The 56,332-nt window shown below is 59.5% G+C and carries 54 protein-coding genes and 1 pseudogene (1 of these 55 cut by a window edge); 28 read left to right on the forward strand and 27 right to left on the reverse strand.

Annotated features, from left to right (window positions below; genetic code table 11):
* Nucleotides 1-186 precede the first annotated feature (186 nt).
* Together NTD87_RS18330 and NTD87_RS18335 are read right to left on the reverse strand one after the other, a co-directional pair.
* Nucleotides 187-1,680 carry a CoA-acylating methylmalonate-semialdehyde dehydrogenase gene (locus tag NTD87_RS18330; protein ID WP_109627832.1) on the reverse strand — a complete coding sequence of 498 codons (1,494 nt, stop codon included), beginning with the start codon at nt 1,678-1,680 and terminating at the stop codon, nt 187-189.
* Nucleotides 1,681-1,755: 75 nt separating this feature from the next.
* A complete protein-coding gene (locus NTD87_RS18335) occupies nt 1,756-3,105 on the reverse strand; it encodes an aspartate aminotransferase family protein (RefSeq protein WP_262115492.1) in 1,350 nt (449 codons plus the stop codon).
* Between the two features lie 138 nt (nt 3,106-3,243).
* On the opposite strand from NTD87_RS18335, the gene NTD87_RS18340 reads away from it, so the two are divergent.
* The 3 genes from NTD87_RS18340 (at nt 3,244) to NTD87_RS18350 (ending at nt 5,530) form a co-directional block, all read left to right on the forward strand.
* Nucleotides 3,244-4,164, forward strand: a complete 921-nt coding sequence (locus NTD87_RS18340; RefSeq protein WP_262115494.1) for a LysR family transcriptional regulator — start codon at nt 3,244-3,246, stop codon at nt 4,162-4,164.
* A 110-nt stretch (nt 4,165-4,274) separates the two neighbouring features.
* A complete protein-coding gene (locus tag NTD87_RS18345; protein ID WP_262115496.1) occupies nt 4,275-4,937 on the forward strand; it encodes a TetR/AcrR family transcriptional regulator in 663 nt (220 codons plus the stop codon).
* A gap of 11 nt (nt 4,938-4,948) precedes the next feature.
* Entirely contained in the window at nt 4,949-5,530 is a 582-nt protein-coding gene (locus NTD87_RS18350; protein WP_262115497.1) for an IMPACT family protein, read from the forward strand.
* 339 nt (nt 5,531-5,869) lie between these two features.
* Here NTD87_RS18350 and NTD87_RS18355 read toward each other — a convergent pair whose 3' ends face one another.
* A complete protein-coding gene (locus tag NTD87_RS18355) occupies nt 5,870-6,322 on the reverse strand; it encodes a hypothetical protein (RefSeq protein WP_262115499.1) in 453 nt (150 codons plus the stop codon).
* A gap of 82 nt (nt 6,323-6,404) precedes the next feature.
* Here NTD87_RS18355 and NTD87_RS18360 point away from each other — a divergent pair, with 82 nt between their 5' ends.
* The 4 genes from NTD87_RS18360 (at nt 6,405) to NTD87_RS18375 (ending at nt 10,219) form a co-directional block, all read left to right on the forward strand.
* Nucleotides 6,405-6,755, forward strand: a complete 351-nt coding sequence (locus NTD87_RS18360; RefSeq protein WP_262115501.1) for a MerR family transcriptional regulator — start codon at nt 6,405-6,407, stop codon at nt 6,753-6,755.
* A gap of 28 nt (nt 6,756-6,783) precedes the next feature.
* The gene (locus NTD87_RS18365) at nt 6,784-7,470 is read left to right on the forward strand and encodes an SDR family oxidoreductase (RefSeq protein WP_262115502.1); all 687 of its coding nucleotides are present in this window, start codon (nt 6,784-6,786) and stop codon (nt 7,468-7,470) included.
* Nucleotides 7,471-7,739: 269 nt separating this feature from the next.
* Nucleotides 7,740-9,098, forward strand: coding sequence for an 8-oxoguanine deaminase (locus NTD87_RS18370; RefSeq protein ID WP_262115504.1), 1,359 nt, complete (start codon nt 7,740-7,742; stop codon nt 9,096-9,098).
* Between the two features lie 167 nt (nt 9,099-9,265).
* The gene (locus NTD87_RS18375; RefSeq protein ID WP_262115506.1) at nt 9,266-10,219 is read left to right on the forward strand and encodes an adenosine deaminase; all 954 of its coding nucleotides are present in this window, start codon (nt 9,266-9,268) and stop codon (nt 10,217-10,219) included.
* A 117-nt stretch (nt 10,220-10,336) separates the two neighbouring features.
* Here the strand turns inward: NTD87_RS18375 and NTD87_RS18380 are convergent, their stop codons facing one another.
* Complete coding sequence (locus tag NTD87_RS18380; protein WP_262115507.1) at nt 10,337-11,719, reverse strand: MFS transporter; 1,383 nt, start codon at nt 11,717-11,719, stop codon at nt 10,337-10,339.
* 136 nt (nt 11,720-11,855) lie between these two features.
* The gene (locus NTD87_RS18385) at nt 11,856-12,590 is read right to left on the reverse strand and encodes an ArsR/SmtB family transcription factor (protein WP_262115509.1); all 735 of its coding nucleotides are present in this window, start codon (nt 12,588-12,590) and stop codon (nt 11,856-11,858) included.
* Nucleotides 12,591-13,131: 541 nt separating this feature from the next.
* Between NTD87_RS18385 and NTD87_RS18390 the strand changes: the two genes are divergently transcribed.
* Entirely contained in the window at nt 13,132-13,302 is a 171-nt protein-coding gene (locus NTD87_RS18390; RefSeq protein ID WP_262115511.1) for a hypothetical protein, read from the forward strand.
* Nucleotide 13,303: 1 nt separating this feature from the next.
* On the opposite strand, the gene NTD87_RS18395 is transcribed toward NTD87_RS18390, so the two are convergent.
* Complete coding sequence (locus tag NTD87_RS18395) at nt 13,304-14,497, reverse strand: multidrug effflux MFS transporter (protein WP_262115513.1); 1,194 nt, start codon at nt 14,495-14,497, stop codon at nt 13,304-13,306.
* 94 nt (nt 14,498-14,591) lie between these two features.
* Nucleotides 14,592-14,792 (reverse strand): heavy-metal-associated domain-containing protein, encoded by a 201-nt coding sequence (locus tag NTD87_RS18400; RefSeq protein WP_262115514.1) that lies wholly within the window; start codon nt 14,790-14,792, stop codon nt 14,592-14,594.
* Nucleotides 14,793-14,938: 146 nt separating this feature from the next.
* Here NTD87_RS18400 and NTD87_RS18405 point away from each other — a divergent pair, with 146 nt between their 5' ends.
* The 3 genes from NTD87_RS18405 (at nt 14,939) to cueR (ending at nt 18,203) form a co-directional block, all read left to right on the forward strand.
* Nucleotides 14,939-15,316, forward strand: coding sequence for a hypothetical protein (locus NTD87_RS18405; protein WP_262115515.1), 378 nt, complete (start codon nt 14,939-14,941; stop codon nt 15,314-15,316).
* Nucleotides 15,317-15,396: 80 nt separating this feature from the next.
* Nucleotides 15,397-17,793 carry a heavy metal translocating P-type ATPase gene (locus tag NTD87_RS18410; RefSeq protein WP_262115517.1) on the forward strand — a complete coding sequence of 799 codons (2,397 nt, stop codon included), beginning with the start codon at nt 15,397-15,399 and terminating at the stop codon, nt 17,791-17,793.
* Nucleotides 17,790-18,203, forward strand: coding sequence for a Cu(I)-responsive transcriptional regulator (gene cueR, locus NTD87_RS18415; protein WP_054594157.1), 414 nt, complete (start codon nt 17,790-17,792; stop codon nt 18,201-18,203). Before NTD87_RS18410 ends, cueR begins: the two co-directional genes overlap by 4 nt.
* On the opposite strand, the gene NTD87_RS18420 is transcribed toward cueR, so the two are convergent.
* Nucleotides 18,157-19,392 (reverse strand): MFS transporter, encoded by a 1,236-nt coding sequence (locus NTD87_RS18420; RefSeq protein WP_262115518.1) that lies wholly within the window; start codon nt 19,390-19,392, stop codon nt 18,157-18,159. The genes cueR and NTD87_RS18420 overlap by 47 nt on opposite strands.
* A gap of 237 nt (nt 19,393-19,629) precedes the next feature.
* On the reverse strand, nt 19,630-20,523 hold the full coding sequence (locus tag NTD87_RS18425; RefSeq protein ID WP_262115520.1) for a PA4780 family RIO1-like protein kinase: 894 nt from the start codon (nt 20,521-20,523) through the stop codon (nt 19,630-19,632).
* 522 nt (nt 20,524-21,045) lie between these two features.
* Here NTD87_RS18425 and NTD87_RS28110 point away from each other — a divergent pair.
* Together NTD87_RS28110 and NTD87_RS28115 are read left to right on the forward strand one after the other, a co-directional pair.
* Nucleotides 21,046-21,978: pseudogene (locus NTD87_RS28110) on the forward strand (cache domain-containing protein); the annotation flags it as partial.
* A gap of 129 nt (nt 21,979-22,107) precedes the next feature.
* Complete coding sequence (locus NTD87_RS28115) at nt 22,108-22,836, forward strand: methyl-accepting chemotaxis protein (protein WP_401124617.1); 729 nt, start codon at nt 22,108-22,110, stop codon at nt 22,834-22,836.
* A 93-nt stretch (nt 22,837-22,929) separates the two neighbouring features.
* On the opposite strand, the gene NTD87_RS18435 is transcribed toward NTD87_RS28115, so the two are convergent.
* Nucleotides 22,930-23,721: an AraC family transcriptional regulator gene (locus tag NTD87_RS18435; RefSeq protein ID WP_262115522.1), complete on the reverse strand. Its 792-nt coding sequence runs from the start codon at nt 23,719-23,721 to the stop codon at nt 22,930-22,932.
* A gap of 83 nt (nt 23,722-23,804) precedes the next feature.
* On the opposite strand from NTD87_RS18435, the gene NTD87_RS18440 reads away from it, so the two are divergent.
* Nucleotides 23,805-24,833 (forward strand): bile acid:sodium symporter family protein, encoded by a 1,029-nt coding sequence (locus NTD87_RS18440; RefSeq protein WP_262115523.1) that lies wholly within the window; start codon nt 23,805-23,807, stop codon nt 24,831-24,833.
* Here the strand turns inward: NTD87_RS18440 and NTD87_RS18445 are convergent.
* Nucleotides 24,820-26,097, reverse strand: coding sequence for an acetyl-CoA C-acetyltransferase (locus NTD87_RS18445; protein ID WP_262115525.1), 1,278 nt, complete (start codon nt 26,095-26,097; stop codon nt 24,820-24,822). The two genes, NTD87_RS18440 and NTD87_RS18445, sit on opposite strands and share 14 nt — an antisense overlap.
* Before the next feature lie 302 nt (nt 26,098-26,399).
* On the opposite strand from NTD87_RS18445, the gene NTD87_RS18450 reads away from it, so the two are divergent.
* Nucleotides 26,400-27,752, forward strand: coding sequence for a 3-oxoacyl-ACP reductase (locus NTD87_RS18450; RefSeq protein ID WP_262115527.1), 1,353 nt, complete (start codon nt 26,400-26,402; stop codon nt 27,750-27,752).
* Nucleotides 27,753-27,754: 2 nt separating this feature from the next.
* The gene (locus NTD87_RS18455; RefSeq protein WP_262115528.1) at nt 27,755-28,609 is read left to right on the forward strand and encodes a MaoC family dehydratase; all 855 of its coding nucleotides are present in this window, start codon (nt 27,755-27,757) and stop codon (nt 28,607-28,609) included.
* A 20-nt stretch (nt 28,610-28,629) separates the two neighbouring features.
* Here NTD87_RS18455 and NTD87_RS18460 read toward each other — a convergent pair whose 3' ends face one another.
* On the reverse strand, nt 28,630-29,079 hold the full coding sequence (locus NTD87_RS18460; RefSeq protein WP_262115529.1) for a DMT family transporter: 450 nt from the start codon (nt 29,077-29,079) through the stop codon (nt 28,630-28,632).
* Between the two features lie 340 nt (nt 29,080-29,419).
* Nucleotides 29,420-30,139 carry an autoinducer binding domain-containing protein gene (locus NTD87_RS18465; RefSeq protein WP_262115530.1) on the reverse strand — a complete coding sequence of 240 codons (720 nt, stop codon included), beginning with the start codon at nt 30,137-30,139 and terminating at the stop codon, nt 29,420-29,422.
* A 153-nt stretch (nt 30,140-30,292) separates the two neighbouring features.
* Between NTD87_RS18465 and NTD87_RS18470 the strand changes: the two genes are divergently transcribed.
* The 4 genes from NTD87_RS18470 (at nt 30,293) to NTD87_RS18485 (ending at nt 34,139) form a co-directional block, all read left to right on the forward strand.
* On the forward strand, nt 30,293-30,844 hold the full coding sequence (locus tag NTD87_RS18470; protein WP_262115531.1) for an acyl-homoserine-lactone synthase: 552 nt from the start codon (nt 30,293-30,295) through the stop codon (nt 30,842-30,844).
* A gap of 120 nt (nt 30,845-30,964) precedes the next feature.
* Nucleotides 30,965-32,212, forward strand: a complete 1,248-nt coding sequence (locus tag NTD87_RS18475) for an AfsA-related hotdog domain-containing protein (RefSeq protein ID WP_262115533.1) — start codon at nt 30,965-30,967, stop codon at nt 32,210-32,212.
* Nucleotides 32,209-33,357 carry an NADH:flavin oxidoreductase gene (locus NTD87_RS18480; RefSeq protein WP_262115534.1) on the forward strand — a complete coding sequence of 383 codons (1,149 nt, stop codon included), beginning with the start codon at nt 32,209-32,211 and terminating at the stop codon, nt 33,355-33,357. Before NTD87_RS18475 ends, NTD87_RS18480 begins: the two co-directional genes overlap by 4 nt.
* A gap of 11 nt (nt 33,358-33,368) precedes the next feature.
* Nucleotides 33,369-34,139 (forward strand): SDR family NAD(P)-dependent oxidoreductase, encoded by a 771-nt coding sequence (locus NTD87_RS18485; protein ID WP_262115536.1) that lies wholly within the window; start codon nt 33,369-33,371, stop codon nt 34,137-34,139.
* Between the two features lie 236 nt (nt 34,140-34,375).
* On the opposite strand, the gene NTD87_RS18490 is transcribed toward NTD87_RS18485, so the two are convergent.
* The 6 genes from NTD87_RS18490 to NTD87_RS18515 form a co-directional block, all read right to left on the reverse strand.
* Complete coding sequence (locus NTD87_RS18490; protein WP_262115537.1) at nt 34,376-35,197, reverse strand: helix-turn-helix transcriptional regulator; 822 nt, start codon at nt 35,195-35,197, stop codon at nt 34,376-34,378.
* A 5-nt stretch (nt 35,198-35,202) separates the two neighbouring features.
* Nucleotides 35,203-35,742: a kinase inhibitor gene (locus NTD87_RS18495; RefSeq protein ID WP_262115538.1), complete on the reverse strand. Its 540-nt coding sequence runs from the start codon at nt 35,740-35,742 to the stop codon at nt 35,203-35,205.
* A gap of 200 nt (nt 35,743-35,942) precedes the next feature.
* Complete coding sequence (locus tag NTD87_RS18500; protein ID WP_262115539.1) at nt 35,943-37,226, reverse strand: O-antigen ligase family protein; 1,284 nt, start codon at nt 37,224-37,226, stop codon at nt 35,943-35,945.
* 618 nt (nt 37,227-37,844) lie between these two features.
* Nucleotides 37,845-38,048, reverse strand: coding sequence for a Flp family type IVb pilin (locus NTD87_RS18505; RefSeq protein WP_262115540.1), 204 nt, complete (start codon nt 38,046-38,048; stop codon nt 37,845-37,847).
* A gap of 38 nt (nt 38,049-38,086) precedes the next feature.
* The gene (locus tag NTD87_RS18510) at nt 38,087-38,500 is read right to left on the reverse strand and encodes a response regulator (RefSeq protein ID WP_262115541.1); all 414 of its coding nucleotides are present in this window, start codon (nt 38,498-38,500) and stop codon (nt 38,087-38,089) included.
* A 51-nt stretch (nt 38,501-38,551) separates the two neighbouring features.
* Complete coding sequence (locus tag NTD87_RS18515) at nt 38,552-38,755, reverse strand: Flp family type IVb pilin (protein WP_262115543.1); 204 nt, start codon at nt 38,753-38,755, stop codon at nt 38,552-38,554.
* Nucleotides 38,756-39,086: 331 nt separating this feature from the next.
* Between NTD87_RS18515 and cpaB the strand changes: the two genes are divergently transcribed.
* The 5 genes from cpaB to NTD87_RS18540 are packed head-to-tail and all read left to right on the forward strand — an operon-like array spanning nt 39,087 to nt 44,342.
* Nucleotides 39,087-40,031 carry a Flp pilus assembly protein CpaB gene (gene cpaB, locus NTD87_RS18520; RefSeq protein ID WP_262115544.1) on the forward strand — a complete coding sequence of 315 codons (945 nt, stop codon included), beginning with the start codon at nt 39,087-39,089 and terminating at the stop codon, nt 40,029-40,031.
* 60 nt (nt 40,032-40,091) lie between these two features.
* Entirely contained in the window at nt 40,092-41,282 is a 1,191-nt protein-coding gene (locus tag NTD87_RS18525) for a CpaE family protein (RefSeq protein WP_262115546.1), read from the forward strand.
* Nucleotides 41,279-42,553 carry a CpaF family protein gene (locus NTD87_RS18530; protein ID WP_262115547.1) on the forward strand — a complete coding sequence of 425 codons (1,275 nt, stop codon included), beginning with the start codon at nt 41,279-41,281 and terminating at the stop codon, nt 42,551-42,553. The genes NTD87_RS18525 and NTD87_RS18530 overlap by 4 nt, the downstream gene beginning before the upstream one ends.
* Before the next feature lie 18 nt (nt 42,554-42,571).
* Entirely contained in the window at nt 42,572-43,456 is an 885-nt protein-coding gene (locus NTD87_RS18535) for a type II secretion system F family protein (RefSeq protein WP_262115548.1), read from the forward strand.
* Nucleotide 43,457: 1 nt separating this feature from the next.
* Entirely contained in the window at nt 43,458-44,342 is an 885-nt protein-coding gene (locus tag NTD87_RS18540) for a type II secretion system F family protein (RefSeq protein WP_262115549.1), read from the forward strand.
* 262 nt (nt 44,343-44,604) lie between these two features.
* Here NTD87_RS18540 and NTD87_RS18545 read toward each other — a convergent pair whose 3' ends face one another.
* Both NTD87_RS18545 and NTD87_RS18550 read right to left on the reverse strand, forming a co-directional pair.
* Nucleotides 44,605-45,369, reverse strand: coding sequence for a response regulator transcription factor (locus NTD87_RS18545; protein ID WP_262115550.1), 765 nt, complete (start codon nt 45,367-45,369; stop codon nt 44,605-44,607).
* 125 nt (nt 45,370-45,494) lie between these two features.
* The gene (locus NTD87_RS18550) at nt 45,495-45,965 is read right to left on the reverse strand and encodes a prepilin peptidase (RefSeq protein WP_262115551.1); all 471 of its coding nucleotides are present in this window, start codon (nt 45,963-45,965) and stop codon (nt 45,495-45,497) included.
* Between the two features lie 75 nt (nt 45,966-46,040).
* Between NTD87_RS18550 and NTD87_RS18555 the strand changes: the two genes are divergently transcribed.
* On the forward strand, nt 46,041-46,487 hold the full coding sequence (locus tag NTD87_RS18555) for a TadE/TadG family type IV pilus assembly protein (RefSeq protein ID WP_262115552.1): 447 nt from the start codon (nt 46,041-46,043) through the stop codon (nt 46,485-46,487).
* Complete coding sequence (locus tag NTD87_RS18560) at nt 46,484-49,237, forward strand: ATP-binding protein (protein ID WP_262115553.1); 2,754 nt, start codon at nt 46,484-46,486, stop codon at nt 49,235-49,237. The genes NTD87_RS18555 and NTD87_RS18560 overlap by 4 nt, the downstream gene beginning before the upstream one ends.
* Here the strand turns inward: NTD87_RS18560 and NTD87_RS18565 are convergent.
* The 6 genes from NTD87_RS18565 to pbpC all read right to left on the reverse strand — a co-directional run bounded on the left by NTD87_RS18565 (nt 49,234) and on the right by pbpC (nt 56,088).
* Nucleotides 49,234-51,162: a pilus assembly protein TadG-related protein gene (locus tag NTD87_RS18565; RefSeq protein ID WP_262115555.1), complete on the reverse strand. Its 1,929-nt coding sequence runs from the start codon at nt 51,160-51,162 to the stop codon at nt 49,234-49,236. The genes NTD87_RS18560 and NTD87_RS18565 overlap by 4 nt on opposite strands.
* Nucleotides 51,163-51,274: 112 nt before the next feature.
* A complete protein-coding gene (locus tag NTD87_RS18570) occupies nt 51,275-51,832 on the reverse strand; it encodes a DUF4136 domain-containing protein (RefSeq protein WP_262115556.1) in 558 nt (185 codons plus the stop codon).
* 28 nt (nt 51,833-51,860) lie between these two features.
* A complete protein-coding gene (locus NTD87_RS18575; RefSeq protein WP_262115557.1) occupies nt 51,861-52,469 on the reverse strand; it encodes a DUF4136 domain-containing protein in 609 nt (202 codons plus the stop codon).
* A gap of 58 nt (nt 52,470-52,527) precedes the next feature.
* Nucleotides 52,528-53,277 carry a methyltransferase domain-containing protein gene (locus tag NTD87_RS18580; protein WP_262115558.1) on the reverse strand — a complete coding sequence of 250 codons (750 nt, stop codon included), beginning with the start codon at nt 53,275-53,277 and terminating at the stop codon, nt 52,528-52,530.
* A complete protein-coding gene (locus tag NTD87_RS18585) occupies nt 53,277-53,579 on the reverse strand; it encodes a MazG-like family protein (protein WP_262115560.1) in 303 nt (100 codons plus the stop codon). Before NTD87_RS18585 ends, NTD87_RS18580 begins: the two co-directional genes overlap by 1 nt.
* Before the next feature lie 181 nt (nt 53,580-53,760).
* On the reverse strand, nt 53,761-56,088 hold the full coding sequence (pbpC, locus tag NTD87_RS18590; protein ID WP_262115562.1) for a peptidoglycan glycosyltransferase PbpC: 2,328 nt from the start codon (nt 56,086-56,088) through the stop codon (nt 53,761-53,763).
* A gap of 105 nt (nt 56,089-56,193) precedes the next feature.
* On the opposite strand from pbpC, the gene NTD87_RS18595 reads away from it, so the two are divergent.
* A protein-coding gene (locus NTD87_RS18595) for a hypothetical protein (protein WP_262115563.1) crosses the window boundary here: on the forward strand, nt 56,194-56,332 show its 5' end (the start). The gene runs 155 nt beyond the window's last position; the window shows 139 of its 294 coding nt (coding positions 1-139); its start codon is at nt 56,194-56,196; the stop codon falls past the right edge of the window.

Genomic DNA, 56,332 nt, shown 5'->3' on the forward strand with positions numbered 1-56,332 from the left:
TGCGTAACTCTTTGTTTACCAAGGAGTTTTCCGTTTCGACTGCGCCGGAAGTGGGGCGAATTATAGACTTCCAGAATCTGCCGTCAACACCTATTTTCATAAATCTGTCATATCGGTCAAAAAGCCCCGAAAACACGAAGGCCGGTCCCCCTATTCAATAGAGGGACCGGCCTTCTGCCCTTCTACTTACAAGCTAGGGAATGCGAACTGCGAAGCTTCATGGCTCGCGCGCTGTGGCCAGCGCTGGGTAATTGCCTTGCGACGGGTGTAGAAACGCACTCCATCCGGGCCATAAGCATGCAGATCGCCAAACAGCGAACGCTTCCAGCCACCAAAGCTGTGATACGCCACAGGAACCGGCAGCGGAACGTTGACCCCAACCATGCCGACTTCGATCTCGTCGCAGAACAACCGTGCTGCTTCGCCGTCACGGGTAAAGATACAAGTGCCATTGCCGTATTCGTGATCGTTGATCAGCTGCATCGCCTCCTCCAGGCTGTTGACCCGGACGACGCACAGCACCGGCCCGAAGATCTCTTCCTTATAGATGCGCATCTCTGGCGTGACGTTATCGAACAGGCAGCCACCCAGGAAGAAGCCTTCCTCATGACCGGCAACGCTCAGACCACGACCATCGACGACCAGGGAAGCACCAGAAGAAACGCCGTCTTCTATATAGCCACTGACTTTGTCGCGAGCCTGCCCGGAAACCAGCGGCCCCATGTCCAGACCACAGGAAGTGCCAGCACCGATTTTCAGCGCCTTGATTTGCGGAACCAATTTGGCCACCAGCGCATCCGCCACTTGATCGCCGACGCACACGGCCACCGAGATCGCCATGCAACGCTCACCACAGGAACCGTAAGCCGCGCCCATCAGAGCACTGACCGCGTTATCCAGATCGGCATCCGGCATCAGCACCGCGTGGTTCTTCGCCCCGCCCAGTGCCTGGACACGTTTGCCGCGCTTAGTGCCTTCGGCGTAAATGTATTCGGCAATCGGCGTCGAGCCGACAAAGCTCAGCGCTTTGACTTCAGGTGCTTCGATCAACGCATCTACCGCAGCCTTGTCACCGTGAACCACGCTCAACACGCCTTTGGGCAGGCCCGCTTCCAGCAGGAGCTGAGCGATCAGCAGCGTCGAGCTTGGATCACGCTCGGACGGTTTGAGGATGAAGCAGTTACCGCAGACGATCGCCAGCGGATACATCCACAGCGGCACCATCGCCGGGAAGTTGAACGGCGTGATACCGGCCACTACGCCCAACGGCTGAAAGTCCGACCAGGCATCGATGTTCGGGCCGACGTTGCGGCTGTACTCGCCCTTGAGGATTTCCGGTGCCGCACAGGCGAACTCGACGTTCTCGATACCGCGCTTCAGTTCACCGGCAGCGTCTTCCAACGTCTTGCCGTGCTCTTCGCTGATCAATTGAGCAATACGCGCTTCGTTCTGCTCGAGCAATTGCTTGAAACGGAACATCACCTGAGCACGCTTGGCCGGTGGCGTGTTGCGCCAGGCCGGAAATGCAGCCTTGGCCGAGTCGATGGCTTTTTGAATGGTTTCACGGCTGGCCAATGGCAATTTGTGGATCGCCTGGCCAGTGGACGGGTTAAACACGTCGGCAGTGCGACCGTCTTCGGTCACCAGTTCACCATTGATCAAATGCGGGATGAGGCTCATGCGGGGCTCCTGAAAAGTTGTCCACAGGCGCCCATCGCTGGGCGCCTGTTGTTTGTTCTTATATAGAGGGAGGAATCAGTCGATCTTGTTCAGTACTTCGCCGACTGCATCGAACAGACGATCAAGGTCCTGCGGCTTGCTGTTGAAGGTTGGGCCGAACTGCAAGGTGTCGCCGCCGAAGCGCACATAGAAGCCAGCCTTCCACAGCGCCATGCCTGCCTCGAACGGACGCACGATGGCGTCGCCGTCACGCGCAGCGATCTGGATCGCACCGGCCAAACCGTAGTTGCGGATATCGATGACGTTCTTCGAACCTTTCAGACCGTGCAGGGCATTCTCGAAATGCGGCGCGACTTCGGCCACGCTCTGCACCAGGTTTTCCTTTTGCAGCAAGTCGAGTGCCGCCAGGCCAGCAGCGCAGGCCACCGGGTGCGCGGAATAGGTGTAACCGTGCGGGAATTCCACCGCATATTCCGGCGTCGCCTGGTTCATGAACGTCTGGTAGATCTCCGAGCTGGCGATCACCGCGCCCATCGGGATGGCGCCGTTGGTGACTTGCTTGGCGATGCACATCAGGTCCGGGGTCACGCCGAAGCTGTCAGCACCAAACATCGAGCCCGTACGACCAAAGCCGGTGATGACTTCATCGAATACCAGCAGGATGTTGTGCTGATCGCAGATTTCGCGCAGACGCTTCAGATAACCCTGCGGCGGAACCAGTACACCGGCAGAACCGGCCATTGGCTCGACGAACACCGCAGCAATGTTCGACGCGTCGTGCAACTCGATCAGTTTGAGCAGCTCATCGGCCAGAGCGATACCGCCCTCTTTCGGCATGCCACGGGAATAGGCATTGCTGGCCAGCAGGGTGTGCGGCAGGTGGTCGACGTCCATCATCGCCTGACCAAACAGCTTACGGTTGCCGTTAACGCCGCCCAGGCTGGTGCCGGCGATGTTCACGCCGTGGTAACCGCGGGCACGGCCGATCATTTTGGTTTTGCTCGACTGGCCTTTCAGGCGCCAGTAGGCGCGGACCATCTTCACTGCCGTATCGGCGCACTCGGAACCGGAGTCGGTAAAGAACACGTGGTTCAGATTACCCGGGGTCAGATCGGTGATTTTCTCGGCGAGCTGGAACGACAACGGGTGACCGTACTGGAAGCCCGGCGAGTAATCGAGGGTGCCCAATTGCTTGGCGACTGCTTCCTGGATTTCCTTGCGGGTATGCCCGGCACCGCAGGTCCACAGACCGGACAGCGAGTCATAGACTTTACGGCCCTTGTCGTCGATCAAGTAGCTACCTTCAGCGGCAACGATCAGACGTGGGTCACGCTGGAAGTTGCGGTTAGCGGTGTATGGCATCCAGTGAGCATCAAGTTTGAGTTGGCTGGCCAGGGAGACCGGAGCGTTTTCAGGCACGTTCATGAGCAAAACCTCGCAGGGCAATAAGCGGCGTAGGGATTAAAAGCGTTGTTGCAGCTAAGTTGCCACGGCGATAAAGTCGGTGAAATCCAACTTTTGTAACCTTCAGTCAGCCATCCACTAAACTTTCGAGTAAGAAGCATGAGCAGCCGCCGACCCGACCCACTGGCGCAAGTCAGTGACTTTGATATCCGCCTGCTGCGGATCTTTCGCAGTGTGGTCGAATGCGGCGGCTTCTCCGCGGCGGAAAGCGTGCTCGGGATTGGACGCTCGGCCATCAGCCAGCAGATGAGCGATCTCGAACAACGTCTTGGCCTGCGCTTGTGCCAGCGTGGTCGCGCCGGGTTCTCGCTGACGGAAGAAGGTCGCGAGGTCTATCAATCGGCGTTGCAACTATTAAGTGCGCTGGAAAGTTTCCGTACCGAGGTCAACGGGCTGCACCAGCACTTGCGCGGCGAATTAACCATTGGCCTGACCGACAACCTGGTCACCCTGCCCCACATGCGCATCACCCATGCACTGGCACAGTTGAAAGAGCGCGGGCCGGACGTGCAGATCCAGATCCGCATGATCGCGCCCAACGAAGTCGAACAAGGTGTGCTCGACGGTCGCTTGCATGTCGGCGTGGTGCCACAGGCCAGTGCGTTGTCGGGTCTTGAGTATCAGCCGCTGTACAGCGAACGCTCACTGCTTTACTGCGCGGTCGGTCATCCGCTGTTTTATGTCGACGATAAACAGCTGGACGATGAACGCCTCAATAGCCAGGACGCCATCGCCCCGACCTTCCGTTTACCGGCCGAGATCCAGGCGCATTACCAGGCCCTCAATTGCACCGCCAGCGCATCGGACCGCGAAGGCATGGCGTTTCTGATTCTGACCGGGCGCTACATCGGTTACCTGCCGGACCATTACGCCAGCCTGTGGCTGCAGCAAGGTCGCTTGCGCGCGCTCAAACCCGACGCACGCTTTTATGACCTGAGCCTGGCGTCGGTCACGCGCAAGGGGCGTCGCCCACATTTGGTGCTGGAAAGCTTCCTGGAGAGCCTCGCGGCGACCCGCTAAAAACCTTGAAAACCCTCGTTTTAAGGCTTTTATGGCGACAAGACTTGTCGGATTTCTGTGGGTGCGCTATCAACGCACAGGCGCACCCATTGACCAGCCCGGAAACGTCCATGACCTTTGAAATCCCAGCCCACGCAGGTGCTCACCCCGGCAAACCCGCCAGCCGTATTCGTCAGAAGAACGAAGAGACGATCCTCAAAGCCGCCGAAGTCGAATTCGCCCGTCACGGCTTCAAGGGCACCAGCATGAACACCATCGCGCAAAACGCCGGGCTGCCCAAGGCCAATCTGCATTACTACTTCACCAACAAGCTTGGGCTGTACATCGCGGTGTTGAGCAACATCATTCAGTTGTGGGACAGCACCTTCAATACCCTGACGTGCGACGACGATCCGACTGAAGCGCTGACCCGCTACATACGCGCCAAGATGGAATTTTCCCGCCGCCAGCCACAAGCCTCGCGGGTGTTCGCCATGGAAGTCATCAGCGGCGGTGAATGCCTGACCGAGTACTTCAACCAGGATTACCGCGCCTGGTTCCAGGGCCGCGCGAATGTGTTTCAGGCCTGGATCGATGCCGGCAAGATGGACCCCGTGGACCCGGTGAACCTGATCTTCCTGTTGTGGGGCAGCACTCAGCATTACGCCGACTTCGCGACTCAAATCTGCCGCGTGAGCGGTCGCACCAAGCTGACCAAACAGGACATGGAAGACGCCGGCGATAATCTGATTCGTATCATTCTCAAAGGCTGCGGCCTCACTCCTGCCATTTAAGACGTTCAGCCATGCCATTCACCCTTGTCGGTCTTTGCGAATACCGCGAAGAGATTCGCAAAAGCCGCTTTATCGCCCTCGCGGCACCGATCAGCAGTGCTGCCGAGGCGCAGGCGTTTATCGAGCAGCACAGCGACCTGAACGCGTCACACAATTGCTGGGCCTGGAAACTCGCCGATCAGTACCGCAGCAGTGACGATGGCGAACCGGGCGGCACCGCTGGCCGGCCGATACTCGCGGCGATCGAAGCGCAGGACTGCGACCAGGTCGCGGTCGTGGTAATTCGCTGGTACGGCGGCATTCAACTGGGCACCGGCGGCCTCGCCCGTGCGTACGGTGGCAGCGCCAACAAGTGTCTGCAAGGCGCCGAACGGATTGCCCTGATCAGCCGAGTGCCGGTCAGCTGTGCCTGCGGTTTCAGCGAATTGGCGCTGGTCAAACTGCGGGTGGCGGAACTGGGCGGGTTGGTGGTGGAAGAAACCTTCACGGCCAACGGTGTGGAACTGCAACTGGCCGTCGGTGCGACGCAGATCGATACCTTGCAGAGCCAACTGGCGGATTTGAGTCGCGGACGGATTGTGTTGCAGCACTGACAACGTTGCGATTTTTGGAGGCATTGACCCCATGCCAACCTTCCCGACACTTGCCCACAACCGCTGTGCACCCGACTGTGGATAACCTGAGCACATCGCGCTGTAACCCTTCTGCAACGTGGCTTTGCGGCCATTGATCATTTTTCGTTCAATTCGCCATCCACGCGTCCAATTCCGCTGCAAAACAAACAGTTAGGGCGGTTTAGCACCATTAGAACAAAGCCTCTTAGTGCTTATGCCCGAGCGTTGGGCTTGCACACAAATACTGTGGAGCAACCTGTGGATAACCCGTTCATGGCTCGCGCAGTTGCATAGCCGGCATAGCTCGTAGCCTGATGATCATTTTTTAACCAGATTACTGAGGACCAATCCTGCAGGAGCCGGGCTTGCCCGCGATGACTGCCGCACAGGCAACACTTGAGCGACACCCCATGCCAATTCAAAGAACAGGAAAACCACCAACAGCGTAGTCGCACCATGGGCCAGCGCATATGCCTGCCAGGCGGCAAACAGAAACCGTCCTGCTGCGTCATAGCGGCCATATACCTGCTGTGGGTCACGTATGCGCAGCACCGACCAGACGCACACTATCGAGCCCAGCAAATTAGCCATCAGCATGTGCATGGGTTCGAACGGTGGGAGTTCGCCCGGCAGGTTCAAGGTGTGGCTGAGGCTCAGCAGCAAGCCGTGTAGCACGGTAAACGTCCAGGGTGTGACAAATGCGGCCGTGACGATCAGGTCATACCAGGCACTGCTGCGCACCAGATTTTGGTATTGCGAAGGGGTCCACATGGATACGACTCCAATGATTCGAGGAGCAAACAGGCTAAAGCCTGGAGTATGCTCCAGGGTCAAGCCTCAACGAGTAGAGAAAATGCGCATCGGTGAATTAGCCCTGGCCAGCGCCGTCAGCCGCGATACCTTGCGTTTCTACGAGCAGCGCGGATTGATCGCCGCCCAACGCAGCGCCAACGGTTACCGCGACTATCCTGAGGAAATGGTGCAACTGGTGCTCTACATCAAGACAGCACAACGCCTGGGCTTTACGCTGGGCGAGATCGGCAGCAGCGTCTCCTCGCTGTGGCAGGCACCCGACCCTTCGAGCGCCGTCAGTCAACTGCTGCAAGACAAACTGAACCTGATCGAAACCCGGATCTTCGAGCTGGGCGAGTTACGTCAGGAGTTGCAGCAACGGCTCGGGCAACGCTGTCCATTGAACCCATGACCCTCTTTTTTTTTCAAGGAAGCCACTCATGTCTACGGCAAAAACCGCACTGATCATCGGCGCCTCACGGGGCTTGGGCCTCGGGCTGGTGAAAACCCTGTTGGCGGACGGCTGGCACGTCACCGCCACGGTGCGTAACCCGCAGAACGCCGAGGCGTTGCGGGCACTGGGCAAGGTGCAGATTGAAAAACTCGACATGGACGATCAACAAGCAGTGATCGCCCTCAGCCAACATCTCAAAGACCAGGTGTTCGACCTGCTGTTCGTCAACGCCGGGGTCAAAGGCCCGGAGGTGCAGACACCGGGCGGCGCAACGTTGGCCGAGGTGGGCCAGTTGTTCTTCACCAACGCCGTGGCACCGATCAATCTGGCCCAGCGCTTCGTCGGACAGATCCGCGAAGGCAGCGGCGTATTGGCGTTCATGAGTTCAGTGCTCGGCAGCGTGACCATGCCTGACGCACCAGAGCTGGCACTGTACAAGGCCAGCAAGGCGGCGCTGAATTCGATGACCAACAGCTTCGTCACGCAGTTGGGCGAACAGACACTCACCGTGCTGTCGCTGCATCCGGGTTGGGTGAAGACCGACATGGGCGGCGAAGGCGCAGACATCGATGTCGACACCAGTACCCGTGGGCTGGTCGATCAGGTGAATGCTTACGCTGGCAAGGGTGGGCATCACTTCATCAATTACAAAGGTGAAACCATTCCCTGGTAACACCACACCCCATCCCCTGTGGGAGCGAGCTTGCTCCGGGCGGCGATCCGACGATAGCCGACTGACAGTCGACATCAGCGTTGGATGTAAAGTCGTCATCGCGAGCAAGCTCGCTCCCACAGGTCATGCGTCGGTCCTGTGGTAGCGACACTTGCCCGAAAAGCGCTTTTGATCGAAACTTCGCACTCGTCCCCGCGGCGACCCTGGATCAGCAGACAGGGCAACACTGAGCTGGCGAACCTGAACCCAACTTTCAGAGGAGCCGGCAAATGCCTGCGACCCGTATCTGGTTAAAAAATCCCCTCGCGATCTTCACTGCCAACGGCCTCGATGCCCGTGGCGGCCTGGTGCTGCAAGACGGTTTGATCGTCGAAGTGCTCGGTGTCGGCCAACAACCGGCGACGCCCTGTGGACAAATCTTCGATGCCCGCGAGCATGTGATCCTGCCGGGGCTGATCAACACCCACCATCACTTCTATCAAACCCTGACCCGCGCCTGGGCGCCGGTGGTCAATCAGCCGCTGTTCCCCTGGTTGAAAACCCTCTACCCGGTCTGGGCCCGACTGACACCGGAAAAGCTCGCACTGGCGACCAAGGTGGCCTTGGCCGAATTGCTGCTGTCGGGTTGCACCACTGCCGCCGACCACCATTACCTGTTTCCCGATGGCCTGGAAAACGCCATCGACGTGCAGGTCGAAAGCGTGCGTGAACTGGGCATGCGCGCCATGTTGACCCGTGGTTCGATGAGCCTCGGCGAAAAGGATGGAGGCCTGCCGCCACAGCAAACCGTACAGCAAGGGGAGGTGATTCTCGCCGACAGCCAGCGCCTGATCGCCGAGTACCACGAACGTGGCGAAGGTGCGCAAATCCAGATCGCCCTGGCGCCCTGCTCGCCGTTCTCGGTCACGCCGCAGATCATGTCGGCCAGTGCCGAACTAGCGAACACGCTGGATGTACGCCTGCATACCCACCTGGCCGAAACCCTCGACGAAGAAGACTTCTGCCTGCAACGCTTCGGCCTGCGCACCGTGGACTATCTGGACAGCGTCGGCTGGCTCGGCCCGCGCACCTGGCTGGCCCACGGCATTCACTTCAACCCCGACGAAATCGCCCGCCTCGGCGCGGCGGGCACCGGCATTTGCCATTGCCCAAGCTCGAACATGCGCCTGGCGTCGGGTATCTGCCCAACCCTGGATCTGACCGCTGCCGGCGCACCACTCGGGTTGGGGGTCGACGGTTCGGCGTCCAACGATGCCTCGAACATGATCCTCGAAACCCGTCAGGCGCTGTACCTGCAACGGCTGCGTTATGGCGCCGAGAAAATCACCCCGGAGCTGGTGCTGGGCTGGGCCACCCAGGGTTCGGCGAAGCTGTTGGGTCGCAGCGATATTGGCGAACTGGCGGTGGGCAAGCAAGCGGACCTGGCGTTGTTCAAACTCGATGAACTGCGCTTCTCCGGCAGCCATGACCCGATTTCGGCGCTGCTGCTGTGTGGTGCTGACCGTGCGGACCGGGTGATGGTCGGCGGCAAATGGCGAGTGATCGATGGGCAGGTTGAAGGGCTGGATCTGAAAGGTTTGATTGCCGATCACAGTCAGGCGGCGCGGCAGTTGATCAGCGGCGTCTGACCTGACGCCATCGTGGGCAACGGCTAGGTGTTGCCCACGCTGGCCGACACCTTACGCTTATCGTCGGGTACAGGAGGTGGTTTGCTGAACCGGCTGGTCAGGTTTTACTCATTGTTTCAGCGAGCATCTGTAGAATGTTCGCCATCTGCACCTGATGAGAAAAGAATATGTACGACTGGCTGAACGCCCTGCCCAAGGCAGAACTGCACCTGCACCTGGAGGGCTCGCTGGAGCCTGAGTTGCTGTTCGCCCTGGCCGAACGCAACAAGATTGCCCTACCGTGGAGCGACGTTGAAACCCTGCGCAAGGCCTACGCCTTCAACAACCTGCAAGAGTTCCTGGATCTGTATTACCAAGGCGCCGATGTGTTGCGCACCTCTCAGGATTTCTACGACCTGACCTGGGCCTACCTGTTGCGTTGCAAGGCGCAGAACGTGATTCACACCGAACCGTTCTTCGATCCGCAGACCCACACCGACCGTGGGGTGCCGTTCGAAGTGGTGCTCAACGGCATCGCCAGCGCATTGAAAGATGGTGAGCAGCAACTGGGCATCACCAGCGGTTTGATCCTCAGCTTCCTGCGCCACTTGAGCGAAGAAGAAGCCCAGAAAACCCTCGACCAGGCGCTGCCGTTCCGCGATGCGTTTGTCGCCGTCGGCCTGGACAGCTCAGAGATGGGTCACCCGCCAAGCAAGTTCCAGCGCGTGTTCGATCGCGCCCGTCACGAAGGTTTCCTGACCGTTGCTCACGCCGGTGAAGAAGGCCCGCCGGAGTACATCTGGGAAGCCCTCGATCTGCTGAAAATCCAGCGTATCGACCATGGCGTGCGCGCCATCGAAGACGAACGCCTGATGCAGCGGATCATCGACGAGCAGATTCCGCTGACCGTATGCCCGCTGTCCAATACCAAGCTGTGCGTGTTTGATCACATGTCCCAGCACAACATTCTCGACATGCTTGAGCGTGGTGTGAAGGTCACAGTGAACTCGGATGACCCGGCGTATTTCGGCGGTTATGTCACCGAGAACTTCCATGCGCTGTACACCCATTTGGGCATGACCCAGGATCAGGCCAAGCGTCTGGCGCAGAACAGCCTGGATGCGCGGTTGGTCAAACCGTAAGCCTCACCGCAAAACCAATGTGGGAGCGAGCCTGCTCGCGATGACGGTCTGACAGTCACTGCAACGGCGTCTGTCCAGCCGCTATCGCGAGCAGGCTCGCTCCCACAGGGTTCAACTTCAACCGACGGTCACTGCCTCACTCAACTCCTCCAGCGTCTTGCCCCGCGTTTCCATCCCGAACAGCCAGACCACGCCCGCGGCAATCGCGAAACACATCGCGCCCAAGGCGAACACCCCACCTTGCCCGGTGATCGGGAACACCAGCCCGGTGACCAATGGCCCGAGCAATGAGCCGACCCGGCCAATCGCCGAGGCAAACCCGGAACCGGTAGCCCGCGCCGAAGTGGGATAGAGCTCCGGGGTGTAGGTGTAGAGCACGGCCCACATGCCGAACAGGAAGAACTGCATCAGCAGACCGGAACTGATCAACAGACTGACGTTGCCGCCAAACACCGCGCTCTGCCCATACAAAAAAGCCATCACCCCACCACCGAGCAAAGTGATGATGCACACCGGTTTGCGCCCCCAACGCTCCACCAGCCAGGCAGCCATGAGAAACCCGGGAATCCCGCCGAGGGAAATCAGCACGGTGTAATACACCGACTGCGTTACGGCAAACCCCGACTGTTGCAGCAATGCGCTGAGCCAGGACGTCAGGCCATAGAAACCCAGCAAGGCAAAAAACCAGACGCTCCAGATCATCATCGTGCGCTGGTAATACAGCGGCGACCAGATTTCACGCAAGGCCGAGAAAAAGTGGCCCGGGCGACTCTCGATCCTCGGCAAACGAATCGGCTCTGGCAGGTCGGTGCGCCCCAGCGAGCCACGCACCTTGTCTTCAATGCGTTGCAAAACCTTGTCCGCGGCGGCGTGATGCCCGGCCTGTTCCAGCCAGCGTGGCGACTCGGGAATGAAGAAGCGGATCGCCAGCACAAACACTGCAGGCACCGCCAACACCAGAAAAATATCGCGCCAGCCAATCAGTGGTAACAGAAAGTAAGACAACACGCCCGCCGCCACAAACCCCAGCGGCCAGAAACCATCCATCAACGCGATATAGCGCCCGCGCCGCTTGGCCGGGATCAGTTCGGACAACATCGATTGGGCGATCGGAAACTCCATGCCCATGCCGATCCCCAGGAGGACACGAAACAGCGTCAGCATCTCGACGGTTTGCGCCGTAGAACAGAGGTAACTGGCGATACCCCATAACACGATGCTCCACTGGAACACCGGTTTGCGCCCGAAGCGGTCGGCGAGCATCCCGGACAATGACGCGCCGAGCACCATGCCGAAGAAACTCGAACTGGCCAACAACCCGGCCTGCGCCGTGCTCAAGCCGAACTCGGCTTTGATCGAACCCAGGAGGAACGTCATCATTGCCAGGTCCATGGAGTCGAAGAGAAACGCCAGGGCAATAATGATGAAAATGATCCGGTGATAACCGCTGATGGGCAGTCGCTCCAGACGTTCTGCCGCGCTATAGCCTTGCGTATCCATGCTGTATGCCCCCAACTCGATAATCCCCGAATCGAGTGTGCGGGATCGCCTGGGGTGACTATTGCTGGATACGACCTGGCCACAGCTCTGAGCGACGTCTGAAACCACTGGCCACAGACGTCGACATCAAGCGCTGCTAAAGGGCCATTTCCAACTCGGCCTCTTTGGCGAACAGATCGATTTCACGCTGGCCGGCCGCCGTGATCTGCAGAACGCGTGTGTCGCTGGGCAGATGCAACCAGCCGGATTGCATGAACAGTTGCAACACCGCGGCCCCCAGTGTGCCGCCCAGGTGTGGTCGGCGCTCGCTCCAGTCAGGGCAGGCGCAGGCAACGCTGGAGGTGCTGTGAGCCAATGCCTGAATGAACACGCCGTGGGTCGCAAACTGATTGGCACCTTTGTGGGTCACGATGACGCGCTTGTCCAACTGTTCGATCCAGCCGGCATCCAGCATCCGCTGATACAGATCGGCCGCCAGACTTCCCCCCAGATGGTCTTCACAGAGCCTGGCCCGAAGCAATGAAGAAGGTGCCGTTCGCGCTTTCGTCAATGGGGCGGTGCGCTTGAGCAACGCTGGAACCTTGCCTGGTAAACTGGCCAGAGTGGCGCTGGCCAGCGCTTCAACCGCTGCGGCGATTTCGGGAGCCGCAAGCCGGAAAAACCGCTTGCGCCCACGCTCCTCGACTTTCAACAGTCCACCGCCGGACAAACGCCCCAGATGCGCATTGGCCGATGACGGCGACAAGCCTGCCAGCAATGCCAACTCCTCTGATTGTCGTGCAGTTCCGTCCATCAAGGCCCACATCATCGCGCTACGCTTCGGGTCTGCCAGCAACGTGGCTATCTGGCTGATGCAAGGTGCATGTTCCATGTATTCACTCCCTGTTGAATCATTTGTCTACTGCTCTGGGACATCTTGGCCAGTCATGTGCTGCCGGCCAAGGCGTGAAAACCGCCAAAAGCCGGGCGGTGTAACCAACGGATGCGACAAGCCTCTTTGAAAACCCCGACCGGGCTCAACGACGATCAGCGCAGCGTCCAACCGGTTTGAACGAGGTTTCGCAAATTCGCGAACAACGGTGCGACGTCGGGCAGGCATTAGTATAAGCGCGATGATCTTCGGTTCCTGCTCGCAGGGCGCTTTTGGAGGTGATAGTTCCTGCCAGAATTTTCCCTATTTGCGTGCGACTACTCGCCCGAGACGAACATTGTCGGTAAATGCCCCGACAATGTGGCACATCGCGATTCGAGCATTTCACGCAGAAGGATTTAGATGGCAGTGTGTTCCGATTGCTGTATCAGAAACGGACTACACCGTCAGTCTGAGGAGTTGATCCGCGTCACAACAGCGATCAAATTCGGGTCTACAATCGAGCCTCTCGCAGCGCAATTTTTACGTGAGGAAGTCAGCAATGAAGATCCTGATAAAAGAATTGGCAAAGTCCCAGTGGCAGGTCCGCCTGGACAACCACGCAGTGAACTTCCGCAGTGAAGCCGAAGCCCGTGCTTTTACCTCGACCCTTGAGGCCCGATTGCAAGCTCCTCATTACCTCCCCCAACGCCAGCAGCGAGCAGCCGGCTGACTCAAACCACGGCCTGCGCTACCCGAGCGATTTGCAGCCGGCGGGTGAGCATCGCGACGCTCACCACCAATACTCCGCACAGACTGATGACCATCGCCATCGGCATGGCGGTGCCATCGTGCAACACGCCCACCAACGCAGCCGCACCGGCGGCAACACTGAACTGCAAGCAACCGAGCATTGCCGAGGCACTGCCCGCGCGCGCGCCTTGCCCGCTCATGGCGCACGCCGACGCGTTGGGAATGATGCAACCCAGACTTGCGATGCAGACAAACAGTGGAATCAACAACGGCCACAAATGCTCGGTATGCAGTGAACTGACCGCCAGCAACGTCAGGCCTGCCGCCAGATAAATCCATACGGTGCGCGCCAGCAAAAATGCCGGGCCGCGTTTGGAGAGCAACCGCGCGTTGACCTGAGCTACCAAAATGAAGCCCGCCGCGTTGGTGCCGAACAGCCAACCGAAGTGCTCGGCCGGGACACCGTAAAGCTTGATGAATACGAAAGGTGAACCGGCGATGTAGGCAAACATCCCGGCAATGGCGATGCCACCGGTCAAGGCATGGCCGAGAAAAATCTTGTCAGAGAGCAGTCGACCGTACTGGCGCAAGGAACCTGACAATGGTTGACGTGGCTGATTGGCCGGCAAGCTTTCCGGCAGGCCCACTGCAACCGCCAGGGCCGCCAACGCACTGAACGCCGTCAACGCGATAAAGATCGACTGCCAGCCGTGCAGGTTGACCAGCAGACCGCCAAGCATCGGTGCAAGAATCGGTGCCAGGCCCATCACCAGCATCAACTGGGAAAAGACTTTCGCCGAACCCACCGCGTCGCACTTGTCGCTGACCACTGCACGGGAAATCACCATCCCGGCGCAGCCGCCCAACGCCTGGACGAAACGTGCGGCGATCAACCACTCGAGGCTCGGCGCAAACGCGCACACCAGCGATGCCAGGGTAAACAGGCCGACACCCACCAGCAGCGGAATGCGTCGGCCGAAGCGGTCAGCCACCGGGCCGTAAGCCAACTGGCCAATCGACAGGCCCAGGAAGTAGGCCGCCAGGGTCAGCTGAACATGTTTTTCATCGGTGCCGAAAGCCGCCGCCATGGCCGGAAAGGCTGGCAGATAAAAATCGATGGCCAACGGCCCGAAAGCGCTCAGGGCGCCAAGAATCAGAATGGTACGGAGGTTCATCAGGCGTCCAGTTATACGTCAGTCGGCAGCCCGACAGTCTAGCCGCGCTTGGACGCCTTGAACATTCCGATAGGTCGCTAACTAATAAAAAGGTTCAGGCCAGCTTCACCTCATAACCTTCTTCGCTGATCAGATGGATGACTTGATCAGCCGACAGCTCACCGCTCTCGACGCCCACTTCCTTCGCCGCGAGGTCAACCCGAACGCTGGCCGCCGGATCCCTGGCTTGCAGTGCCTGGGTAATGGCCCGAACACAGTGACCACACGACATTCCTTGAACGTTGAATACTTGCATGAGAGAGCTCCTTTGATGAGGTGGAAGCCAGTCTTGAGCTTGCCATCGTGACAAGGTCAAGTTCTAAAGTGATCTGCCGGGCTGGCAATCAGCGTCGCGCTCGGCCAAGCTGCGCCATCAATGACTCAAAAGCAGGAGATGCAGCCATGCGCTGGTCAGTTTTCAGCCTACTCGGCATGCTCAGTCTTTTCGCCGCCGCGCCCTCGGCCAGCGCCGAAGACTACGGTGTGCTGATCATTTCTCGCGAGCGCCTGGAAGTCGCGACCTCGTGCGAGATTGGCGTGTACGTCCAGGATCAGTTGTCGGCGCGACTGTTCCAGGAACAGAGCACTTCGTTCAACTTGCCGCCGGGTAGCTACTCCTTGCGGCTCAAACTGCTACCCGGCCAGGCACCAGGCTGCAACGCCGGGATGCTGGCCCCCGGTTCGCAGAACATCACGTTGCGCGCGGGTGACATCTTGAAGTTCCGCATCGCCATGAACCCGCAAGGCATGTACCTCAAGAAGGCATCATTGGGGTATTGACCCACAGGACAGATTGGCGCTTGACCTTGCCCGCGTGGCAAGGTTGATCCTGTAGGTCATTTCTACAGGGAGTAAGACCGATGTCCGATTCCACCACCTTCGATCTACCGATCTCCGGTATGACCTGCGCCAGCTGCGCCGGGCGTGTCGAGCGTGCGTTGAGTAAAGTTCTCGGCGCAAGTGCCGTCAGCGTCAATCTGGCCACCGAGCAAGCTCGTGTCCAGGCCCCTCGCGACAGCTTGCCGGCGCTGATGGAAGCGGTGCAGCAAGCCGGATACAACGTGCCCTCCCATAGTCTGGAGCTGAGCATCGGCGGGATGACCTGCGCCTCGTGCGCCGGTCGGGTCGAACGTGCCTTGAGTAAAATCACCGGAGTGACAAGGGTCAGCGTTAACCTGGCCAACGAACGCGCACACCTCGAACTGCTCGGTCAGATCGAGCCCCACGTATTGATCGGCGCAGTCAGCAAGGCCGGTTACATCGCCAGCGTCTGGCAAGCCGAGCAGTCCACCCACACCGATCAAGAACAACGTCTGCGCCGTGAACGATGGAGCTTGCTGCTGGCAATCGCTCTGGCCTTGCCGCTGGTGCTGCCGATGCTGATACAGCCGTTCGGCCTGCACTGGATGCTCCCGGCCTGGGCGCAGTTTGCGTTGGCAACCCCGGTGCAATTCATCTTCGGCGCACGCTTTTATGTCGCCGCGTGGAAGGCCGTAAAGGCGGGCGCAGGCAACATGGACCTGCTGGTAGCCCTAGGCACCAGCGCTGGATATGGCTTGAGCATTTACCTCTGGGTCACCGCCAGCGCTGGCGGCGAGCCGCACCTTTATTTCGAAGCTTCAGCGGTGGTGATCGCGTTGGTGTTACTGGGAAAATACCTGGAAAGCCGCGCCAAACGCCAGACCGCCAGCGCCATTCGCGCCCTTGAAGCCTTGCGGCCGGAGCGAGCGATTCAGGTGATCGACGGCCATGAACAGGATGTCGCCATCAGCGCGTTGCGCCTGGGCGATCTGGTACTGGTCAAACCTGGCGAACGCTTCCCGGTAGACGGTGAAGTGGTCGAAGGCCAGAGCCACGCCGACGAAGCGCTGATCAGCGGTGAAAGCCTGCCGGTGCCAAAACAACCCGGCGACAAAGTCACTGGCGGTGCGATCAACGGCGAAGGCCGGCTGCTGGTTCGGACTCAGGCCCTTGGCGCGGAAACCGTGCTGGCGCGAATCATCCGTCTGGTGGAAGACGCCCAGGCCGGCAAGGCACCGATTCAAAGGCTGGTGGATAAAGTCAGTCAGGTGTTCGTGCCAGTGGTGTTGCTGTTGGCATTGGCGACCTTGATCGGCTGGTGGCTGTACGGCGCGCCGCTGGAAACGGCGGTCATCAACGCTGTCGCGGTGTTGGTGATCGCCTGCCCTTGCGCGCTGGGCCTGGCAACGCCCACGGCGATCATGGCCGGCACCGGCGTGGCCGCACGTCACGGGATTCTGATCAAGGACGCGCAAGCACTGGAGCGCGCCCATGAAGTCAGCGTGGTGGTGTTCGACAAGACCGGCACACTGACGTCCGGCACCCCACGCATCGCTCACTTGCGCGCCATCGATGGCAACGAAGCAACGCTGCTGCAACAGGCCGGCGCCCTGCAACGCGGCAGCGAACACCCACTGGCCAAAGCCGTGTTGGACGCCTGCGCCGAGCGTGACTTGTCGGTGGCCGATGTCAGCGCCAGCCAATCACTGACCGGTCGCGGCATTGCCGGCACGCTGGAAGGCCGCCGGTTGGCGCTGGGTAACCGCCGTCTGCTGGAAGAAAGCGGCTTGAGCGCCGGCCCCTTGGCCGATGCTGCAAAGGCCTGGGAAGCCGAGGGTCGGACCCTGTCCTGGCTGGTCGAGCAAAGCCCCGCGCCGCGCGTGCTGGGACTGTTCGCCTTTGGTGACACCCTCAAGCCTGGCGCGCTGCAAGCTATTGAAGAACTCCAGGGGCAACACATCGGCAGCCACCTGCTGACGGGCGACAACCGTGGCAGTGCCCGGGTGGTTGCCGAGGCGCTGGGCATCCGTAACGTCCACGCCGAAATGCTGCCGGCCGAAAAAGCTTCGACCGTCACCGAGCTGAAAAAGACCGGCGTGGTGGCAATGGTTGGCGACGGCATCAACGACGCTCCGGCGCTGGCGGCGGCGGATATCGGTATCGCCATGGGCGGCGGCACCGACGTTGCGATGCACGCGGCCGGGATCACTCTGATGCGCGGCGATCCTCGGCTGGTGCCGGCGGCGCTGGAGATCAGCCGCAAGACCTATGCGAAGATCCGCCAGAACCTGTTCTGGGCCTTCGTCTACAACCTGATCGGGATTCCGCTGGCAGCGTTCGGCTTGCTCAACCCGGTACTGGCCGGTGCGGCGATGGCCTTGTCGAGCGTCAGTGTGGTGAGCAATGCTTTACTGCTCAAAACCTGGAAGCCGAAAGACCTGGAGGACGTTGAATGAACATCGGTCAAGCAGCCAGACACAGCGGCCTGAGCGCCAAGATGATTCGCTATTATGAATCGATCGGCCTGCTCAAGGCCGCGCATCGCACCGACAGCGGCTATCGCATCTATGGCGATGATGACCTGCACAGCCTGGCGTTCATCAAGCGTTCACGCGATCTCGGGTTTTCTCTGGAAGAGGTCGGTAAATTGCTGACCCTCTGGCAGGACCGCCAACGGGCCAGCGCCGACGTCAAGGCACTGGCCCGCCAGCACATCGATGAGCTGAACCAGAAAATCCGCGAGCTCGGCCAGTTGCGCGATACCTTGCAGGATCTGGTGGAACATTGTCAGGGCGATCACCGCCCGGACTGCCCGATTCTCAAGGAGCTGGCGTCGGGCTGCTGCGCCGAGCCCGCTCGCCCCTGATCGCCAACACCTTCAGCACCAGCAGGGTGCTGAGGGGAATTGCGTGAAACAGCGCCACCACCATACCGGGTGCCCACCAACCGTAGAACGGCGCGGCGATCAACATGCCGACGCCGAACCCGGTCATTTGCAGCAAGGTCAGAAAGCTGAAAATCGGCAGGCGAAGACTGTCCGGTTCACGCTGCAAGCGCGACATCAGCCCGACCTCGGAAAACCCGTCGCCCAATCCCGCCGGTAATGCAAACAGCAGCAAGCCGTAAAGGCTCTGTTGCTGGAACATCAGAATGAAGCCGCTGGACATCAACAATACGCCGAAGAAAAACCGCCGTTCCAGGTTTGAGTTCTCCGACCCCGGCAAGCGACTGGCCACCCGTGCGCCGATCAACTTGCCGCACGCCCAGACCGCCAACATCAGGCCCAGCGTGGTGCTGGCCGACTCAGGTGTCAGCAGTTTCGAAATGATCGGGAAACCCACGTTGTGCGCGGCACTGCCCAGGGTGTCGGCCATCGCCAGCGCCAGCATCGCAGCGATGACCGGTGAGCTGCGCAGGCCTTGGCGCAGCACGGTCCATTCGCCACGATTGTGGGTTGGCTCAGCACTCGGTTCAGGCCTGGAAAATCGCAACGGCACAATGAATAGCGCCGCCAACAGATAAGTGACAACGTTCAGCGCAAACACCGTTTCAAAGCCAAAACCTGCCACCAGCAACCCGGAAACCAGACTCCCGCCAACCATCGCTGCGGACGAAGCCGAAGTGATCCAGGCATTGGTCTTCAGCAGTTGTTCCCCAGCGATCATGTGCGGCAACTGACTGTTAAGGCCGATGGCGAACATCGAGTTGCCAAACCCCAGGCCAAAAGCGATCACCGGTAATAGCAGCGCTTGCTGTGACACCGGCAGCACAAGCAACAGGCCTAACAGCCCGGCACGCAGCAGATCAAAGGCTACCAGCGGCAAGCGCCCGCCCCGGCGTCGGTAGAATGCGGTACCGATAAGGCTGGCGAAAATTCCACCGGCCACCCGGCTGGCGAGAAAGATCCCGACGGCCATGGCGCTGTTGCTCAGCAGGTAAACGTAAGTGGCCAGCGCCACCATGTTGAGAAAAGCACCGAAGTCCGAGACCAGGCGCGCAGCGATGATCAGTTGGGCGTTGCGGGTGGATTGGTGGGGCGTGGGTTCGGTGTTCACAATCGTCCTTGACCGAGAGTTACCTTGGGTGCCGTGCAGTTAACGCGATTTAACAACCTGCGGATACTCATGTGGGAGCGAGCCTGCTCGCGATGAGACCGGCACATCCAACATTGAGGTTACCTGACACACCGCTATCGCGAGCAGGCTGCTCCCACAGTGGTTCTATGTTGAATTTAATTTTCGGGCAGGACACCCACAAAAAACCCGGCCAAAGCCGGGTTTCTCGTCAACCGATCACTGCATCCACGGTGGAGGCGGTTCTTCGGTTTTGCTCGGCGGAGCATCGTCTGCGGCGCGAACCGCTTGCCGACGCTCCTCATCAAGGCGCGCGGCCTCGATCTCACGCATGATGCCGCCAACGTCCGCGAGCTCTTCCGGCTCGTCGAACTCGCCGGTCAAAACGCTGGCCGGGTGCAGGGTGCCGGCTTCATACAGGGCCCACATTTCCTTGGCGTACTTGGTCCGTTTCAACTCCGGGGCAAAGCGCCCGAAGTACGAAGCCATGTTGCCCACATCACGCTCCAGCATGCTGAACGCGTGGTTGTTGCCGGCAGCGTCCACCGCCTGGGGCAGGTCGATGATCACTGGGCCGTCCGGGGTCAGCAGCACGTTGAACTCGGACAGGTCACCGTGCACCAGGCCAGTACACAGCATCAGCACGATCTGCGAAATCAGGAAGGCGTGGTACTCGCGCGCCTGATCCGCTTCCAGCACCACGTCATTGAGACGCGGCGCGGCATCGCCGAACTCATCCGCCACCAGCTCCATCAGCAGCACGCCTTCCAGGAAGTCGAACGGCTTGGGCACTCGCACTCCGGCACTGGCCAGACGGAACAACGCCGCAACTTCGGCGTTCTGCCAGGCGTCTTCGGTTTCTTTACGACCGAACTTGGAGCCCTTGGCCATCGCGCGAGCCTGACGGCTGTTGCGCACCTTGCGGCCTTCCTGATACTCGGCCGCCTGACGAAAACTTCGTTTATTCGCCTCCTTGTAGACCTTCGCGCAACGTAACTCGTTACCGCAGCGCACCACATAAACAGCTGCTTCTTTACCACTCATGAGTGGGCGCAGCACCTCGTCAACCAGACCGTCCTCGATCAGCGGTTCAATGCGTTTTGGAGTCTTCATCAGCTTTTATTGTGGGTCCTTTATTACCAAACACGCGAATATCATTCGTTATACGGCAATCCTCGCACGGCGGGGAGGATTTGCCGACCTATGAACGTTGCGCAAGCACTCAATGTGCCAGATTAATCAGGCAAACCTGTCGGCCGACGAAGATCATAGCTGAGAGTCAGCCGTACGTTGGCGACTGGATCAGAAGGCATTTGCGACAGAGTCTGAGATCAGCCAACCCACTCTTTGTAGGATTTTTTTCAATAGCCCTCAATTTCCCCTGCTGGCGGCCGAAGTCATCAAAGAGAACGGTAATTGTCCGACAATCCGCGAGTCATCAGCACTACGTGGGCTTAACAAGAAAAATCGGGAGCGCGGATGAACATCAAACAAAAACTGACGTGGGCGTTTGCAATCATTGCCTGCTTGCCGGTCGTGCTGGTTGCCACCATGGTGGTCATGAACCTGCGCAGCGATGCCAAAGAGAATTTTGTTGACGGCAGCGGTCGAGAGATCCGCCAGGTCAGCAACGCCATGCAACTGTTCTTCGACAGCATCAGCCAGAACGTCAACTACCTGGCCTCTCAGCCGCTGATCAAAAACACCGACGCCAGCCTCAAGACTTACATGAGTGCCAACGCGACGCAGATCCCGCAAGGCGAGATGGACAAGCAGGTGTTCGCCTTGCTGCAAGACATGGGCGCCAGTCACCCCGCGTACGCTTACGCCATCGTCGGCACCAGCGCCGGTGGTTACGTGTCCTGGCCTGATGATCCGAAGCTGGCCAATTACGACCCGCGCCAGCGCCCGTGGTACCAAGCCGCCCAGGCCAAACCCGGCAAGCCACTGCGCACCGAGGCCTATTACTGGGCCGCCGATGACGCAACCTACGTCAGCACCGTGCGCACCCTGGACAACAAGCTGGGCGCCAACGGCGGCGTGGTCAGCATCGACGTGACGCTCAAGCAGCTCACTGAGATCGTCAAGCAGATCAAACTCGGTGAAACCGGCTACCTGATGCTGATGGAAAACAACGGCACCGTGCTGGTCGACCCGAAACAACCAGAGCATAACTTCAAATCCTTGAGCAGCCTGGGCGACGGTTACGCGCAACTGGCCAAGGCCGGCAAAGGCCTGGTGGAAATCGAGCTGAACGGCGAGCGCTACATGGCCAACGTCTGGCCGTCGGAGCAACTGGGCTGGACCTTCGTCGGCCTGATCAAGCAAACCGATGTGATGAACTCCGCCACGCAACTGACCTGGTTGATCGCGATCATCGCCGCCGTACTGGCCGTACTCTTTGCCGTGGTCGGCGCCAGTTTCGCCAGCCTCATCGTGCGGCCGATCCGCAGCGTTGCCAGCGGTCTGGAAGGCATCGCCCAAGGTCAGGGTGACCTGACCCAGAACCTGGAGATCCGTGGCAGCGATGAAACCGCGCAACTGGCCAACTGGTTCAACCAGTTCCTCGCCGCGATTCGTAGCCTGATCCAGCACATCGGCGGCGCCGCGACCAAAATCCTCGCCAACTCCCAGAGCGCAACCCAGGTCTCCAGCGACATGGCCGAAGCCGCCGGGCGTCAGCGTGAAGCGGTGGACATGGTGTCCACGGCGTTCCACGAAATGGTCGCCACCGCCAACGAAGTCGCGCGCTCGTGCAGCCAGGCCGCCGAATCGGCCGACAGCGGACAGCGTCAGGCTCGCGAAGGTCAGCAGCAGATCGATGCCGCCGTGAACAGCGTCGACAAGTTGAGCCAGGAGATCGAACAATCGGCGCAGTCGATGCAACAGCTGGAGCGCGACAGCAATGACATTCAGTCGATCCTTGGCACCATCCGTTCCATCGCCGAGCAAACCAACCTGCTGGCGCTGAACGCCGCCATCGAAGCGGCCCGCGCCGGCGAGCAGGGTCGCGGCTTTGCGGTGGTGGCCGATGAGGTTCGTGCACTGGCCAAGCGTACCGCCGATTCCACCGCGGAAATCGACGGACTGCTCGGCAACCTGGCCAAACGCACCAGTCAGGTCACCCAGCAAATGCACGCCAGCCTTGAGGTGTCGCAACAATCGGTCAGCCGCATCGGCGAAGCGCGCAACAGTTTTGGGCAGATTCGCGAGTCGGTGGACGTGATCCGCGACATGAACACCCAGATCGCCACGGCCGCCGAAGAACAGCATCAGGTCGCCGAAGACATCAATCGCCACATCAGCCAGATCCATGGCGATGCGCAGTTGGTGGCCGAACTGGCCAACTCGGCACGGCTCGACTCCCAGAGCCTGGCGGGGTTGTCGAATGAGCTGGACGGGTTGGTGCGACGGTTTAGAACCTGACCGGCGACCGCTTCGCGGTCAATCGCGAGCAGGCTCGCTCCCACAAGGACACTGCAAAACCCTGTGGGAGCGAGCCTGCTCGCGATGAGGCCCTCACTGTCGGAAAAGCTCCCCTGGTGTAAACCCGAACAACCCTTTGAACGCGGCAATAAACGCCGAGGTCGAGTCATAACCGCTGGACAGCGCCGCCGTGGTCACACTGTTGCCGTCCTCCAGCAAACTCAATGACGACAGTAGCCGCATACGCTGACGCCAGCTGCGAAAGCTCAATCCGGTTTCACGCTGGAACAAGCGCATCAGGGTTTTTTCCGAGGTGCCCAATCGCTCGGCCCATTCATGCAACGTCACGTTCTGCTCCGGGCGCTCGATCAGCTCGTTGCACAGCCCGAGCAAACGCGGGTGACGTGGCAAGGGCAGAGAAAACCCGACTTCCGGCAGGCTCGCCAACTGGTCCAGCAGCACATTGACCAAGCGCGCTTCGCGGCTGTCGCCCTGTGGATATTCCACCGGCAGCAGGCAGAAGCTCTTGATCAGTTCACGCGCCAAGGGCGTGACTTCCAGCACCCGACACCGCTCGTCCGCCCAGGCGCACTCCTCGCGCCGCACATACAGACTGCGCATCTCTGCACGCATCGACGTCACCACCTGGTGCTCCAGATCGGCCGGAATCCAGATGCCCCACTGCGGCGGCGCAAAGAAACTGCCCTCGGCGGTGTGCACGCCGAGGACTCCGCTGATGGCGTAGGAAAACTGCACCCAATCGTGACGATGAGGCGGTGTCCACGAACCGGCGCTGAGACTTTCTGCACGGGCATACAGCGGACGCGGCAACGCCGTCAGGGTCGGGATAGCCCGTTCAAGAGAAAGTTGTCCGTTAGTCGGCATTGATTGGCCTTATGTCGCAAGACGGGCGGATGACACGACCTTAGGCTAGGTCATCCATTCTTACAATGCCTTCGGTGCCCGCTATGCATGCCTTCAAACACCTCAAACGCGTGGTCACCGACTGGTTCCTGTGCGGGATGCTGATCGCCACCCTGCTGTCTTATGCCTTCCCACACTTCGGCGCCACGGGCGGCGCGATGCATGCCGAGTGGGTGATCAACATCGGCGTGTTCCTGGTGTTCTTCCTGCACGGGGTCAACCTGTCGAGCGAGCAGATCCGTCACGGTTTGAAAAACTGGCGCCTGCACCTGATGGTTCAGGGCTTCACCTTCCTGGTGTTCCCGCTGATCTGGCTGGTGAGCGACAAGCTGCTGGGCTCGCACATTCCATCACTGCTGATGCTCGGCTTCTTCTACCTGTGCGCCCTGCCCTCGACCATTTCCTCTTCCGTGGCCTTGACCGGCAGCGCGGGCGGCAACGTACCTGCGGCGATTCTCAATGCCAGCCTGTCGAGCGTGCTGGGGATTTTCCTCACGCCGCTGCTGGTGAGCTTCGTGGTGGGCAGCGGCGCTGGCGGTATTGATCTGGGCTCAACCCTGCTCGACCTCTGCGCCATGTTGCTGCTGCCGCTGGTGCTGGGCCAATTGGTGCGACCGTTTTTCGGCCGGTTTTTCAGTCGCCACAAGCGCTACACCAACATCGTCGACAAACTGGTGATCCTGCTGCTGGTCTACGCCGCGTTCTGCAACTCGATGGTTTCCGGGATGTGGCAGCAACAGGGCAACACGGTGATTCTCAGCGCGCTGGTCGGCAGTGCGGTGCTGCTGGCGATCATTCTGTGGATGACCACCCGCACCGCCCGCGCCTTGAAATTCAGCCCGGCCGATGAGATCGCTGCGGTGTTCTGTGCCAGCAAAAAGTCTCTGGCGGCCGGTGCCCCGATGGCCGCGTTGATCTTCGGTGCCAACCCGGGCCTGGGTCTGATCCTGTTACCGATCATGATCTATCACCCGTTGCAGTTGATCGTCTGCTCGGTGATGGCCGAGGGTTACGCCAACCGCAATCGGGTCTTGGCCGAGCAGCAACGCGGCGCTGCCCTCAGCGCTCAATAATGGCCGTCACACCCTGACCGCCAGCGGCGCAGATCGAGATCAACCCGCGCCCCTTCCCGGCGGCGTCCAGCAGCTTGGCGAGGTTGGCGACGATTCGCCCACCGGTCGCGGCAAACGGATGCCCGGCCGCCAGTGAACTGCCTTTGACGTTGAGCCGGCTGCGGTCGATCGAACCCAGCGGCGCGTCGAGGCCGAGCCGGGTTTTGCAGTAGTCCGGGTCTTCCCAGGCCTTCAAGGTGCAGAGCACTTGCGCGGCGAAGGCTTCGTGGATTTCGTAGTAATCGAAGTCTTGCAGGGTCAGGCCGTTGCGCGCCAGCAAACGCGGTACCGCGTAGACCGGCGCCATCAGCAACCCTTCGGCACCGTTGACGAAATCCACCGCCGCCGCTTCGCCATCACGCCAGTACGCGAGGATCGGCAAGCCGCGTTCTTTGGCCCATTCTTCACTCCCCAACAGCACCAGCGACGCGCCATCGGTCAGCGGTGTCGAGTTGCCGGCGGTGAGCGTACCTTTGTCGCTCTTTTCGAATACCGGTTTCAACGAGGCGAGTTTTTCCAGCGTCAGGTCCGGGCGCAGGTTGTTGTCGCGGGTCAGCCCCAGGAACGGTGTCATCAGATCGCTCTGCCAGCCTTCGGCGTAGGCCGCGGCCATGTTCTGATGGCTTTTCAGGGTCAGTTGATCCTGCTCGGCACGGGGAATGTCCCAGGTCTGCGCCATCAACTCGCAATGCTGCCCCATGGACAGCCCGGTGCGCGGCTCGCCGTTGCGCGGAAACTCGGGGATCAAATCCCGTGGACGCAATTGCAGGAAGGTTTTGAGCTTGTCACCGGTGCTCTTGGCGCGATTGGCTTGCAGCAGAATTTTGCGCAAGCCTTCGCTGACACTGATCGGCGCGTCCGAGGTGGTGTCCACACCGCCAGCAATACCACAGTCGATTTGCCCCAGGGCAATCTTGTTCGCCACCAACAACGCTGCTTCCAGACCGGTGCCGCAGGCCTGCTGAATGTCGTAGGCAGGCGTGCTCGGCGACAGCCGGGAGCCGAGCACGCACTCACGGGTCAAGTTCAGGTCCCGGGAAAGCTTGAGCACCGCCCCCGCCACCACTTCCCCCATGCGCAGACCATGCAGGTTGTAGCGCTCGATCAGGCCTTCGAGCGCTGCCGTCAGCATGGCCTGGTTGCTGGCAGTGGCATACGGCCCATTGGAACGAGCGAAAGGAATGCGGTTACCGCCGATGATCGCGACGCGGCGCAGCTGAGTCATGAAAAGCTCCTTCTGAAATTTAAAATTTGAAAGCAAAACCCTGTGGGAGCGAGCTTGCTCGCGATGAGGCCGGCACATTCAAAGTTTTTGCCGGCTGACACACCGCAATCGCGAGCAGGCTCGCTCCCACAGGTGCTGCATTCCCATGCCAGGTCCGCATTCGCCTGAATACCCTGCCAACCTACAAAAAGCCCGGATTCAAACTAATCTGCTGTGATCAAGCGTAGGCCTTATCTCGCGGATCGAACGACTGATGGCGATTCGTGGTCCACACTTTGCCCCCCGCTGCTGGAGTACGTTCCATGTCAGACCGTTACATCGACTTCGCCAATTCGTCCCTCGGCCACCGCGTGGTTGGAGCCCTTGGCCTGCCGTCGCCGGTTCGTCTTGAGCGCTGGGAGGCCGGTCGCCTGCGGCCCGTCAATGGTGCGCTGATGATCGGTGGCGGCCCATTGGCGCAAAACGTCAGCGCGTTCGCCAACAAGCTCACCGAGCAGATCTACAGCTATGGGCCCGAACCGTTGGTGGCCCAGGCGTGGATTCCCGGCCATGGCCCCAAACTCAAAGCGGTGGTGTTCGATGCCAGCGATCTGGTCCAGACCGAGCAGCTCAAGCAACTGCGCGAGTTCTTTCAGCCGTTGATGAAAAACCTCGATCACAGCGCTCATCTGGTCATCCTGGGGCGCGCACCGGAGACCTTCAGCGACCCGTTCGCCGCCAGTGCCCAACGCGCGCTTGAGGGCTTCAGCCGCTCGCTGGCCAAGGAACTGCGCAGCGGCGGCACCTTGCAGTTGCTGTATGTCGGGGCCGGGGCTGAAGGGCAACTTGAAGGCGCGCTACGGTTTTTCCTCTCGCCAAAAAGTGCTTATGTCTCGGGACAGGTTGTGCGGCTGAACGCTTGCGACACTCAAGTCCAGGACTGGACCCGCCCATTGGCTGGCCGCACGGCGCTGGTCACGGGCGCGGCTCGCGGGATCGGCGCGTCGATCGCCGAGACCCTGGCCCGCGACGGTGCGGATGTGGTGCTGCTGGATGTGCCACCGGCCAAGACCGATCTCGATGCCCTCGCCGCCCGCCTCGGTGGCAACAGCATCACCCTCGATATCTGCGCCGAAGACGCCGCCACGCAGTTGATCCAGCAGTTGCCGAACGGCATCGACATCGTGGTCCACAACGCCGGTATCACCCGCGACAAAACCCTGGCCAACATGACCCCTGAATTCTGGGACGCGGTGCTCGCGGTGAACCTGAATGCACCGCAAGTGCTGACCAAAGCGCTGCTCGACAGCGGCACCCTGCGCGATAACGGACGGGTGATTCTGTTGGCCTCGATCAGCGGCATCGCCGGCAATCGCGGGCAAACCAATTACGCCGCGAGCAAGGCCGGACTGATTGGCCTGGCGCAGGCCTGGGCACCGCTGTTGAGTGAGCGCGGGATCAGCATCAACGCCGTAGCGCCGGGCTTTATCGAAACCCAAATGACCGCGCACATTCCGTTTGCCTTGCGTGAGGTCGGGCGACGCATGAGTTCACTGGGGCAAGGCGGGCTGCCACAAGACGTCGCCGAAGCCGTGGCCTGGCTTGCTCAGCCCGGCAGCGGCGCGGTCAGCGGGCAAGCGCTGCGGGTGTGTGGCCAAAGTGTATTGGGAGCTTGAGCATGGCGACGGATTGGCATTCACAGAGCAGTACACCGTACTTGCCCGAGCTGTATTGGCGGGCAGCGACACGGCGCAAGATCACTGGCACCACCCTGCCTGAGGATGGCTTTCGTTGCTGGGTCAACGTTGACCCCAAACGCTTGGCGGCTTATCGCAAGGTCTGTGGTTTTACCGATGACGGTTTGCTGCCGCCGACGTACCCCCATGTGCTGGCGTTCACCTTGCAGATGCAATTGCTCACCGCCAAGGCGTTTCCGTTTCCGCTGCTGGGGCTGGTTCACCTGGCCAATCGCATCCGCATTCTGCGGCCCTTGGGCGGTGTCGGCCGAGTACAGGTGAGCGTGCGGGTGCAGAACCTGCAGTCCCACGCAAAGGGCGCAGTGTTTGAGTTAGTCACCAGTGTTGATGATGCACTCGGGCCGCTCTGGGAAGCCGAAAGCCAGATGCTCTGCAAGGGTGTGAAACTTGCCGGCGAAGCCATCGAGCCGACGACAGATTCGGTGCTGGCCATGAACGAGCTCACCCGCTGGTGGGCGCCCAGCGAGACTGGCCGGCGCTACGCCAGGGTTTCCGGTGACTACAACCCGATCCACCTGAGCGCTGCCAGCGCCAGACTGTTCGGTTTTCCCCGGGCCATCGCCCACGGTTTGTGGATCAAGGCGCGCACCCTCGCAGCACTGAGCGGGCATCTGCCGACCTCGAATATCGAGATTGCCGTGCAGTTCAAGAAGCCGGTGCGCTTGCCCAGCGAGGTGACCTTACTGGCCAGCGCTGCCGGTTCAAGCGGCGATTTCAACGTGGTCGGTGCCGGGGATCTGGAACACATGCTCGGTACCTGGCGACCGCTTGCCTGAGGCGGCTCAGTCGCGAGAAATCAGCCGCGCCGAATAAAAAACACACCCGCCATAATCAGCACCAGCCCGACAATCTTGCCGGCGCTGACCGGCGCCTCGCGAAACCCGGCCCAACCGAAATGATCCAGGGCCATCGCCATACCCAATTGCCCGGCCAATACCAGCGCCATGAACAGCATGGCGCCAATACGCGGTCCTGCGAAGGCGGCCGTGGTAATGAAAAATGCGCCGAGCAAACCACCGGACCAGTGCCACCAGGTCAAGCTTTTGAGCGTCACCAACGCAGGCGTTTCACGCTGGATCAGGACCAGCAGCAACAACGCCAGGGTGCCGACAAAAAACGAAATCAACGCAGCGGCGAGGACACTCGACACCTGCTTGGCCAATTGGCCATTGATGCCGGCTTGCAGCGGTAAAAACGCACCTGCGATAAAGGGCAGGCAAAGTAACCACCAGACGGGGGCCGGCATGCTGTTCTCCAATGAGTGAATGAGGCGCGCAGTATACGCCGTCCCTTCGCTCAACCGCAGGCACTAGCCAAGGCTGCGAACGTTTAAAGCAGCAGTAAAGAAATCGCAACCTTCGGTTGTTTCTACAGGACTCGCTAACAATCATGCCCCGTCGAACAGGGTTAATTATATCTATATAACTTAAGTTTTTTGACACACTCATGGCGCGCGAAAAAATATCACCTATTGAGCTGCACGGTTATTTAATAAATAAATAACTGCCCCCCAGGTGCAACCTTGCCGAATAAACACTAGTTATTCATCGCAACACTCCAACCTCGGGTTTGGTCACCCACGGTGTTTACTTCCAGAGCAAGCCCATGAGGGAAGCCTTGACCGCAGCGGCGATCTTGTTCTGACAACCCAGTTTCTTGAGGCAATGGTTTATATGGAAATTGACCGTTCTCTTGGTAATGCCCAGGATGACGGAAACATCGTCCGATGTTTTTCCGTCAGCGGTCCATTGCAGAATTTCCTTTTCCCGTTGAGACAACTCTATGGGCACCGGCAGAACAGATCCCACCCCCCGCTGCTGTAACCGAGTCATGCCCAAATGGGTGATCTGTGCAAGCCAGGAGAGCTCAGCCTGTTTGGTCTTGAGCTCCAGGGCCGTGATCGGGTCGCTGCCGCGGGCGAACGTCACCAGCCCCTGCGCTTCGCTATTGAGCAGCATTTGCCCCCATCCCTCCGAGAGTCCATGACAGTGCGCATCCCGCCAGAAATCAGGAGCCCGGGCCTTGAGTTCGGCGTCCCACAGCACGGGTTTAACGCTTCTGAGTGCTCGGGTGACGTAGGGATCGATTTCCAGGTAGCGATTGGCCGCGTAGGCCGTCTGCCAGGCAGGTGAGTAATTGTTTATAAGAAACAAGCAAGGCTTGGTGAGAGGGAAAAGTGTTCTTGAACCATAAGCCACATAGTCAAACTCCAACTGTCGGGCAACGGTTTTGATATTGTCGAACAATAACTCGACGTCCGTCGCGGACACAGCATTTTCCAACAGTTCAGCCTGCCAGTGCGACATAGAGATTCCTTTCTCTTCTTTATTGCTATCGGCCTTGTGCCAACATGCCTAGCATATTTCCAAACATTTCCGATACCTGTCAAGGTTGACAGTAGTGCGCAATCTCGCCGTGCACTCTAATCAGCACCCGACAAGTCACAAAAGGAAGATGTGATGGATTACTTATCAGGACGTTACGACGAGCTAACATCAGTCGATCGTCAGCGGTTGGCACAATATCGGTATCAGGTGTTCGTTGAACACCTCGGCTGGCAATTGCCGACCCCGCCCGATTTCGAGTTCGACCAGTTCGACCATAGCGGCACTCATTACATCGTCGCTGAACAGGACGACGGAAACATAAAAGGATGCGCACGCCTGTTGCCCACCACCCAGCCGTATCTACTGAGTGAGGTGTTCACCTCATTGCTGGGTGGCGCTCCCGCCCCTTGCCAGGATGACATTTGGGAGCTGTCACGCTTTACCTCTCTGGACCTTGATGCTCAGCCCAGCAAATACGAACAGATGTCCGACGAAAACACCGTTGGCCTGTTCATGGCCACCCTCGATTACGCCAAAACCTGCGGTGTTTCGCATCTGGTGTCGGTTTCCCCTGTGGCTATCGGTCGTCTGTTGAAGCGCGGCGGCATAGATTTCAAATGGCTGGCACCTCCCCAAGTGCTGGACAACCGTACCCTGGGGGCCTGCTGCATCACCGTACAGTAACCCTTTGAACAAGATGATGAAGCTGCCGACACGAGTCGACCGGCTCATATCGGCGTGGGTCGATCTCGAGACATGGATAGTTATTGCTGGAAAACCAGCGTTCAACACAGAGGGAAGATCATGATCGACATGGAAAGGAAAGTTGGAAAAGACATCGTACATAAAGGCCACGATGACGATGTTTTGATCTACGACGCTCGCCACCAGCTACCCGCCTGGCTGTCCGCCGCCATCGTTCAACAGGCGAACCTTGATCCAGTGGCCCTCGACATCGTAAACCAGGCCTATCGCCTGGACGGCAATCGACTGGTGCTGCGCTCGTTACCGACGATTATCGGCCTGGACGAACTCGAACAGGCGGGCATGTCGGCCTGGCTGCCAGAGCTTCTGGCCTGCTACGAAAAAGCGACCGACCACCTAATACTGACAGGTGTCTGGGTACTGGAAAGTACCGAAGCCAAGCTGGCGCAACTGCTGGGTTACGACGACCTGCTCGACGTAGGGCAACGGCGACGGGTGCATGATGTCCTCAAGCATCTGGACGGTTGCCCACAGCAAGGCTTGCTGTACTTCACTCTGTTCAACGACACCTCCAATTACTTCTTTTACCGCAAGCATCATGAACACGTTCCGGGCCTGATGTTGATCGAAGCCGCCCGGCAGGCCATGTACGCGCAATTCTACGAACACAGTGGGTATGCACGCGGTGAGGTGTCGATTTCCATCGTTGACCTGTTGTCGAGCTTCCCCCGTTATACCGAGTCGTCTTTTCAGGTCGACGTACTCGTCGGCGATTACGACGAGCTGGCGCAACCTCGGGCACGAAAAGTCGACAAGCGCGCACGTTTCTTCCAGAGGGGCGAACTGGTGGCCGATATCCGGCTCCACGGTGAAATCATCAAAATGCCCGTCTTCAAGCGCATGCGAAATATCAATATCGATCCGGCCCACTGGTTCCGGCCGCTCAAAGGTATACGCCATGAAGTGCTGGTACGCCTTGAATGCGGTCGTCATCTGGCCGGCCAGTTGGAGTTGCTTTCAATGGCCGGACTGCAAGTCCAGTGTGATAGCTCGGTCAGCCCGCTCGACGCGCCCGCGCAGGGGCATGTCTATCTGTATCTGGAAAACGAGGGAATGATCAGCCTGCCAGTGCAATCGGTCCACGAAAGTGATGCGCCAAAGGGCCGCCGGCTCAAACTGCAACTGGCGGACCTGGATTCGCAGTTGCGATTCAAATGGCGAGAAGTGCTCAAGCAGTTCACTTACTTCTCCCATCAGGAAACAGTCCCCGCCCCTGCTCTCGAGCAGCCGGTCTGGATGACGCCTAACCAGGCGTCGTCAATGCCTGATCAGAGGACTGAGGCATGATGGACCGTTACCCCCACGTGCTTGAGCCGCTTCGGCTGGCAGGCGGGCTGGAGCTGCGCAATCGGTTGTTTTTCGCTTCGATGGGCGTGGATCTGGCCGATCACAGCGGGTGCGTGACGCCCGCCATGATCGAGTTCTATCAGGGCATCATGGAGGGCGGCTGTTCCATGGCGTTTCTGTGCAACGCCACGGTGTCGCCCCAGTCCCGACTGCAGAGCACCGGGCTCGGACTATTCGAGCAACACCAGGGCGAATCGCTCAAAGCCATGTTCGAGATGTCCGAGCGCATCAACACGCCAGTAGGCGTGCAGTTGCAACATTACGGTGGTCAGGGCACCACGACGCACACTGGCGTTGCCGTGCTGACTCCCAGTGGCGTGCCATGCCCGCGCGTTTCCAAACTTGATCCGGACTATCGGGTTCGGGTCATGGACGAAGCGGACATTGCTCTGGTGATCGAGCAGTTCGCCCATTCCGCCTGGCTGGCCTGGATCAACGGTGCCCGACTGGTGCAATTGCAGGCGTCCAACGGTTATCTGCTGAGCAGCTTTCTGTCTCCACACACCAATAAACGTACGGATCGTTATGGGGGCAGCGAAGAGAACCGTGCCCGTCTGCTGCTCGAAGTGGTCCAGGCCATCCGCAAACGAACCGATGGTGCACTGATCGTCACCATCAGGCTGGGTATCGATGATCGTCTGGGTGAGCAGGGGCTGCAATTTCCGGATATCAAAGAAACAGTCCAGGCGCTCTGCCAGGCCGGCGTGGCAGCACTGGAGTGTTCGATGTGCATGGGCGCGACCTTCGGCCAGCTCATCGTTCACTCCTCCACGATGGATGACTACCTGCAAGCCGGTGTCAGGGCCATCAAAACGGTGTCGACGGTACCCGTGGGGTATGCCGGCTTCATCGACGGGTTAGAGAAAGCCGAACACTTGCTGGCCGATGGCGTCTGCGACTGGGTGGGAATGTCCAGGGCCTTGTTCGCCGACAACGACCTGATCAACAAAACGCTCCAGGGCCGTTCCAACGACATCCATAAATGCCAGTGGGACAGCAAATGCTTCAGCGACAAAAGCAATCCGAGCCTGGACCGGGTGTATTGCTGCGTGAACCCGAAATACTTGAGACCCTCGTTGGCATAAGGATGCGACACATGTACGACTTCACAGGAAAAGTGTGCCTGGTAACAGGCGGAACCAGCGGGATCGGCGCGGGCGTCAGCGAACGCCTGATCGAGGCGGGAGCCGATGTGATTGTGTTCGGCAGAGACGTAGAAAAGGGTGCGCAGCTGGCAGACCGGCTGGGCGAACGTTGCCGGTTCATTGCCTGCGATGTCGCCGATCCGGCTCAGGTAGAACAAGCATTCGATACCATTCGATCCCTCTACGGCAGGCTCGATTGCGCCTTTAACAATGCGGGAGTGACCGCCCGCTATGGCACGCTGGCAGACTCGTGCCCGGATGACTGGATGAAGGTGATGAATATCAACGTCAACGGCACCTACCACTGCATGAGGCATGAACTGCAAATCATGCTCGGCCGGGGAACAGGCGCCATCGTCAACACATCGTCCTGTGCCGGCGTGGTCCCTATTGGCGGCCAGGTGGCCTATGTCGCCAGCAAACAGGCTATCAACGGCATGACCCAGGTAGCGTCCATTGAAAACGCCAGGCTGGAAAATGGAGGATGCATTCGTGTCAACGCGGTTGCCCCTGGCCCAATTCTGGGCGGCATGAACAACGAAGCACGCTTGAAGGCGGCACCGGAAAACACCCAAAGAAAAATCAACGTCACCTCCATGAAACGCTTCGGTACCGCGGATGAAGTGGCAAACGCCGTACTCTGGCTACTCAGTGATCAGGCGTCTTACGTCACGGGTGTGGTCATGCCTATCGATGGCGGCTACGCGAGCGGCAAGTTCTGATATGAAAACCGCATTCATAACAGGCGCCAGCCGTGGGTTCGGCCTGGCGCGTCCTCTTGGGTAAACACCGGGAGTCCGTCATCGGAGCTTGAGTGAGCGTGTTCAGAAGGCAAGCAAAACGACCCGCACATGGCGGGTCGTTTTGTGTGCGGCGAAAGATCAGAAGTCGCAGTGAACCTTCGCGGAATCGTGTCATGGTGTTTTTCAACAGGAAGGGGGATACGTCAACGGAATGCTTAAATCGCTGCCCGCAATTCCCGTGGCGACAGACCATAGTGTGAGCGAAAGCGCACCGCAAAACGGGAGGCCGAGGCGTAACCGCTGGCACCGGCAATTTCACCAATGGAGCGAGAAGTGGTTTGCAACCATTGCAACGCCATTCCAAGTCGGACGTTTTCCAGAATGTTCCTGAAGCTGTCACCCTCATTGGCCAGTTGGCGACGCAAAGTCGATTCACCAAGGTTTAGTTGTTGAGCGACGATCGCAACAGACCAGTCCCTGGCAGGGTTGCCCATTACTAGCCGCTGCACACGTTCGCAAAGTGGATCGTTGCGGTCCATCAGTAGTGGCCCGGCCAAGCCGCAAAGGCCCAGGCTCAGAAGGACGGCCTCCCCATAGAGTGTACGTAATGCGTCTGGGGCGTTCGCACTGATGGAGGCCAATAACTGATCCCATGCCTGTGTTGTATGTTTATCCAGAGGAACACATAGTTCCGACTTCAAGGCTCCACGGCGATGACTCATGATCAGTTGGTCATATCGGGTGCTGAAGTTACGCAGTATTGAGCAAGGAAAAGTCACCGCATCGGCAATGTAGTGTCCGTGAAGGCCGGGGAAGTTGGAAATCCCCAGCTCGCACCCGGCCGGCATCAGCAATAGGTGTTGTGGTCCTGCACGCATCTCCCGCTCATCCCACTGCAACAGCTTTTCTCCCTGCCGCACTCGACACAAGGTGGTAACGAATATCGGCACCCGTCGTAATGTATGGGGCTGCCGCGCCCGAATGACGCAAGCATCGATGAGGTTTTCTCTGTGCTGGATGCCGGCAGAAGAGTGCATCGTTCCTAACGTCCGTAAGTGGAAGTGATTGTGGCTTTGGCCAAGGTGTTGGCATTGAGCATGTAGCCAACCAAGGCGCCGCTGGCCTGGTCGTCGAGTGGTAGCTTATCTACTTTCAATGCCCATACGGTGAATTGATAACGATGGGGCTTATCCCCTACAGGTGGGCAAGCCCCGCCAAATCCCGGCTGGCCAAAATCGGTCCGCCCCTGTACTGCACCGGTAGGCAGGTTCGAACCCACGCCCCTTGGCAAACTGCTGGTTGAAGCCGGTATGTTGACCACAGTCCAATGCCACCAGCCGCTACCGGACGGTGCATCAGGATCGTAGACCGTGATCGCGTAGCTTTTAGTACCTGCGGGGGCGTTGTTCCAGGAAAGCTCAGGAGAGGTATTCCCCCCCTCGCAACCAAAGCCCTGGAATACTTCAAGGCCGGTCAGAGGTCGGTTTTCAGCGATATCTCGGCTGGTCAGCGAGAAGTCGGCAGCGTATCCATTGAGCGCTACTGCCATGGATAATGCAGGCAGGATTAATCTGATCTTCATCGCGATCTCATCTGTGTCTTGGAGTGAAACGCGATTCTAGATAGAGCAGAGGGGGCTTACTGTGCCGAAATGCTCTACAACAGTGCCGAAATGCTCTCTTGCTTCAGGCGAACAAGCCATACAGAAAAATCTAGAGGCAACCTTCACGAATGAGATGATCGCCAGCTAACACTGGCGTTCATCGAGAGACATGCAGCGAGTTAAACCTTCTGCACCTGGTTCTTCAGACCGCCCAGCAATCCAAACAGGAAGAAAGCCACTGCCCCGGCGCTCGGCACAATCAGAATGTCCCAGGCCATTGCCATCGGTCCGAAGGCCATCAGAACCGCCGCCCATGCGAAGAACCGTTCAGGCGATTTCTCAGTCATCTTGGTGCCAGTTATGGCCGACTTCAGGTTGAGAAGAATCATAGCCATGAACGGAATGAAGAAAATCAACCCGCCCTTCCACAACAGGGTCAAATAGTAAATGTGGGTCGAAGTGTTTGCGATCAGGGCTTGGGACTTCCCTTCAGTCGAATATCGACCATAGCCTGAGAAACCACTGCCGATGATAGGACTCGCCACGACCTCTTTCACGCCTTCAATTGCCAGCTCAATTCGGCCGGTAGCAAACTCATCCGCTTTTTTCTTCCAATGTTTTTGAGCGCTGATGGCTTCAATAGAGTTCACCATTCGACCTCCATCCATGCCTCTTGCATAGGTCACGGCGAATGCAATCACCACTGCAATAATGGCAATCAGGGCATTGCGTCGGTAGTCGCTATTGCGGATCGCATAAAAAACAATCGATCCAACAATCCACACGAGAAGGACCTGCGCGCTACGAGAGTCACTACCAATGATCAAGAACGTAGCGCAGAACAGTGCCACCCACATCAGCAGCGACACGGCTTTATTGGTTTTGCCAGCGATGAGGGTTCCGCAGATGATCATCGCCTGTAAACACACCAGATAGGCGAGGCTCAAAACACCGAACGTTGCAAACACTGGCAAGCCCAAAAATTCCGCATTCATCGCAGCCAGGCCAAACGGCCCGAGGTAAATACGGACATCTTGCTCCAGATAAAATATACGAGCGGCGACGACAATCAAGAATAACGAAGAAAACAACGAGAGCCAGTAGAACACTCGGCTTATATCGCTACTCTTTGAAATGTACTTTCCTAGAAACAGGAAAGACGGCGCAAACATTATCAGCACCATAGAAAAAACATGCTTGATCAGCTCCCCATCCGCGGAGACTTTATTGGCGACCATTATGGAAATCAGCCCCATCACCCCAGCAGACAAATATGCCAGGCCTGTCCGCCCAAAATTCATAAGCAATGCAATCGCTATAAGCGGAGCAAGTACGAAAGCAGGATTGATGTCGTAACCCATCAGCGAAAACATCACTATCGGCAGGCACATAGCTGCCGCAATGCCAGGGACTAACGCCCCGCCAGCAGCATTTAAAATTTGTGACTTAACTGTAACAGGCATTCTAACCCCTCATGGATAAGCAAGTGAGGTGACGCAGGACCAGCTGCACGGCAGGCGAAAACAACTCGCCCCTCCATGGAATACGGGGTATTTATTGCGTCATTTATTTGAACCTAAATGGCAGGGGCTGCCCCCCCGTTAAAGGCCGCGTCGCCACTGGCAGTGTCACGGTTAAACAATAACGAAAGACAAGGGGGCGTGAATGTAGGAATTTTCTGAAACTTTCAATTCAGCAGGTCACGGCAAGCCTTGTCCTGCTTCCGGCGTAACTGACACAGGCCAATCCCTCACGCAAAGGGATGGTTAAAACAAGCCCCTCAACGCGGCCGGCAATAGATGTGGAGAACTCGGTATTTAGTGGATGAGATCAGAAGTCGCGTCCCTCCCGCTGACGGCGATATCGCCCAAATTCAGGAAATCGCTGGTAACAAAACTGCCCTGATCCTTGATGCCATAGTTCTCGTCGCCCTAGACCTTGAGCGAGCCGTCATTGATCAAGTTGACAGGGGTGACAATGGCAGGGGTGTGAATCGCGGCAGCACTGATGGACAGCGCCAACAACGAGCGACGCAGGCAAGAGGTGTTCAATGCAGATTCCCTTCAGAAGTTTTCAATGAATCAAGTCACCGTTGTCCCACCCAATGCACTGACGACCTTGTTGAAGGTGGCTTTCACCGAATCTCCCAGCGGCGTGACAAAGGCCACAACGACCAGGCCCACCATCGCGACGATCAGCGCATATTCAATCGCTGAAGCGCCTTCGGTCCTGCTCATGAACAACTGGAGCCGAATGGACAAGTACCGCACAAAATGAAGGAACATACGACTTCTCCTGCAAAGTGTAGAACACTCCGACGACGCTAAGGACTGACTCGGTGCAACTTCGGTTGCGGGAACAGGTTGTCCAGGGTTTCCAGTAGGCGCACGTGATAGATGGGTTTGCGGAACAGGTCCAGTACCTGCAAGCGCAGCATGTCGCTGACGTCGTCCATGTCGGCATGACCGGAGGTCACAATCACCGGCAAGTGCTGCCGGGACGTGTGCTCACGCAGGCGGCGAATCAGGGACATGCCGCTTTCTTCCGGCATGCGCAGATCGGTGATGACCAACGCGATATCGGGGTGACGGGTCAGATGGTCCAAAGCGAGTTTGACCGAGGTTGCGGTGAAGCAACAAAAGCCCTCGCCCTCCAGCAACTCCGCAAGCTCCAACAAGGCGTCTTCTTCATCGTCCACCAGAAGCAGCTGTTGGCGCGGGAGTGAAGAAGCGTTCATGTGCGACTCCTGTCACTGAGTTAGCAATCGGATTCGGGCCACGCCCGCCGATCAGGCTACAACCGTCCCACCCAGTGCAGTGATGACTTTGTTGAAGGTGCCTTTCACCGAGTTGCCCAACGGCGTGATGAAGGCAACGACGACCAACGCCACCATCGCGATGATCAGCGCATATTCAATGGCGGAAGCGCCTTCGGTCCTGGTCATGAACAGCTGGAAGCGGATGTACAGATACCGAACGAAGTTAAGGAACATATGACTTCTCCTTTGCGCTGAAGGGCGCCGATGTAACGGGGGCACAACATGATTGCTCTATGCCATCGGAGCATTGTCAACAAACCCCACTCCAGCAACTGTAACAACCGACTAATCACAAAGTATTAACCCGAATGTTGGCGCCCATAAACTGGCGCGCTGATCAGAACATCACACTCTTGCGAGTAATTTTTCTGACAGGTAATGGCATTTTGATTTATCTGCACTACTTTCAAATAGCAAAATAGTTGCATGTTCATAGCTGCCTGATTGCGAAATTATCTCGTTGAAGTACACGGGCCAGTGATACAGCAGGAAAGGGAGGGCCGTCATGAACAGTCGTGTCACCATGAGCCTGGCTGGACTGCTGTTGTTCGGTGCCGTCATTGTCGGGTACTGGGGGTTGGTGCTAAGCCGACAGCCCGCGGCCGTTACCGACCCCGTCGCCACCCCTGTCACCGGCGCTGTGGAAAAAACGGTCACAAGCGCAGAAGACCAGACGCGCCACCCCGTCGTCGTGCTGGTGCATGATGTCCTGCCTTTTACCCCCCTCGCCGCCGCTGACCTGGCCCTGGAAAAACTGCGCCACGCCCCCGCCGGCAGTTTGAGCAGCCTGGACCAGGCCGTTGGCCGTACACCCTGGCGGCACCTGAGCGCGGGCACCTGGCTGAGCAACGACAGCTTCGAGGCCGGCGGCCCCTTGGCACGGATGATCCACAGCGATGAACGTGCACTCGCGGTGGCGGTGGACGAAGTGATCGGCGCCGCCGGACAACTGATCCCGGGCGACTATGTCGACGTGCTGCTGTTCCTGCGTCAGGACGCCACCAACGTGCAGCAATCGGCGCAAATCGTCATACCGGCCATGCGTGTGCTGGGCGTCGGCGAGCAATTCGGATTGACCAACGACGGCAAACCCGCCTCCCCAGCCACCAGCTCCGACGAAAAACTCAAACAGGATCAACGTCGCCTCGCGGCCCGCAGCGTAGTGCTGGCGGTGCCCGATCAACTGCTCAGCCGAATGATGCTGGCGACTCAGGTCGGCACCTTGCGCCTGGCCGTGCGCAGCAGCGAAGAGCAGCTCCTGGCCAAATACTGGGCCGGTGAACGCGACTCATCCACCCACCTGAGTGCCACCAACAGTCAGTTGTTCCAGTTCAATCAACTGGCCCTGGGCAGCGCCCAAAGAACCATCGTCAGCGCGAGTCCGGTGCAGGTATCACGGCACAGAATCGGGGTCATACGCGGTAATCAGGTCACCCAACAAACCCCTTGATTGAACAGGGATACACGTCCTCAAAAACGGCTACTTCGATCAACGCAGCGGACTCTCACCATGAGCCAGAACCTGAGCCAGACGTTCCTTGCGATTACCCGCAACAGCACTGATCTGGAGTGGCTGCAAGGCGCTTTGGCGCCCTTGGGCCAGGTGGTCAGCGCCGGTGGCGGTAGCCTCGATGAGCTGCTCGCGCTGGTGGACGTAACCTTTGCCAGTCTGGTGTTCGTCGGCCTTGACCGCGAGCATGTGGTAGCCCAGAGCGCGCTGATCGAAGGCGCGCTGGAAGCCAAACCGATGCTGGCCATCGTCGCGCTGGGCGACGGCATGGACAATCAACTGGTGCTTAACGCCATGCGCGCCGGAGCTCGGGATTTTGTCGCCTACGGCTCACGCGCCAGCGAAGTTTCAGGTCTGGTGCGACGCCTGAGCAAACGTCTGCCGACCGTGGCGCCCAACACCCAACTGGGTGGTCTGACGGCGCTCTTTGGCACTCAAAGCAACGCCGACGGAGCCCTGCTCGCCGGGCACCTGGCACTGGTGGTGCAAAAGAGCGGCCAGCAAACCTTGCTACTGGACCTTGGCCTGCCCCGTGGTGACAGCCTGGCGCTGCTGGGGCTGGAGAGTTCGTTTCATTTCGGCGATGCCTTGCGGCATCTGCGGCGCCTGGATGCGACGTTGATCGACAGCGCCTTCACCAGTGCCGAAGCCGGGCTGCGAATCCTCGCCTACGCCAGCAACGACGAACCGCTGGAACACACCAGCGCCGCCGAGCTGTACATGCTGCTCAGCGCCTTGCGCCAACACTTTCAGCACATCGTGGTCAACCTCACCGGCCAACCCGACAGCGAAGCCCTGCGCACCTTTGTCAGCCATTGCGACAAGCTGCTGTGGTACACCGACCAGAGCGTGCTCGATTGCCGGCGCAATCTGACAGTGCTCAACCTGTGGCGTGAAAAAGGCATGAAGCTTGAACACGCGCAACTGCTGGTCGACCGCTACCTGCGCAACGCGGCCCCGGATTCCGATACGCTGGGCAAGACCTTCGGCCTGGAAGTCATCGCCGTCCTGGCCTACAGCCCCGAGGTTCGGCTCAATGCAAAAAACCAGGGCGTGACCCTGTTCGAACTGGCCCCCCGCGAGGTCCTGACCCAAAGCTTGCGCACCCTCGGTGAACGTCTGGCCAAGCGTTCTGAAACGCTGGCCGCCCCCAAAGTCAGTTGGCTGAATCGCTGGCGAGGCCAAAAATGAGTGGTGAAAAACTCTTCGGTGCACAGACCCAGGGCCCGATCGGCAACACCGACCACGAAGGCCTGAAACTGGTGCTGCATCGCTACATCATCGATGCCATCGAAGAGTCCGGGAAAAACCTGCTGGAAGGTTCGCGACAAATCCTTTCGCAGTTCGTCACCGACAAGGTCGCCGAATACATCGCCCGTTTGCACCTGGCGATTTCGCGCTATGAAATGGAGCGTCTGGCCGAAGAACTCGTCGACGAGCTCACCGGTTTCGGTCCGCTGGAAGTGCTGCTGCGCGACCCGAGCGTGACCGAGATTCTGGTCAACGGTCCGCACCGGGTGTTCATCGAGCGTGACGGTGTATTGCACCAGAGCGACCTGCGCTTCATCGACGCCCATCACGTCGAGCGGGTCATGCAACGCATCCTCGCGCCACTGGGGCGGCGTCTGGATGAGTCATCGCCGATGGTCGATGCGCGCCTGCCCGACGGTAGCCGGGTCAATGCGATCATCCCGCCTATCGCGCTGGACGGACCGTGCCTGTCGATTCGCAAGTTTCGCAAGGACATGCTTAAAAGCAGCGACCTGATGGCGATGCAAACCATCGATCAGGCGATCTTCGACTTCATTCAAGAGGCAGTGGGCAAGCGCTGCAACATCCTCATCAGCGGCGGTACCGGCACCGGCAAAACCACGCTGCTGAACATCCTCAGCCAACTGATCGACACTCACGAACGTCTGGTGACCATCGAAGACGTCGCCGAACTGCAACTGGGCCACCCTCACGTCGTACGCCTGGAAACCCGCCCGCCCAATGCCGAGGGCCACGGCGAGGTGAAAGCCAGCGACCTGATCCGCAACGCCCTGCGGATGCGCCCGGACCGAATCATCCTTGGCGAAATCCGTGGCGTTGAAGTGGTCGACGTACTGACCGCCATGAACACCGGTCACGACGGCTCGATGAGCACCCTGCACGCCAACAACGCCCAGGACGCACTGTTGCGCCTGGAGACCCTGGTTGGCCTGACCGGGCGCCAGATTGCCGAACGCACCCTGCGGCAGATGATCTGCGCGGCACTCGATGTGGTGATTCAACTGACGCGTCTGCCCGATGGCCGACGCTGCGTCAGCGAGGTGGTGGAAGTGGTGGGTATCCGCGAGGACATCTACGTCACCAACACCTTGTTTCGTTTCGATCGACGGACCGGTTTCGGCTTTCTGCGCGAAGCGGTCAACCCCGCTGGCGACAAGCTGCGCCATGAGTTGTCCCTGCCCCCCAACTGACTAGACGAGGCGTGCGCGATGATCGGCCCGATACTGCTCAGCCTGATGTGTGTGGTGCTCCTGGGACTGTCGATTCGGCTGTTCTATCAGGGCCTGCGCAAGACCAGTACCGAACGCGTGCTGAGCCGACTGGCCCAGGGGCAACCGCAACTGATCGTCGAAAAGCCTGTGTGGACGAGCCTTGAGCACGCCTTTTTGCGCGCAGGCCTGGGCCGCCCGACCGAACGCCTGACGCTGTGGTTGCTGCTTTGGGCATCTCTGTGCCTGATCGGATTTATTGCACAGGGCTGGCTGGGTCTACTGATCCTGTTCGTGGTGCCCCCCCTGGCATTACGCTTGTACATTTCCTGGCGTTATCGACGTCACGTAAGACGAATGATCGAACAGTTGCCGCAGTTGCTCGATTACAGCGTGCGCAGTCTCAAATCCGGCCGCACCCTGGCTGACGCTGTGATGGGCGGCATCGACGCCAGCGCCAACCCGCTTAAAAAATCCATGGGACGAATCCAGCGCAACGTGCAATTGGGCGTCAACCTGCCCGACGCCGTGCACGACTTTGCCGAGCTCTTTGATCAGGAAGAGTTGCACATGTTCGCCCTGGGATTGAAGGTCAATCACCGCTACGGCGGCAACGCCAGCGAGCTGCTGGAGAACCTGATGAAGCTGATTCGTGAACGCGAGCAAGGCGCCCGCCAGCTTCGGGCCATGACCGGCGAAACCCGAATGACCTCTTGGGTACTGGGGACGCTGCCCATCCTCATCGCGAGCTATTTCATGCTGACCAATCCCGGTTACATGCTGGGCATGTGGCACGACGCTGCCGGCCAGCACATGCTGATCGCCGCGGTTGGCCTACAGGTCGTAGGGTGCCTGGCGTTGTGGCGCATGTTGCGGAGTATCTGAGATGGCACTACTGGTGAGCGCATTGCTGTTCCTGGGGGCCATGGTGCTGGTGCTTGGCAATCTGCTGGAACAGCGACGGCGTGAGCGTCACGTCACTCAGCGCCTGCAAGGGCAGATCGCGCACGACAGCAAACTCAGCAGCTGGCTTCGAGCGCTCGGCGACAGTAAATTCGGCCGGCGCTCGGTCAGCATGGACAGCGAGATCCAGACCCTGCTCGCGCGCCTGGGGTGGCGCAAATCCAGCGAGCGTTCGTTGTTCGCCGCCTGCCAGGTCGGCACGCCCCTGCTGGTGCTCGGGTTGGTGGTGTTCTTTCAACAGGTGTTCTACCCCAACGCGCAAAACCAATGGCTCGCGCCGATACTGGGAGCCGGACTGGGTTATCTCCTGCCCAAACGGCTACTGGCCTACGCCGTAAACCAGCGGCAAAAAAACATTACCCTCGAGATTTCGACGTTTATTCCGCTGCTGCGGATTCTGTTCGAATCGGGCATGGCCATAGAGCAGTCCTTGCGTGTGCTGAGCATCGAGGCGCAAAAACTGCTGCCGGAGCTGACCCACGAATTACACCTGATCCTGACTCGGGTCGACTCCGGCCTGGAACTCGGCCAGGAACTGCACAAGACCGCGACGCTTTTGGCAGTGGACGAATTCACCGACACCTGCGTGATCCTCCAGCAATTGATCCATCAAGGCGGCGGCGCCATGAAATCGCTGCTCGCGCTCAAGCAATTGCTCGACGACCGGCGTCTGACACGCTTGCAGGAATACATCTCGAAAATGTCCGCCAAGATGTCCGTGGTGATGATGCTGTTTCTGTTTCCCGCCTTATTGATCGTATTGGCCGGCCCGGGCTTCACCGCGATTGCTCGGGCGTTTGCGCCTTAGAACCGCAAGCGGTGACCACGTTCTTGTAGCAGCTGCCGAGCCCGCGAGGCTGCGTTCGAGGACGAAGTCCTCGCAAATCCTGCGTACGCAGATTGCCTGTAAAAACGCGTTGCCCGATTTTACGACCGCTTCGCCCGAGCGCGGACCGGGCCGAACGCAGCCTCGCAAGCTCGACAGCTGCTACGGGCGGTTCATCCGCAATACTGACCGGGGTATTAGTTGACCACTACGATGTACTCAATCGAATGAACAAACCAGGAACCTAGTGCGCCGTAACCCGCGCCCGCCCCCCCGAACCACTCGGCGACAGCGCCAACGCCAACTGCGTCCGGTTATGCATATGCGTCAATCGCAACACCTGCGACACATACAACTTCACCGTGTTCTCGGTAATCCCCAACTCACAGGCAATCTGGTAATTGGTCTGCCCCTTGCCCACCAACCGCGCAACATCGAGCTGACGAGGCGACAGCTGAGTGAAGATCGCCGGCATCTCCTCACTTGAACTCCCGGATGGCGACACCAGAGGATCACGACGAACCTTATCGAGGTCTTGATAAAGATCGTCGATGGATTCTGAAAGGTCCTGCAGCTTCTGATTCAAGTGCCCCAGCTGGACATTTTTTTGCCGTTCCTGAAGCGCAACCTCCTGGCGCTGCACCCCTTCGAGCAACTCGTTCAACGCTATCGGCTTTTGATAGTAGTCCGCGATCCCGGCGCGCAAGGCCTTGATCACATCCTGTTTGTCGGCACGCCCGGTGAGCATGATGGCTTCGAAGGCTCGGTGCTTGCCGGTGATGCGTTGCAGTTCCTGAACCAGTTGAATACCGTCGAACCCCGGCATGTGCAAATCACAGAGCACCAAGCCAATGTTGGTGTCTTCGCTGAAGCGCGCGATGGCCTGCTGGCTGGATTCACAGGGGACGCAACGGTAGCCGCTGCTTTCAAGAAACTCGCAAAGCTCTTCCACAATCAGCGGTTCGTCGTCGACCACCAGCACTTTTACCGCAGAGGTAGGCTTGTTCACTTACAACTCCATGCCCTGTCCGAAGACTGTCAGTTCCTGTACCGACAGCGGCAAGCTGTACAGGCGCTGAGTTGAAAGTAGACGTACTTTCCTACTATGTACATAGCGCTAGCCGCGCCACGCGACTAGTGGGCCCAGGGCAGTGTCAGCAGCATGCCGATCAGCACGAACGGCGCAAAAGGTGGTTTTTTTGACAGCTCCGGCGCCAGGTACTGAAGACGTCCTCTAAGCCCTTGACTCATATGTGGCCAGAGTATTGGGGCGATCAATAACCACAGTCCGCCGGCCACGCCGGCGCCAATGAAACTACCGAGTAAATGCAGGTTGTCGGTCGCCAGACCGATCGTCGCCATCAGCTTCACATCAGCGGCCCCCAACCGCCCCAATGCATAACCGGGCACGGTAAACAGCAGCGCCAGCAGCAGCGCCCACCCACCCTGAGCAGCCGGTGCGCCCAGCCAGGTGGTGCCGGTCCACAACAGATAAATCAGCGCCAACAACCCGGCGCCCAAGGTCAGGCTGTTGGCGATATGCCGTTGCTGAACATCCTGCGCTGCGCAAAGCACCAGCCAGATCAGTAGGACAAAACTCTGCATCCGGTAAAAATCGTCCATTTTGGCTGAATGATTCTATGCTGATATCACGTAGACGTTGTCAGGGTAGACGCATTCATGAAGTCAGGCCTCCCCAGAAAGCAAAAAGGCGCTGTGGCGATTGAGTTCGCCTTGGTATTCGTGATCTTTTTTGCGGTGTTTTACGGGATTGTCAGCTACAGCGTACCGCTGTTGCTGGTGCAGTCATTCAATGAGGCCACTGCCGAGGCGGTCCGGCAAAGCGTCGCACTGGACCCGAACACGGCCAACTACCCACAAGCCGTGCAGGACTTGGCAAATGCCGTGCTGAAACAACAACTGTCCTGGGTGCCGAGCGCCTTCAACATCACCTATGGCGTGGACACCACGGCGGCCTATAACGCAGGCACGGGGTTGCTGACCGTCAGCGTGGCCTACCCCACCAGCAAGCTCAATCAGGTCATCCCGTTCCTCGTCCTGCCAGGAGTGGGCAGCGTACCCAACCTGCCGACAAACCTGACTGCGCAATCGAGCCTGCAATTTTGACACCCGGGGAAAAGCTCTTCGGCCGGCTGCTCAAGCGCCCGCCGTTACCGGAACTCGATACGCCCTACCACCCGGCGACGCAGAACGTCGGGTTGCACCTGCAACTGAACCACGAAGGACGGGTGCTGCAAATGAGTGGTCCGTTGCGTCATGTACTGGCCCAACATCCGCCCGCCGAACAGAACCTTCTGCTGATCGACTACCTGCTGCCTCACAGCCAATTGGTTGTCGAAGGCGCCCCTGCTGACTGGCAGGGCCAGAGCCTGGACCTGGACTTCACCGGCCTGGGCGGCCAAACCTTACACCTGCGTGGCTGGGTTCAGCCGACGCCTGGCGGCTGGCTGCTGCAATTGCTCGACATTGGTGATCTGCTGCACGAACGCCAAGAGGCCCACAGCCGCGACGAGTGTCAGGTGTTCGCGGGGCGCATGAGCGAACAGCTTCGTCTGTGCAGCCTGATGCGCCTGCCCGAGGTTCTGACCGAGCAACTTCAAGGTCTGGCCCAGCGCTGGCACATCCCCTGTGTCGCCATCGCGCTGCTCGATGACCAGGAACAGGGCTGGCTGATCCACAGCCAACACCGCGCACACGATGCGCCGCAGCTGTGGCAAACCGGTCAGCCGCTGGGCACCAGCCTGGACAGTTTGAGCGGCAATACCCCGCTGCATTTGAGCGTGGTTCACGGCCTGAGCGAGCACCCGCGGTTGCAGGGAACCTTCGGCAATACCGACGGATTTCTGGTGCCTTATCGCGATGATCACGGTGTCGCGGCCTGGCTGCTCTGTGGTTTCTATCCGGCGCAACAGCGCGCACCGGAGCTCAGCGAGCGTGACTGGTTGCTGCTGGCCGCCGCGTTGGCCGGGCCGGTACTGGGGCGTTTACGCGAGCACCATCAACATCAGCAACTGGAGCGACTCGAAGCCTTGCAAGGCTTGCTCGGCACCGGTTGGTGGGAGCTGTTCGGCACGACTGACGAGGTTCAACTGGCGCCGCAATTGGCACTCACCCTGCATCTGCAGAACACCCGACTACCGCTGGCCGAGTGGTTGGCGCTGATCCATCCCGCCGACCGCCAAGAGTTGGCCAGCCGTGTGCAGGACCTGCAACAACACGACAAGACCTTGCTGCTGTGCGTGCGCCTGCACCGCCCCGACGACGCCCACACGCCGATCTGGTATCGCCTGCAAGGCCAGGCGCTGGGCGTGGGTGAGCAGCGGCGGCTGGTGGGTTTCATGCTCGACATCAGCGACATCAAGAATCAACAACAGCAAGCCGCCGCCGCCCATGCCCGGCTGGACAACCTGATCGCCAGCTCGCCGGCGGTGATCTATGTGCAGCGCTACGTCGAAGGCGCGCTGCAACCGAGTTTTTTCAGTGACAGCCTGCTGCCGTTGCTCGGTTGGAGCCTGAATGATTTGGTCGGTAGCGCGTTGATCGAGCGGGTTCATCCCGAAGACCGTGACCTGTATTTCGAACGCACCCGTCAGTTGCTGCGCGAGGGGTCTGTACGTGCGCGTTACCGTCTGCGCGACCAACGTGGCGACTATCACTGGCTGCTCGATGAAGCCAAGCTGCTGCGCGATGATCTCGGATTGCCGGTGGAGGCGGTCGGCTTGTGGCTGGATGTCACCGAAGCGACCCTGGCCGCCGAACAGGTCAAGCAAAGCGAGGAGCGTTACCGGATTTTGGTGGAAGATTCGCCTGCGATGATCTGCCGTTATCGTCCCGACTTGACGCTGACGTTCGGCAATCGCCCGTTGGCGACGTACCTGGAACGCACGCCCGAACAACTGCCCGGTGTCGATCTGGGCAGTTGGTTGTCGGCCGAACAGCGCGAAGCCTTTGTGCAACGCCTGTGCTTACTGACCCCGGAGTTCCCGGTGAGCACGGCGGAAATCAGCCTGCAACTTCCTGGGCGTGAACACGCCTGGTGGGTCTGGTCGGATCGCGGGGTGTTCGACGAGCAGGGTCGTCTGGTGGAAATCCAGGCCGTGGGCCGTGACAACACCGAGGTCCGCCGCTCGCAGCAACAACTCACGCAAAGCGCAAAAATGGCCACCCTGGGAGAGATGGCCACCGGGCTGGCCCATGAAATCAACCAGCCGCTGAACGTGATGCGCATGGCCATCGTCAACGTGCTCAAGCGTTTGAACAGCGGCGACGTGCAGATCGACTACCTGCAAGACAAGCTCAATCGCATCGACGCCCAGGTCCAGCGCGCGGCACGGGTGGTCGATCACATGCGGGTGTTTGGTCGGCGCTCGGAGATCGAGCAACAACTGTTCAACCCGGCGCAAGCGGTGGAAGGCACGCTGTCGTTACTCGCCGAAGGCATGCGTGGCAAGGGCGTCGACTTGCGGATCAGCGATATCAGTTTCCAGGCCAATGTCCGCGGTTACGTCGATCAACTGGAACAAGTGCTGATCAACCTGATGGTCAACGCTCGCGATGCACTGTTGAGCAAGCGTGAAGGTGATCGGGAGTTCAAGCCGTGGATTTCACTGTATGCCGAACGCGACCACTGCTCGCTGCGGCTGTGGGTCGAGGACAACGGTGGCGGCATCGATCCGCGGTTGCTGGAGCGGATCTTCGAGCCGTTCTTCACCACCAAACCGGTGGGTGTCGGCACAGGGCTGGGGTTGTCGGTGAGCTACGGCATCGTCGAGAACATGGGCGGACGGTTGAGCGTGCGCAACTCGGTCCAGGGCGCGCGGTTCTGTATCGAACTGCCGATTGCGCTGGAGACTTAGATCGCCAGGTAGGCTTTGCCTTTCTGTCCGCAAGTAAGATTGAAGCCCACATCCACCTTGTTGACGTCGATCCCCAGATTGAGCAGCAGGTTATTGATCAACGGATCGACCAATGGTGCGAGCAAGCCATCGATTGCACCGATCAGCGCCGTTGTCGCATCAGCCAGGAGCGATGACAGCGTGTTGAACAACAAAGCCGTCAGACCGCCAATCGTCGGTGTGTGCTGAATCAGTGTTACCCCTCCCAAGGTCCCGCTCAAACTACCCACCACGCCCGATACCGAAACAGTGTGAAGCGGCAACGGCGGAACATTGATGTCCTTGGGGTTGTTGTAGGTGTAATTCGGGTCGCTGGCCCCTGCGATCGAGGCATCAATCATGATCTCGCTACCACCGCCGGCAAAAGGCGTGCGCGGACCGCAGACAAAGGTCAATCCGTGACAAGTCTTGCTGCCGATATCGACCAGGGTTAACGGCGTAAGCGCTGATAACGGCGAGGAGGACAACCAGATTGCCGGGTCGATTCGGCCGACTTTGACTGTGAGCGCGGCAATGTCCGTGGTGGCAGTTAGGCTTTTGCTGGTGGGACTCACGCACGAATAATCGGTGACATAACTGCTGCCGACTCCCGCTTCGATCCCCACATCCAGATTGAGACCCTCAGGCACTATTTGCAGATCTGTTTGTGTGCAGGTTGCCAACAGACACCCCGGTGCCAGCAGCGTGTTGATAGAAACGATGATCGGGCTCAACAGCGTATTAACCAACTGCAACACGGCGTTGATCAGGGAAAGGTCGACCGTTGCGAGGACTCTTACCTGCGCAGTCTTCACATAGATTCGGTTCACGCCCAACGGGTCAGCCTTGGCCAGCTCCGGATCGCCGATGGCAGAAAACTGCGGCGGCTCAATCACTTTTATACGAGTCGTCACGCCTAGCAGACCTAATACGTTGACCGGTAGAACGGCTGTCACTGCACTGTTTTTATTCGCCAGTTGGACAAACCCCTGAACCAGTTGGAACAGTTGCACCGTAGCGTCCAGACTGGCCGCCGAGCTGCCCGCCTGGAGTTGAAGCACATCGCCGAGCTTGATCGGCGGAGCATTGGTTGTCCCTACCTGCAAATTGGTCAAAGCCGTCATCACATCGACCGACGCGCCATTCTGATTCGCAACCGTTGCCGCGGCTTGTATGAACTGAGTTACCGTTCCTTGCGCATTGAGCAATCCCGTGTAGTCACCTGCGGTCACCCCCAGTTCAATAGCTAACTGGTCCATGAACTTGAGCAGGTTGATATCGGTATTGACCAAGCCGTCCCAGCCCAGGGCTGTCAGGTTCACGCTGCCGCCCAGAAGGCTCGAAAACAGCGGATTCAAAAGGTTCGACCTGGCAGTGTCGACACTGACGAGCGAACTGCGAATACTCAACTGCGCCAGCGTCGGCTTGGGCCCCGCGGCCACCGCCGTGGCCGTCAACGTGGTATTGGCACTGGCCGAAGCCCCACTGAACAACGCCTGAAGAGCGCCCACCGCACTGGTCGGTACCACATTGGTGCCAACCACCTGAATGGCCGTCGATTGCGTAGCGCTGGGGACGAAGGTGCGCAGGTGGGTCGCCGGAGTCACCAGCGAACCGCAGGTGGTGGTCAGGGTGCTGAAGGTGCCGACGATGAACCCATTACGCACCGCGCTTTGCCCGGCATAACTGGCCGCCGTCAGGCCCGGCAGGCAGTTACCGCCACGGCTGACCGCCTCCAGCGCCGCGTTGTCCACCACCCGTTGCAGCTTGCGCTGCTCCAGATAGAGCCGGCCGCTGTCGACCACCAACAGTGAAAACAATAGTGCGAGGCCGAAGGTCATTGCCGCGATCAGGCCGATGGCGCCACGTTGCCGGGCGGGACCGCGAAACTGCGAAGCAGGAGACATCGAGCACTCCTTTGCCGGCGCACTGCCGAGCGCTACCTCCGGGGGTGCACGCAGTGTAGTCAAGGCTCGGGCACTGCGCTGGCAACTTGCCAGCGCATATGATTCAGGCGCTTTATCTCGGTGGGTAGTTGCTCAATATCCGCCCTACCGTCGCGCGAATCGCGGCGCTACGGTCCGAGGGTTGAGGCGATCTGCTGAGGATCTGTTCATCACTGCCGCGCCAGACCAGCTTGCCATCCTTGCCATCGAGCAAGTCGATCTGAATGGTCGCGACCTTGAAGGTGACGTTGCGGGTTTCGTTGTACATCGGCGCGCCCCAGTAGCCGTTCCAGGGGCCACCCCAGGCACCGCCGTAATTGGTGGTGATTTGTTGCTGGCGATCCTCGACGATCAGATAGGTCCGCACGTTGACGTCAGCCTTGGTGCCGGCGGCTGCCGGGCGCAGGCCACGCTGGTCGAGTTGATCGGCAACCGCATCGCGAATGCGTTGTTCGGTGAGGTCGCTCTTGATCCGGGGATCGTCCGGACGGTATTGCAAGGCCGGTTCTTTCCAGGCCCAGCTGCGGTAGGCAGCGAAGTCGCGGCTGGCATCAAAATCGTGATTGACCTGGTTGGACTGGCACGCGCTGAGCAGCACAGCGCAAGCCAGCAACGAGAGACGGTGGAGCATGATTTTTCTCCTGTTCCAGGCAGGGAACCTAACTAGGAGGATACGCCGCCACCGCCTTTTCTACAGCTTGTCTTAGCGCATCGCCACGCTCTATTTCGTTGCCCTGAAGGCCGGTTTCGGCGCTGGCACTCCAGACCGGTTGCCCGGTGCTGGCGTCGAACAAATCCACCCGAATCACCAGCACTTGCACCTGATAGGTACGGACAACCGGTACCGTGTTGTACATGCCATAGCCGTTGCCGTAACGGTTATAACCGCCGTAGCCGCCATAACCATAGTCGTCCTGGACCTGTTTCAGACGGGTTTCCTGATGCAAATCGGCGCTGACCCACAGGTCGGCCGGACGATTGTCGTGCAGCGGACGCAACCCCCGTTGATCCAGCGCATTGCTGACCGCTTCGGCGATCTGTGCCGAGTCAGCCCAGGCCGAGCCGTTGGGCAACCGACCATTGAGCCAGGCCCAACTGTGGTAACGAGCATAATCACGCGGCGCCGCCGGGTAGGCGCTGCGATCAAAGGTCTGGGCGGCTTGCGGCGGGGCCGGCGGTAACGGGTTGGAGCTGGCGACATACGGATTGCTGCCCTGGCAGGCCCCGAGCCCCAGGCACAGCATGATCAATCCCAAACGGCGTTTCATTGTGTTCTCCGTTTCATGCAGCACTGCGTTCAATAGTGCTCTTCACAGAAGCCACGGTTCAGACCGGGCGGCAGATCCAGTGCAGGTAACGCCCCAGCCCCGCAAAACTCGGGTGACGACGGTGGGCCAGTTCCATTTCCAGCAAGTCGATCAGTTCGGCACGGGCCTGGAACTCCAACGGCATGTAGTCGTGAAAAACCCGCACCCCGCTCTGGGCTTCGATTTGCCACAGACCGTCCAGTTGCGTGGCCAGCTCTCGTGGGTCCAGTGGCATTTGCGGGGTCAGGCTCTGCTTCTCGCCCGCCATGTCGTTCTTGCGCATCTTGCGAAAATGGCCCTTGAGCAAGTTGCGGTAAATCAGTGCATCGCGGTTATAGAACGCCAGCGACAACCAGCCTTCTTTCTTCGTCAGTTGATGCAGCACCGGCAGAATCGCATGAGGCTCGGCCAACCACTCCAGCACTGCATGGCACAGCACCAGGTCGTAGGGCTCGGTGAGCTGCCCCAGCAGCTCTTGCCACGGCGCCTGGATAAAGGTTGCCGTTTGCCCGGCATCGGCGAAACGCTGGCGGGCGCCTTCGAGCATCGGTTCGGCAGGCTCGGCCAGGGTCACCTGATGGCCACGCTCGGCCAGCCACAGCGACATGTGGCCCAGACCGGCGCCGATATCCAGCACCCGCAACGGTCGATCCGGCAGGGTTTCGGCCAGGTCGGCCTGCAGCACCGCCAGACGAATCGCGCCTTTGGCACCGCCGTAGATTTTTTCGGCGAACCGGGTCGCCAACTGATCGAAATGACGGTCGCTCATCAGCTGAACCGCCGTTCGCTGTCAGCCAGCTTGCTGCGTACTACCTGTTCCATGTCCAACCCCAACTCGCTGCACAACAGCAGTAGATAGAGCACGATATCACCGACTTCCTGACCGGCATGGGCGAGTTTGTCCGCCGGCAACTGGCGCGACTGGTCTTCGCTCAGCCACTGGAAAATTTCCACCAGCTCGGCCATTTCGACGCTGGCGGCCATGGCCAGGTTTTTCGGGCTGTGAAATGGCCGCCAGTCGTTGCGATCACGGATGCGGTGTAGGCGTTCGGTCAGTTCAACAAGGTTCATCGGGCTCTCCTGAAGGCGTATAGCTTCAGGCGGATGACCGCAGGAAGCAAGCTGTCGCTACGCGACAGATCGCGAGCAGGCTCGCTCCCACACTGGATTTGCGTCGAACCACAATACAGTAGTCAGCGCAGAACTAATGTGGGAGCGGGCTTGCTCCGGGCGGCGATCCGACGAAGGCGGACTAATCAACGACGTTGAACTCAACCCGTGCCGTCTGTCCGCCTTCATCAAGCACACTTAGCTCTACACGCCCAACCTGTTCAAACGTGGCGTTGATGCTCTCTTGATTAGCGCTGTCGCCCAGTGGCGTGCCGTTGACGAACCACCAGCGCCGTCCGCTGCCGCCAAGTGCCGACAGCGTCAGCCGCAGCAGTTCCTGACTGGCCGCCGGCCGGCGCAGTTGATCGCCATCACGCACGCCGACAATCGACAGCGGTGAAGACGCCGCCAGCACCGGCCCGGGGCAGTCCGGGTCGTTGGCCGGCAAGCGTGCTTCACGCCGCTCGACTCGCGGCAGCCAAGGCTCCAGCGGCGCCGGCCACAACGCGATATCCCGCGCCATGGCGCCCGGGCATTTGGGGTCGACCCGCAGACCTTTGGCATTGACCCAGACCTTCTCCACCAGTCCCACGCTCAGCGGCTGATCCATGGCCTGCAAGGTCGGCGGCGTCGTGCCGTCCAACGTCCAGGCGAAGCGCTGGCGACGGCAGTTCGGGTCATTGCGGCTCATCGGTTGACCCAGCGGCCAACAAATCGCCGCCACCCCGACGTTCAACGGCACCGGTTGGACCGGTGCGCTGATGCCCCGCTGACTGTCGCGGTTGATCAACACGTCGTGGACTTGCAACATCAACGGCGCCGCCGACGCCAGACCGAATTGCCCTGGCACCGGCGTGCCGTCCGGGCGGCCGATCCAGATGCCGATCAGGTAACGCGGTCCGACGCCAATCGCCCAGGCATCACGGAAGCCGTAACTGGTGCCGGTTTTCCAGGCCAGCACCGGACGCTGCACCAGTTCGGCGCGCGGGTCGCGGTCGGGACGCGCCTGACCGCTGAGAATTCGCCGCACGATCCACGCCGAACCCGGCGACAGCAACGGCCGCTCACGTAGCTCATCGTCAGGCTGCAAACGGATGTTGGCACTCTTGCCGCCACGGGCAAACGCGCTGTAGCCACTGACCAGATCTTCCAGTCGACTGCCGGCGCCACCGAGGATCAACGCCAGGTTCGGCTCGGCCAGCGGCGGCAAGGTCAACGGCATGCCGCCGATGCGCATTTCGGCGGCAAAACGTTTCGGTCCGTAGGCTTCCAGCAACTGCACGGCCGGTAGATTCAATGAGGTCGATAGCGCGCTGCTGGCCGGCACCGGGCCGCTGAAGCCCATGGAGAAGTTGCCCGGTCGGTAATCGCCGTAACGCCGGGGCACGTCCTGCAACAACGATTCGGAATGAATCAGCCCGGCGTCCATGGCCATACCGTAGAGGAAAGGTTTGAGGGTTGAGCCGGGCGAACGCAGGGCGCTGATCATGTCGACATGGCCGAATCGCCGGTCGTCATTGATATCCACCGACCCCAGGTAAGCGCGCACCGCCATGGTTTCTTCTTCGACCACCAGAATCGCCGCCGAGGTGTGCTCCGGCAGGCGTGCGCGCCAGCCCAGCAACAAGTCTTCGAGACGCCGTTGCAGGTTGGCATCAAGGGTGGTGCGAATCAGTGGCGGGCTGTCCGGACGGTTCAAGCGCCGCGCCAATAGCGGCGCGAGGCTCGGTTCCAGACGGGGTGCCAACAGCAACGGTTCTTCCAGGGCTTCATCGACCGCCGACTGGGGCCACACCTGAAACTGCGCCAGACGCCGCAGCACTTTGTCCCGAGCCACCTGCGCGCGCGCCGCATGTCGGTCCGGACGCAAGCGGCTCGGTGCTTGCGGCAATACCGCCAGCAATGCGGCTTCGGCGTGGGTCAGGTGTTGCGGCGACTTGCCCAGGTAAGCCCAACTCGCCGCCGCCACGCCTTGCAGCGTGCCGCCGAACGGTGCGCGGTTGAGGTAAAGGTTGAGGATCTGATCCTTGGACAGGTGCCATTCCAGCTGCGCGGTGCGCCACAGTTGGCGCAGCTTGCCAAACAACGTTCGCGAATGCGGATCGAGCAGCCGCGCGACCTGCATCGACAAGGTGCTACCGCCGGACAACACCCGACCGCCGGTGAGGTTTTGCCACATGGCCCGGCCCAGCGCCAAGGGGTTAACACCAGGATGCTGATAGAACCAGCGGTCTTCGTAAGTCAGCAGCGCATCGAGGTAATAGGGCGAAACCTGTGATGTTTCCACCGGGTAACGCCACACGCCGTTGGCATCGGCGAAACGCCACAGCGGCGTGCCGTCTTCAGCCAGCACCACCCGCGCCAGATCGTCCTTGGGCAGCGGTAACGGCCAGAGACGGTCGGCGAGCCACAGCAGCGCGATCAACAACAGCACACCGATCAGACAACGCTGAACGATTCGCTTAAACAAGCTGAAATTCAATCCACCAAACCTCTATGATTCACGGGAACTCACCCGCTTAAACAATGGCCCAAGGCTCAGCTCGAGCCCCCACTCTTTCATCAGGACGCATACATGCAAGAAAACAGCTTTTTCGAATGGCTTGGCCAGGCACTGGGTTCAGTCATCCGGTTCATCGTCGATACGCTCAGTGGGTTGTTCAACGCCTTGACTCACGCCAGCGGTAACTTTGTCGACGGGCTGTCACGAGCAC

This window comes from Pseudomonas sp. 6D_7.1_Bac1, from assembly GCF_025465945.1.
In the GTDB taxonomy this organism is placed as follows: Bacteria; Pseudomonadota; Gammaproteobacteria; order Pseudomonadales; family Pseudomonadaceae; genus Aquipseudomonas.

Bases quoted from the DNA above. Each gene is read 5' to 3' on its own strand.
- NTD87_RS18330 (WP_109627832.1), bottom strand. From the start codon at position 1,680: ATGAGCCTCATCCCGCATTTGATCAATGGTGAACTGGTGACCGAAGAC.
- NTD87_RS18335 (WP_262115492.1), bottom strand. From the start codon at position 3,105: ATGAACGTGCCTGAAAACGCTCCGGTCTCCCTGGCCAGCCAACTCAAA.
- NTD87_RS18340 (WP_262115494.1), top strand. From the start codon at position 3,244: ATGAGCAGCCGCCGACCCGACCCACTGGCGCAAGTCAGTGACTTTGAT.
- NTD87_RS18345 (WP_262115496.1), top strand. From the start codon at position 4,275: ATGACCTTTGAAATCCCAGCCCACGCAGGTGCTCACCCCGGCAAACCC.
- NTD87_RS18350 (WP_262115497.1), top strand. From the start codon at position 4,949: ATGCCATTCACCCTTGTCGGTCTTTGCGAATACCGCGAAGAGATTCGC.
- NTD87_RS18355 (WP_262115499.1), bottom strand. From the start codon at position 6,322: ATGTGGACCCCTTCGCAATACCAAAATCTGGTGCGCAGCAGTGCCTGG.
- NTD87_RS18360 (WP_262115501.1), top strand. From the start codon at position 6,405: ATGCGCATCGGTGAATTAGCCCTGGCCAGCGCCGTCAGCCGCGATACC.
- NTD87_RS18365 (WP_262115502.1), top strand. From the start codon at position 6,784: ATGTCTACGGCAAAAACCGCACTGATCATCGGCGCCTCACGGGGCTTG.
- NTD87_RS18370 (WP_262115504.1), top strand. From the start codon at position 7,740: ATGCCTGCGACCCGTATCTGGTTAAAAAATCCCCTCGCGATCTTCACT.
- NTD87_RS18375 (WP_262115506.1), top strand. From the start codon at position 9,266: ATGTACGACTGGCTGAACGCCCTGCCCAAGGCAGAACTGCACCTGCAC.
- NTD87_RS18380 (WP_262115507.1), bottom strand. From the start codon at position 11,719: ATGGATACGCAAGGCTATAGCGCGGCAGAACGTCTGGAGCGACTGCCC.
- NTD87_RS18385 (WP_262115509.1), bottom strand. From the start codon at position 12,590: ATGGAACATGCACCTTGCATCAGCCAGATAGCCACGTTGCTGGCAGAC.
- NTD87_RS18390 (WP_262115511.1), top strand. From the start codon at position 13,132: ATGAAGATCCTGATAAAAGAATTGGCAAAGTCCCAGTGGCAGGTCCGC.
- NTD87_RS18395 (WP_262115513.1), bottom strand. From the start codon at position 14,497: ATGAACCTCCGTACCATTCTGATTCTTGGCGCCCTGAGCGCTTTCGGG.
- NTD87_RS18400 (WP_262115514.1), bottom strand. From the start codon at position 14,792: ATGCAAGTATTCAACGTTCAAGGAATGTCGTGTGGTCACTGTGTTCGG.
- NTD87_RS18405 (WP_262115515.1), top strand. From the start codon at position 14,939: ATGCGCTGGTCAGTTTTCAGCCTACTCGGCATGCTCAGTCTTTTCGCC.
- NTD87_RS18410 (WP_262115517.1), top strand. From the start codon at position 15,397: ATGTCCGATTCCACCACCTTCGATCTACCGATCTCCGGTATGACCTGC.
- cueR (WP_054594157.1), top strand. From the start codon at position 17,790: ATGAACATCGGTCAAGCAGCCAGACACAGCGGCCTGAGCGCCAAGATG.
- NTD87_RS18425 (WP_262115520.1), bottom strand. From the start codon at position 20,523: ATGAAGACTCCAAAACGCATTGAACCGCTGATCGAGGACGGTCTGGTT.
- NTD87_RS28115 (WP_401124617.1), top strand. From the start codon at position 22,108: ATGGTGTCCACGGCGTTCCACGAAATGGTCGCCACCGCCAACGAAGTC.
- NTD87_RS18435 (WP_262115522.1), bottom strand. From the start codon at position 23,721: ATGCCGACTAACGGACAACTTTCTCTTGAACGGGCTATCCCGACCCTG.
- NTD87_RS18440 (WP_262115523.1), top strand. From the start codon at position 23,805: ATGCATGCCTTCAAACACCTCAAACGCGTGGTCACCGACTGGTTCCTG.
- NTD87_RS18445 (WP_262115525.1), bottom strand. From the start codon at position 26,097: ATGACTCAGCTGCGCCGCGTCGCGATCATCGGCGGTAACCGCATTCCT.
- NTD87_RS18450 (WP_262115527.1), top strand. From the start codon at position 26,400: ATGTCAGACCGTTACATCGACTTCGCCAATTCGTCCCTCGGCCACCGC.
- NTD87_RS18455 (WP_262115528.1), top strand. From the start codon at position 27,755: ATGGCGACGGATTGGCATTCACAGAGCAGTACACCGTACTTGCCCGAG.
- NTD87_RS18460 (WP_262115529.1), bottom strand. From the start codon at position 29,079: ATGCCGGCCCCCGTCTGGTGGTTACTTTGCCTGCCCTTTATCGCAGGT.
- NTD87_RS18465 (WP_262115530.1), bottom strand. From the start codon at position 30,139: ATGTCGCACTGGCAGGCTGAACTGTTGGAAAATGCTGTGTCCGCGACG.
- NTD87_RS18470 (WP_262115531.1), top strand. From the start codon at position 30,293: ATGGATTACTTATCAGGACGTTACGACGAGCTAACATCAGTCGATCGT.
- NTD87_RS18475 (WP_262115533.1), top strand. From the start codon at position 30,965: ATGATCGACATGGAAAGGAAAGTTGGAAAAGACATCGTACATAAAGGC.
- NTD87_RS18480 (WP_262115534.1), top strand. From the start codon at position 32,209: ATGATGGACCGTTACCCCCACGTGCTTGAGCCGCTTCGGCTGGCAGGC.
- NTD87_RS18485 (WP_262115536.1), top strand. From the start codon at position 33,369: ATGTACGACTTCACAGGAAAAGTGTGCCTGGTAACAGGCGGAACCAGC.
- NTD87_RS18490 (WP_262115537.1), bottom strand. From the start codon at position 35,197: ATGCACTCTTCTGCCGGCATCCAGCACAGAGAAAACCTCATCGATGCT.
- NTD87_RS18495 (WP_262115538.1), bottom strand. From the start codon at position 35,742: ATGAAGATCAGATTAATCCTGCCTGCATTATCCATGGCAGTAGCGCTC.
- NTD87_RS18500 (WP_262115539.1), bottom strand. From the start codon at position 37,226: ATGCCTGTTACAGTTAAGTCACAAATTTTAAATGCTGCTGGCGGGGCG.
- NTD87_RS18505 (WP_262115540.1), bottom strand. From the start codon at position 38,048: ATGTTCCTTCATTTTGTGCGGTACTTGTCCATTCGGCTCCAGTTGTTC.
- NTD87_RS18510 (WP_262115541.1), bottom strand. From the start codon at position 38,500: ATGAACGCTTCTTCACTCCCGCGCCAACAGCTGCTTCTGGTGGACGAT.
- NTD87_RS18515 (WP_262115543.1), bottom strand. From the start codon at position 38,755: ATGTTCCTTAACTTCGTTCGGTATCTGTACATCCGCTTCCAGCTGTTC.
- cpaB (WP_262115544.1), top strand. From the start codon at position 39,087: ATGAACAGTCGTGTCACCATGAGCCTGGCTGGACTGCTGTTGTTCGGT.
- NTD87_RS18525 (WP_262115546.1), top strand. From the start codon at position 40,092: ATGAGCCAGAACCTGAGCCAGACGTTCCTTGCGATTACCCGCAACAGC.
- NTD87_RS18530 (WP_262115547.1), top strand. From the start codon at position 41,279: ATGAGTGGTGAAAAACTCTTCGGTGCACAGACCCAGGGCCCGATCGGC.
- NTD87_RS18535 (WP_262115548.1), top strand. From the start codon at position 42,572: ATGATCGGCCCGATACTGCTCAGCCTGATGTGTGTGGTGCTCCTGGGA.
- NTD87_RS18540 (WP_262115549.1), top strand. From the start codon at position 43,458: ATGGCACTACTGGTGAGCGCATTGCTGTTCCTGGGGGCCATGGTGCTG.
- NTD87_RS18550 (WP_262115551.1), bottom strand. From the start codon at position 45,965: ATGCAGAGTTTTGTCCTACTGATCTGGCTGGTGCTTTGCGCAGCGCAG.
- NTD87_RS18555 (WP_262115552.1), top strand. From the start codon at position 46,041: ATGAAGTCAGGCCTCCCCAGAAAGCAAAAAGGCGCTGTGGCGATTGAG.
- NTD87_RS18565 (WP_262115555.1), bottom strand. From the start codon at position 51,162: ATGTCTCCTGCTTCGCAGTTTCGCGGTCCCGCCCGGCAACGTGGCGCC.
- NTD87_RS18570 (WP_262115556.1), bottom strand. From the start codon at position 51,832: ATGCTCCACCGTCTCTCGTTGCTGGCTTGCGCTGTGCTGCTCAGCGCG.
- NTD87_RS18575 (WP_262115557.1), bottom strand. From the start codon at position 52,469: ATGAAACGCCGTTTGGGATTGATCATGCTGTGCCTGGGGCTCGGGGCC.
- NTD87_RS18580 (WP_262115558.1), bottom strand. From the start codon at position 53,277: ATGAGCGACCGTCATTTCGATCAGTTGGCGACCCGGTTCGCCGAAAAA.
- NTD87_RS18585 (WP_262115560.1), bottom strand. From the start codon at position 53,579: ATGAACCTTGTTGAACTGACCGAACGCCTACACCGCATCCGTGATCGC.